Annotated in this window: 59 protein-coding genes (2 of these 59 running past the window's edge); 27 read left to right on the top strand and 32 right to left on the bottom strand. The window is 31.3% G+C overall.

Features of this window, described 5'->3' with window-relative positions; genetic code table 11:
* Both porQ and cmk read left to right on the top strand, forming a co-directional pair.
* Window positions 1-342, top strand: partial view of a type IX secretion system protein PorQ gene (gene porQ, locus KCTC32516_RS08525; protein WP_301399989.1) — the final stretch only. It extends 684 nt beyond the left edge of the window; only the last 342 of its 1,026 coding nucleotides appear in the window; its start codon lies beyond the left edge, outside the window; its stop codon occupies window positions 340-342.
* The gene (cmk, locus tag KCTC32516_RS08530) at window positions 343-1,029 is read left to right on the top strand and encodes a (d)CMP kinase (protein WP_301399990.1); all 687 of its coding nucleotides are present in this window, start codon (window positions 343-345) and stop codon (window positions 1,027-1,029) included.
* Window positions 1,030-1,061: 32 nt separating this feature from the next.
* Here the strand turns inward: cmk and KCTC32516_RS08535 are convergent, their stop codons facing one another.
* The gene (locus tag KCTC32516_RS08535) at window positions 1,062-1,691 is read right to left on the bottom strand and encodes a 7-carboxy-7-deazaguanine synthase QueE (protein ID WP_301399991.1); all 630 of its coding nucleotides are present in this window, start codon (window positions 1,689-1,691) and stop codon (window positions 1,062-1,064) included.
* Between the two features lie 182 nt (window positions 1,692-1,873).
* On the opposite strand from KCTC32516_RS08535, the gene KCTC32516_RS08540 reads away from it, so the two are divergent.
* Genes KCTC32516_RS08540 through KCTC32516_RS08550 form a run of 3 tightly spaced genes read left to right on the top strand, consistent with a single transcriptional unit; the run spans window position 1,874 to window position 3,207 of the window.
* Window positions 1,874-2,440, top strand: a complete 567-nt coding sequence (locus KCTC32516_RS08540) for a hypothetical protein (RefSeq protein ID WP_301399992.1) — start codon at window positions 1,874-1,876, stop codon at window positions 2,438-2,440.
* A 4-nt stretch (window positions 2,441-2,444) separates the two neighbouring features.
* Window positions 2,445-2,840 (top strand): hypothetical protein, encoded by a 396-nt coding sequence (locus KCTC32516_RS08545; protein ID WP_301399993.1) that lies wholly within the window; start codon window positions 2,445-2,447, stop codon window positions 2,838-2,840.
* 4 nt (window positions 2,841-2,844) lie between these two features.
* Entirely contained in the window at window positions 2,845-3,207 is a 363-nt protein-coding gene (locus KCTC32516_RS08550; RefSeq protein WP_301399994.1) for a cupin domain-containing protein, read from the top strand.
* On the opposite strand, the gene KCTC32516_RS08555 is transcribed toward KCTC32516_RS08550, so the two are convergent.
* From KCTC32516_RS08555 to msrB, 4 genes are all read right to left on the bottom strand, one after another.
* Window positions 3,204-3,908, bottom strand: coding sequence for a YwaF family protein (locus KCTC32516_RS08555; protein WP_301399995.1), 705 nt, complete (start codon window positions 3,906-3,908; stop codon window positions 3,204-3,206). The two genes, KCTC32516_RS08550 and KCTC32516_RS08555, sit on opposite strands and share 4 nt — an antisense overlap.
* Window positions 3,909-3,943: 35 nt before the next feature.
* Window positions 3,944-4,819, bottom strand: a complete 876-nt coding sequence (locus KCTC32516_RS08560) for a bifunctional 5,10-methylenetetrahydrofolate dehydrogenase/5,10-methenyltetrahydrofolate cyclohydrolase (protein WP_301399996.1) — start codon at window positions 4,817-4,819, stop codon at window positions 3,944-3,946.
* Between the two features lie 72 nt (window positions 4,820-4,891).
* On the bottom strand, window positions 4,892-6,220 hold the full coding sequence (gene ffh / locus KCTC32516_RS08565; protein WP_301399997.1) for a signal recognition particle protein: 1,329 nt from the start codon (window positions 6,218-6,220) through the stop codon (window positions 4,892-4,894).
* Window positions 6,221-6,638: 418 nt separating this feature from the next.
* A complete protein-coding gene (gene msrB / locus KCTC32516_RS08570) occupies window positions 6,639-7,124 on the bottom strand; it encodes a peptide-methionine (R)-S-oxide reductase MsrB (RefSeq protein WP_301399998.1) in 486 nt (161 codons plus the stop codon).
* A 122-nt stretch (window positions 7,125-7,246) separates the two neighbouring features.
* Here msrB and KCTC32516_RS08575 point away from each other — a divergent pair, with 122 nt between their 5' ends.
* Both KCTC32516_RS08575 and KCTC32516_RS08580 read left to right on the top strand, forming a co-directional pair.
* Window positions 7,247-8,056 (top strand): M48 family metallopeptidase, encoded by an 810-nt coding sequence (locus tag KCTC32516_RS08575; RefSeq protein ID WP_301399999.1) that lies wholly within the window; start codon window positions 7,247-7,249, stop codon window positions 8,054-8,056.
* Window positions 8,057-8,097: 41 nt separating this feature from the next.
* On the top strand, window positions 8,098-9,393 hold the full coding sequence (locus KCTC32516_RS08580; protein WP_301400000.1) for an MFS transporter: 1,296 nt from the start codon (window positions 8,098-8,100) through the stop codon (window positions 9,391-9,393).
* Window positions 9,394-9,497: 104 nt separating this feature from the next.
* On the opposite strand, the gene KCTC32516_RS08585 is transcribed toward KCTC32516_RS08580, so the two are convergent.
* The 7 genes from KCTC32516_RS08585 to KCTC32516_RS08615 form a co-directional block, all read right to left on the bottom strand.
* Complete coding sequence (locus KCTC32516_RS08585) at window positions 9,498-10,718, bottom strand: hypothetical protein (RefSeq protein ID WP_301400001.1); 1,221 nt, start codon at window positions 10,716-10,718, stop codon at window positions 9,498-9,500.
* A gap of 8 nt (window positions 10,719-10,726) precedes the next feature.
* Window positions 10,727-11,041, bottom strand: coding sequence for a hypothetical protein (locus KCTC32516_RS08590; protein WP_301400002.1), 315 nt, complete (start codon window positions 11,039-11,041; stop codon window positions 10,727-10,729).
* Window positions 11,042-11,194: 153 nt separating this feature from the next.
* Complete coding sequence (locus KCTC32516_RS08595) at window positions 11,195-13,411, bottom strand: TonB-dependent receptor (RefSeq protein ID WP_301400003.1); 2,217 nt, start codon at window positions 13,409-13,411, stop codon at window positions 11,195-11,197.
* A gap of 385 nt (window positions 13,412-13,796) precedes the next feature.
* Entirely contained in the window at window positions 13,797-14,564 is a 768-nt protein-coding gene (locus KCTC32516_RS08600; RefSeq protein ID WP_301400004.1) for a TerC family protein, read from the bottom strand.
* Window positions 14,564-14,986 (bottom strand): hypothetical protein, encoded by a 423-nt coding sequence (locus KCTC32516_RS08605; protein WP_301400005.1) that lies wholly within the window; start codon window positions 14,984-14,986, stop codon window positions 14,564-14,566. Before KCTC32516_RS08605 ends, KCTC32516_RS08600 begins: the two co-directional genes overlap by 1 nt.
* The gene (gene purB / locus KCTC32516_RS08610; protein ID WP_301400006.1) at window positions 14,986-16,329 is read right to left on the bottom strand and encodes an adenylosuccinate lyase; all 1,344 of its coding nucleotides are present in this window, start codon (window positions 16,327-16,329) and stop codon (window positions 14,986-14,988) included. Before purB ends, KCTC32516_RS08605 begins: the two co-directional genes overlap by 1 nt.
* Before the next feature lie 62 nt (window positions 16,330-16,391).
* The gene (locus tag KCTC32516_RS08615; protein WP_301400007.1) at window positions 16,392-16,973 is read right to left on the bottom strand and encodes an adenylosuccinate lyase; all 582 of its coding nucleotides are present in this window, start codon (window positions 16,971-16,973) and stop codon (window positions 16,392-16,394) included.
* A 38-nt stretch (window positions 16,974-17,011) separates the two neighbouring features.
* On the opposite strand from KCTC32516_RS08615, the gene KCTC32516_RS08620 reads away from it, so the two are divergent.
* The 5 genes from KCTC32516_RS08620 (at window position 17,012) to KCTC32516_RS08640 (ending at window position 21,949) form a co-directional block, all read left to right on the top strand.
* Window positions 17,012-17,734 (top strand): toxin-antitoxin system YwqK family antitoxin, encoded by a 723-nt coding sequence (locus KCTC32516_RS08620; protein ID WP_301400008.1) that lies wholly within the window; start codon window positions 17,012-17,014, stop codon window positions 17,732-17,734.
* A gap of 213 nt (window positions 17,735-17,947) precedes the next feature.
* A complete protein-coding gene (gene mnmA / locus KCTC32516_RS08625; RefSeq protein WP_301400009.1) occupies window positions 17,948-19,135 on the top strand; it encodes a tRNA 2-thiouridine(34) synthase MnmA in 1,188 nt (395 codons plus the stop codon).
* Window positions 19,136-19,191: 56 nt separating this feature from the next.
* Window positions 19,192-20,826 (top strand): S8 family serine peptidase, encoded by a 1,635-nt coding sequence (locus KCTC32516_RS08630; protein WP_301400010.1) that lies wholly within the window; start codon window positions 19,192-19,194, stop codon window positions 20,824-20,826.
* Window positions 20,826-21,758, top strand: a complete 933-nt coding sequence (locus tag KCTC32516_RS08635) for an NAD(P)H-dependent flavin oxidoreductase (protein WP_301400011.1) — start codon at window positions 20,826-20,828, stop codon at window positions 21,756-21,758. The genes KCTC32516_RS08630 and KCTC32516_RS08635 overlap by 1 nt, the downstream gene beginning before the upstream one ends.
* Complete coding sequence (locus KCTC32516_RS08640; protein WP_301400012.1) at window positions 21,758-21,949, top strand: YwbE family protein; 192 nt, start codon at window positions 21,758-21,760, stop codon at window positions 21,947-21,949. Before KCTC32516_RS08635 ends, KCTC32516_RS08640 begins: the two co-directional genes overlap by 1 nt.
* Before the next feature lie 335 nt (window positions 21,950-22,284).
* On the opposite strand, the gene KCTC32516_RS08645 is transcribed toward KCTC32516_RS08640, so the two are convergent.
* The 5 genes from KCTC32516_RS08645 to mtaB form a co-directional block, all read right to left on the bottom strand.
* Window positions 22,285-24,477 carry a DNA/RNA helicase domain-containing protein gene (locus KCTC32516_RS08645; RefSeq protein ID WP_301400013.1) on the bottom strand — a complete coding sequence of 731 codons (2,193 nt, stop codon included), beginning with the start codon at window positions 24,475-24,477 and terminating at the stop codon, window positions 22,285-22,287.
* Window positions 24,477-24,806 (bottom strand): nucleotide pyrophosphohydrolase, encoded by a 330-nt coding sequence (locus KCTC32516_RS08650; protein WP_301400014.1) that lies wholly within the window; start codon window positions 24,804-24,806, stop codon window positions 24,477-24,479. Before KCTC32516_RS08650 ends, KCTC32516_RS08645 begins: the two co-directional genes overlap by 1 nt.
* A gap of 91 nt (window positions 24,807-24,897) precedes the next feature.
* Window positions 24,898-25,800 carry a lytic transglycosylase domain-containing protein gene (locus KCTC32516_RS08655; protein ID WP_301400015.1) on the bottom strand — a complete coding sequence of 301 codons (903 nt, stop codon included), beginning with the start codon at window positions 25,798-25,800 and terminating at the stop codon, window positions 24,898-24,900.
* Between the two features lie 42 nt (window positions 25,801-25,842).
* Window positions 25,843-26,502 carry an alpha/beta hydrolase family protein gene (locus KCTC32516_RS08660; protein WP_301400016.1) on the bottom strand — a complete coding sequence of 220 codons (660 nt, stop codon included), beginning with the start codon at window positions 26,500-26,502 and terminating at the stop codon, window positions 25,843-25,845.
* 135 nt (window positions 26,503-26,637) lie between these two features.
* Window positions 26,638-27,975, bottom strand: coding sequence for a tRNA (N(6)-L-threonylcarbamoyladenosine(37)-C(2))-methylthiotransferase MtaB (gene mtaB / locus KCTC32516_RS08665; RefSeq protein ID WP_301400017.1), 1,338 nt, complete (start codon window positions 27,973-27,975; stop codon window positions 26,638-26,640).
* Between the two features lie 39 nt (window positions 27,976-28,014).
* On the opposite strand from mtaB, the gene KCTC32516_RS08670 reads away from it, so the two are divergent.
* Together KCTC32516_RS08670 and KCTC32516_RS08675 are read left to right on the top strand one after the other, a co-directional pair.
* Window positions 28,015-28,515 carry a GNAT family N-acetyltransferase gene (locus KCTC32516_RS08670; RefSeq protein ID WP_301400018.1) on the top strand — a complete coding sequence of 167 codons (501 nt, stop codon included), beginning with the start codon at window positions 28,015-28,017 and terminating at the stop codon, window positions 28,513-28,515.
* On the top strand, window positions 28,512-28,829 hold the full coding sequence (locus KCTC32516_RS08675; protein ID WP_301400019.1) for an antibiotic biosynthesis monooxygenase family protein: 318 nt from the start codon (window positions 28,512-28,514) through the stop codon (window positions 28,827-28,829). The genes KCTC32516_RS08670 and KCTC32516_RS08675 overlap by 4 nt, the downstream gene beginning before the upstream one ends.
* On the opposite strand, the gene KCTC32516_RS08680 is transcribed toward KCTC32516_RS08675, so the two are convergent.
* From KCTC32516_RS08680 to KCTC32516_RS08710, 7 genes are all read right to left on the bottom strand, one after another.
* Window positions 28,826-29,839, bottom strand: a complete 1,014-nt coding sequence (locus tag KCTC32516_RS08680) for an endonuclease/exonuclease/phosphatase family protein (RefSeq protein ID WP_301400020.1) — start codon at window positions 29,837-29,839, stop codon at window positions 28,826-28,828. The genes KCTC32516_RS08675 and KCTC32516_RS08680 overlap by 4 nt on opposite strands.
* Before the next feature lie 2 nt (window positions 29,840-29,841).
* Window positions 29,842-30,696, bottom strand: a complete 855-nt coding sequence (locus tag KCTC32516_RS08685; RefSeq protein ID WP_301400021.1) for a rhomboid family intramembrane serine protease — start codon at window positions 30,694-30,696, stop codon at window positions 29,842-29,844.
* Window positions 30,697-31,422, bottom strand: coding sequence for a rhomboid family intramembrane serine protease (locus KCTC32516_RS08690; RefSeq protein ID WP_301400022.1), 726 nt, complete (start codon window positions 31,420-31,422; stop codon window positions 30,697-30,699). It lies immediately after the preceding gene.
* 11 nt (window positions 31,423-31,433) lie between these two features.
* Window positions 31,434-33,248, bottom strand: a complete 1,815-nt coding sequence (mutL, locus tag KCTC32516_RS08695; protein ID WP_301400023.1) for a DNA mismatch repair endonuclease MutL — start codon at window positions 33,246-33,248, stop codon at window positions 31,434-31,436.
* On the bottom strand, window positions 33,249-33,527 hold the full coding sequence (locus KCTC32516_RS08700) for a riboflavin synthase subunit beta (protein ID WP_301400024.1): 279 nt from the start codon (window positions 33,525-33,527) through the stop codon (window positions 33,249-33,251).
* Window positions 33,528-33,649: 122 nt separating this feature from the next.
* Window positions 33,650-34,129, bottom strand: a complete 480-nt coding sequence (gene ribH / locus KCTC32516_RS08705; RefSeq protein WP_301400025.1) for a 6,7-dimethyl-8-ribityllumazine synthase — start codon at window positions 34,127-34,129, stop codon at window positions 33,650-33,652.
* Window positions 34,130-34,134: 5 nt separating this feature from the next.
* Complete coding sequence (locus KCTC32516_RS08710) at window positions 34,135-34,896, bottom strand: tetratricopeptide repeat protein (protein ID WP_301400026.1); 762 nt, start codon at window positions 34,894-34,896, stop codon at window positions 34,135-34,137.
* Between the two features lie 114 nt (window positions 34,897-35,010).
* Between KCTC32516_RS08710 and recF the strand changes: the two genes are divergently transcribed.
* On the top strand, window positions 35,011-36,090 hold the full coding sequence (recF, locus tag KCTC32516_RS08715; protein WP_301400027.1) for a DNA replication/repair protein RecF: 1,080 nt from the start codon (window positions 35,011-35,013) through the stop codon (window positions 36,088-36,090).
* 160 nt (window positions 36,091-36,250) lie between these two features.
* On the top strand, window positions 36,251-36,547 hold the full coding sequence (locus tag KCTC32516_RS08720; protein WP_301400028.1) for a DciA family protein: 297 nt from the start codon (window positions 36,251-36,253) through the stop codon (window positions 36,545-36,547).
* A 158-nt stretch (window positions 36,548-36,705) separates the two neighbouring features.
* Here KCTC32516_RS08720 and KCTC32516_RS08725 read toward each other — a convergent pair whose 3' ends face one another.
* Window positions 36,706-37,125, bottom strand: coding sequence for a nucleoside-diphosphate kinase (locus KCTC32516_RS08725; RefSeq protein ID WP_301400029.1), 420 nt, complete (start codon window positions 37,123-37,125; stop codon window positions 36,706-36,708).
* 280 nt (window positions 37,126-37,405) lie between these two features.
* Here KCTC32516_RS08725 and KCTC32516_RS08730 point away from each other — a divergent pair, with 280 nt between their 5' ends.
* Genes KCTC32516_RS08730 through KCTC32516_RS08750 form a run of 5 tightly spaced genes read left to right on the top strand, consistent with a single transcriptional unit; the run spans window position 37,406 to window position 41,346 of the window.
* Complete coding sequence (locus tag KCTC32516_RS08730; RefSeq protein ID WP_301400030.1) at window positions 37,406-38,437, top strand: DHH family phosphoesterase; 1,032 nt, start codon at window positions 37,406-37,408, stop codon at window positions 38,435-38,437.
* A complete protein-coding gene (gene gldI / locus KCTC32516_RS08735; RefSeq protein WP_301400031.1) occupies window positions 38,427-38,963 on the top strand; it encodes a gliding motility-associated peptidyl-prolyl isomerase GldI in 537 nt (178 codons plus the stop codon). Before KCTC32516_RS08730 ends, gldI begins: the two co-directional genes overlap by 11 nt.
* Complete coding sequence (bamJ, locus tag KCTC32516_RS08740) at window positions 38,960-39,682, top strand: BamJ family beta-barrel-assembly machinery protein (protein WP_301400032.1); 723 nt, start codon at window positions 38,960-38,962, stop codon at window positions 39,680-39,682. The genes gldI and bamJ overlap by 4 nt, the downstream gene beginning before the upstream one ends.
* A gap of 23 nt (window positions 39,683-39,705) precedes the next feature.
* Complete coding sequence (locus KCTC32516_RS08745; protein ID WP_301400033.1) at window positions 39,706-40,782, top strand: peptidylprolyl isomerase; 1,077 nt, start codon at window positions 39,706-39,708, stop codon at window positions 40,780-40,782.
* Complete coding sequence (locus KCTC32516_RS08750) at window positions 40,783-41,346, top strand: phosphatase PAP2 family protein (protein WP_301400034.1); 564 nt, start codon at window positions 40,783-40,785, stop codon at window positions 41,344-41,346.
* On the opposite strand, the gene KCTC32516_RS08755 is transcribed toward KCTC32516_RS08750, so the two are convergent.
* The 3 genes from KCTC32516_RS08755 to meaB all read right to left on the bottom strand — a co-directional run bounded on the left by KCTC32516_RS08755 (window position 41,336) and on the right by meaB (window position 46,339).
* Window positions 41,336-43,339 carry an LTA synthase family protein gene (locus KCTC32516_RS08755; protein WP_301400035.1) on the bottom strand — a complete coding sequence of 668 codons (2,004 nt, stop codon included), beginning with the start codon at window positions 43,337-43,339 and terminating at the stop codon, window positions 41,336-41,338. The two genes, KCTC32516_RS08750 and KCTC32516_RS08755, sit on opposite strands and share 11 nt — an antisense overlap.
* Window positions 43,340-43,400: 61 nt before the next feature.
* Entirely contained in the window at window positions 43,401-45,167 is a 1,767-nt protein-coding gene (locus KCTC32516_RS08760) for an APC family permease (protein ID WP_301400036.1), read from the bottom strand.
* A gap of 92 nt (window positions 45,168-45,259) precedes the next feature.
* The gene (meaB, locus tag KCTC32516_RS08765; protein ID WP_301400037.1) at window positions 45,260-46,339 is read right to left on the bottom strand and encodes a methylmalonyl Co-A mutase-associated GTPase MeaB; all 1,080 of its coding nucleotides are present in this window, start codon (window positions 46,337-46,339) and stop codon (window positions 45,260-45,262) included.
* A 101-nt stretch (window positions 46,340-46,440) separates the two neighbouring features.
* Between meaB and KCTC32516_RS08770 the strand changes: the two genes are divergently transcribed.
* From KCTC32516_RS08770 to lgt, 6 genes are all read left to right on the top strand, one after another.
* A complete protein-coding gene (locus KCTC32516_RS08770) occupies window positions 46,441-47,001 on the top strand; it encodes an RNA polymerase sigma factor (RefSeq protein WP_301400038.1) in 561 nt (186 codons plus the stop codon).
* On the top strand, window positions 46,985-47,539 hold the full coding sequence (locus KCTC32516_RS08775) for a hypothetical protein (RefSeq protein ID WP_301400039.1): 555 nt from the start codon (window positions 46,985-46,987) through the stop codon (window positions 47,537-47,539). The genes KCTC32516_RS08770 and KCTC32516_RS08775 overlap by 17 nt, the downstream gene beginning before the upstream one ends.
* Window positions 47,520-48,941 carry a hypothetical protein gene (locus KCTC32516_RS08780; protein ID WP_301400040.1) on the top strand — a complete coding sequence of 474 codons (1,422 nt, stop codon included), beginning with the start codon at window positions 47,520-47,522 and terminating at the stop codon, window positions 48,939-48,941. The genes KCTC32516_RS08775 and KCTC32516_RS08780 overlap by 20 nt, the downstream gene beginning before the upstream one ends.
* A gap of 110 nt (window positions 48,942-49,051) precedes the next feature.
* Window positions 49,052-50,533, top strand: a complete 1,482-nt coding sequence (gene cysS / locus KCTC32516_RS08785; protein WP_301400041.1) for a cysteine--tRNA ligase — start codon at window positions 49,052-49,054, stop codon at window positions 50,531-50,533.
* A gap of 115 nt (window positions 50,534-50,648) precedes the next feature.
* The gene (gene yidD, locus KCTC32516_RS08790) at window positions 50,649-50,882 is read left to right on the top strand and encodes a membrane protein insertion efficiency factor YidD (protein ID WP_301400042.1); all 234 of its coding nucleotides are present in this window, start codon (window positions 50,649-50,651) and stop codon (window positions 50,880-50,882) included.
* Window positions 50,883-50,979: 97 nt separating this feature from the next.
* A complete protein-coding gene (lgt, locus tag KCTC32516_RS08795; protein ID WP_301400043.1) occupies window positions 50,980-51,825 on the top strand; it encodes a prolipoprotein diacylglyceryl transferase in 846 nt (281 codons plus the stop codon).
* 70 nt (window positions 51,826-51,895) lie between these two features.
* On the opposite strand, the gene KCTC32516_RS08800 is transcribed toward lgt, so the two are convergent.
* From KCTC32516_RS08800 to KCTC32516_RS08815, 4 genes are all read right to left on the bottom strand, one after another.
* Window positions 51,896-54,109 carry a M1 family metallopeptidase gene (locus KCTC32516_RS08800; RefSeq protein ID WP_301400044.1) on the bottom strand — a complete coding sequence of 738 codons (2,214 nt, stop codon included), beginning with the start codon at window positions 54,107-54,109 and terminating at the stop codon, window positions 51,896-51,898.
* A 158-nt stretch (window positions 54,110-54,267) separates the two neighbouring features.
* Window positions 54,268-56,394 (bottom strand): M1 family metallopeptidase, encoded by a 2,127-nt coding sequence (locus KCTC32516_RS08805; RefSeq protein ID WP_301400045.1) that lies wholly within the window; start codon window positions 56,392-56,394, stop codon window positions 54,268-54,270.
* Between the two features lie 32 nt (window positions 56,395-56,426).
* Complete coding sequence (locus KCTC32516_RS08810) at window positions 56,427-56,924, bottom strand: DUF6702 family protein (RefSeq protein WP_301400046.1); 498 nt, start codon at window positions 56,922-56,924, stop codon at window positions 56,427-56,429.
* A 49-nt stretch (window positions 56,925-56,973) separates the two neighbouring features.
* Window positions 56,974-57,150, bottom strand: partial view of a hypothetical protein gene (locus tag KCTC32516_RS08815; RefSeq protein ID WP_301400047.1) — the 3' portion only. Its footprint extends 348 nt past the window's final position; only the last 177 of its 525 coding nucleotides appear in the window; its start codon lies beyond the right edge, outside the window — the gene reads right to left on this strand; it ends in the stop codon at window positions 56,974-56,976.

A 57,150-nucleotide genomic window follows, 5' to 3' on the forward strand; every position in this document is an offset into this window, starting at 1 on the left:
TTACAGCAATGGAATGTGTCAGTTAGCAATCCATCAAATCAAGTTTCTGATATTGAAGGAAATATTACGAAAGAAAAGGGTTCTTTTGTAAATAATGCATTGAGGCATTTTATAGTTGGAGTTGAATTATTTCCAGAAAGTGCAATTAACTTGAGATTGGGATATAATTTTAGAAAATCACAAGAATATAAATTACAAAATATTAGATCATTTGGTGGAATATCATTTGGTTTTGGATTAAATATGAATAATTTTAAATTGAATTATTCGTATTCTAAAGTGCATACTGCCACAAATATTAGTACTTTTAGTTTACAAATAAATTTAGATAGAAGAAGATAAATGAATAAAAAAATTACGATTGCAATAGATGGTTTTTCATCAACAGGGAAAAGTACAATAGCCAAACAATTGGCAAATTATTTGGGTTATATATATGTTGATACCGGTGCAATGTACAGAACAGTAACACTATTTGCGATGCAACATCATTTTGTTGGATTGGATTTCATCCATCAAGAAAAGTTGATTAGCGAATTAAAAAACATTAAGATTTCTTTTATTTTTAATAAAGACGTGGGTTTTGCAGAAGTGTATTTAAATGATGTAAATGTTGAGAAAAAGATACGTTCATTAGAAGTATCGAACTTAGTAAGTAAGGTCTCAGCAATTTCTAAAGTTAGAGAAAAATTGGTATTAGAACAACAAGAAATGGGTTTGCATAAAGGAATTGTAATGGACGGAAGAGATATTGGTACTGTTGTTTTTCCGAATGCAGAGTTGAAAATATTTATGACTGCTTCTGCCGAAACTAGAGCGAAAAGAAGATATGATGAGTTGATTGAAAAAGGAGACACTGTTAATTATGAAGAGATTTATAAAAATGTAGTTGATAGAGATCAAATGGATACAACGAGAAAAGATTCTCCTTTAGTAAAAGCTGATGATGCAATCGAAATAGATAATTCAAATTTAACAAAACAAGAACAATTTGAAATAATTCTCAAATTAGTTCAAGAAAAATTATAATAAAAAAAGCAGACATTTGGCTGCTTTTTTTATTATGGAATATCTAAATATTTATGTGTTTGTAAAGAAATCTTCCATTTTGGATTTTTCATCACATAAGCTACAATTTCAGGAATCATTTTTTCTCTTTTGCTCCATTCTGGTTGTAAAAATAACTCACATTTTTCACTTACTTTTAAAGCTTCTTCTTCTGCAAACTTAAAATCATTCCTATTATAAATGATCATTTTTAATTCATCTGCTTCTTTATAAACTTCATCTAAAGGTAATTTTGTTTTCTTTGGTGATAAACAAAACCAATCCCATTTTCCAGAAAAAGAATACGCTCCAGATGTTTCTATATGTGTTTTTATATGGTTTTGTTGCAGTTGATTTGTGATGTAATCTAAACTCCACATTAAAGGTTCTCCACCAGTAATTACAACTGTGTCAGCGTACTTTTTTGCATTCTCTACAATTAAATCAGCATGAGTTGGTGGATGCAATTTAGCATTCCAACTTTCTTTAACATCACACCAATGACAACCAACATCACAACCGCCAATTCGTATAAAATATGCAGCTTTTCCTGTATGAGAACCCTCACCTTGAATGGTGTAAAATTCTTCCATTAGTGGAAGCATTTCTCCTTTATTTATTAAATCTTGAACCTCTTTTTTCATTGGTTGGCAAAGATACAGAAACTTAAAAGAATATGTGAATCAATAAAAAGGAATTCTATTTACTATTTTTAAGAGATATTAGCTTTATATTGTTTTGTATCATTTAAAGTTTGATTACTTTTATGCTCGTTAAATAAGAAAAAACAAAAAGAACCGTTTAGTTAGTATAAAAATATAAAAGAATGAATAAGAATATCTATAAATTATTAGTTGTTAGTGTAATCTCAATTTTATTTGTACAATGTGGTGGTGGTGGAAAATTTACCATTGCAAAAGGAAAAGTTGGTGAATTAACCACGCTAACTACGGTAAGCGAATTAGACAACATTTTTAAAAAGGATTCTATTGTTAAAAATTTAAGTGAAGGAAGTCTAGGAAGTAATTATTTTCAGGATGATGATGAATATTTAATTTATGAAAAAGGAGGAAAGCATTTATTAACGATTATTCCGCAAGAGCAATTAGACTCTACATCAACCATAAAAAGTATTCAAATTTATGATCCAAGATTTTCTACTAAAACAGGAATTTCATTAGAATCGTCTTTTGAAGATATCAATTTAAATAATAAAATCACTAAAGTTGAAACTTCTTTAAGTTCTGCAACCTTATTTATAGACGATTTAAACGTTACTATTTCTTTGGATAAAGAAGATTTAGGCTTAAAGAATTTTAGCACCCAAAAAATCAGCTTAGAGCAAATTCCTGGTTTGGCAAAAGTAAAATCTTTTATCGTGTGGTTTAATTAAATTTATGTTGAAAAAGTTCTCGATAGAACATCATAAAGAGACAATTCTGAAACCTAATTCTGAATTTGAAAGAAGAATAATTTTGCAGTATTATTTAGATACTAATATTTCTATTAATACTATTGAAAGAGGAATTCTGATACAAACCAATGTTTCTGAGCCAGAATCTATTGGCATTATTGGTTGTTTGTTAAATGACAACAGCAAATTAAATACACTAAGATTAGCAATTGGAGCTAAAAATAGATCTAATAAAAAGTTGTCAGAGTTATCTGCTAGTTTATTTACTTTAGAACACTTAAAAAGTGCAGATTCTTATTATTTTCTTGAAACACATGTAGAAGATCTTTCAGAAATAGAAAATGTAATTAATAGAGAATATAGTTTATTATATTATTAAGAAGATGAAAAAATACACCGTTCAAAAATCACCATTTGTTTTTCCAACTACAGACGGAAAATTAATTGAAGAACATTTTGGCAATGCAACCAATAAGGACTCAAATATTAGTATTGCACACATGATTGCTCCTCCTAAATGGAGTGAACCTTTTCAAACGCCAAAGTTTGATGAATATACGTATATAATAAAAGGTAAAAAACAATTTATTATTGATGATGTAACGGTGATTTTAGAAGCTGGACAATCAATTAAAATTAATAAAAACACTCGAGTTCAATATTCAAATCCTTTTGATGCAGATTGTGAATACTTGGCAATTTGTTTACCGGCTTTCTCCATTGATTTGGTTAATAGAGAAGATTAAATTCTTTTTCTTGTTAGATAAAAAGGCAAATAAATCAACAAGAAATAAGGAATAACAATTAATTCAACAACAAAAACATAATACGGCCATTCGCCAAATAAATCTAACATAGAAGCTGAAATTGGTTTTCTATTGGTGTAAAAATAGTTTGATCCTAAGAAATAATTAAGAACAAACATCAACACCATATACACTTGCATTCCAATAAATGATTTGAAGACACTTTTTAATGTTGGTCGCATTTTATAAATAAATGTAGCGTACATCATAAAAATGACTAAGCCAGCATGCACAAACCAATATCTGAAAAATTCAAAATTTAAAAAGCTGTACGAACTCGGAGTTATTAAAGATTGAAGAGTTCCTGCTAAAATTAAAAAGAAGAAAATTTCGTAATGTAAATAGTTTCTTTTAAGAGAGACAATTGGAATTATTAGTGCTAAAAAGCTACATAAATGCAAGGGTAAATCTTCTTGTATATTAAAGTTGTCGCTATAGATTTTTATAACAAAACCGATAATTACAAAGAATGAAATTGAAATGGTTAAAATATTTCCAGTAAGTATTTGGATTTTTTCTGATTGTTTTTTTGCCCATTTAATTAAAAGATAACCGAATAGAAATAAGAGCAAAACAACAAGTAAATGTTGCATTGAAAAAGGAATAAAATCATTGTTTTCTTTTAGAAAAAAATCGTTCAATTGCAGAAGTATTTACTGCAATATAAAAAAAGAATTTAACTTCTAATTTTAGCAGCTAATAATGTGTTTTTTAACAACATGGCAATTGTCATCGGACCAACACCACCAGGAACTGGAGTTATAAAACTAGCTTTTTTAGAAACGGATTCAAAATGAACGTCGCCAGTTAAACGATACCCTTTTTTCTTTGTGTTGTCAGCAACTCTGGTAATTCCAACATCAATAATTGTAACGCCATCTTTTACCATATCTGCAGTTAAAAACTCAGGAATTCCTAATGCAGCAACAACAATATCTGCTTGTATCGTAATTTCTTTTAAATTTTTAGTTCTACTATGCGTAATGGTAACAGTTGCATTTCCTGCAGTTCTTTTTTGAGACATTAGAATACTCATCGGACTTCCAACAATATGACTTCTACCAATAATTACAACATGTCTTCCGCTTGTTTCTACTTTATAACGTTCTAATAACTCTAAAATTCCAAACGGAGTTGCAGGCAAGAATGTAGGTAAGTTTAAAGCCATTTTTCCAACATTTGTTGGATGAAACCCGTCAACATCTTTAGCAGGATTTACAGCCATTAATACTTTTTGTTCATCAATATGATTTGGTAATGGTAATTGAACTATAAATCCATCTATTTCAGAATTTGTATTTAGTTTTTCAATTTCTTGTAATAATTTTTCTTCTGATATTTCTTCTGATAAGCGAACTAAAGTTGATTCAAACCCTGCTTTTGCACAGGCTTTTACTTTCGCATTTACGTAGGTTAAACTTGCGCCGTTACTACCAACTAAAATTGCTGCTAAATGTGGGGCTCTAATTCCAGTAGCAGTTAACTTTTGTACTTCAATTGCTATTTCTTCTTTAATCTGGTTTGATGTTGCTTTGCCGTCTAGTAATATCATTATTGTTTTGTGTTATTGGCTTATTATGTAAACGAAAAAGAGACAAACGCTTTGTTTATCTCTTTTAAAATTTTATTTCATTCCTTGCATCATTTGCATCATTTTTCTGCCGCCGCCGCCTTGCATCATCTTCATCATTTTACTCATTTGATTAAATTGTTTCATCAATTGATTGACGTCTTGAACAGTAGATCCAGATCCTTTTGCGATTCGTTTTTTTCTGCTTGAGTTTATTGTGCTTGGTGTGCTTCTTTCTGATGGCGTCATCGAATGGATAATGGCTTCAATTCCTTTAAAAGAATCATCATCAATGTCAACATCTTTCATAGCTTTTCCAGCTCCAGGAATCATTCCAACTAAATCTTTCATGTTTCCCATCTTTTTGATTTGTTGAATCTGCGTTAAAAAATCATCAAAACCAAATTGATTTTTCGCAATTTTCTTTTGTAATTTTCTAGCTGATTCTTCATCAAATTGTTCTTGAGCACGTTCTACAAGAGATACAACATCTCCCATTCCCAAGATTCTATCCGCCATTCTATCTGGATGAAAAACATCAATTGCTTCCATTTTTTCTCCAGTTCCAATAAATTTTATTGGTTTATCTACTACAGATTTTATGGTTAATGCTGCTCCACCACGTGTATCACCATCTAATTTTGTTAAAATAACACCCTCAAAGTTTAAAACATCATTAAAAGCTTTTGCTGTATTTACAGCATCTTGCCCAGTCATAGAATCTACAACAAACAATGTTTCTTGCGGATTTACAGCTTTATGAATGTTAGAAATTTCGGTCATCATTTCTTTATCAACAGCTAAACGACCAGCAGTATCAATAATGACTACATTTTTACCAGTTGCTTTTGCGTGTTTGATAGCATTTTGAGAAATTTCTACAGGATTGTTATTGCCAACTTCTGCATACACTTCTACGCCAATTTGATCTCCAACAACTTGCAATTGATTTATGGCTGCCGGACGATACACATCACAACCAACTAATAAAACTTGTTTTGTTTTTTTAGTTTTTAAGTAGTTTGCTAATTTTCCAGAAAAGGTAGTTTTACCAGAACCTTGCAAACCAGACATTAAAATTACAGTTGGAGAACCACCAAGATTGATCCCTACGGTTTCTCCGCCCATTAATTCGGTTAACTCATCCTTAACCAACTTTACCATTAGCTGTCCAGGATTTAATGTAGTTAATACATCTTGTCCTAAAGCTTTAGTTTGTACGTTTTTGGTAAAATCTTTGGCTATTTTAAAGTTAACATCGGCATCTAATAAAGCTCTACGAACTTCTTTTAGTGTTTCTGCAACGTTTACTTCTGTAATACTACCGTGCCCTTTTAATGTGTGTAAGGCTTTATCTAATTTGTCGCTTAAATTATTAAACATGTGCTTTGTGTTCTTTTTTTGGAAGCACAAATATAAGAAAATAGCATGATTTTTATAAGGAAATAATGTGTTATTTAGATTTTGAAAATAGACTCAAAAAGAAATTAAATAAATGAAAAAGCGTGGCTAAAAGAAAGAATAAAAAAGAAATAAAAAGGATGAAATTTGAGTTGTCTATCACTAAATTTTCATTTGCTTGATTTGCTGATTGAAGCCAACTCCAATTTTTATGCGTGACTAATAGAGTAAAAGAAACCACTTGTAATGTTATGTGAATTATAGTTAACCCTTTTTTGGGAGTTGTGCAAAAGTTTTATCGCCCAAACTTTTGTTATATTCAAGCTGTTTTAGTACGCTTGGCAGATAAGAAGTATCCATTATACCAATCAATATTGAATTAAAAAATAAAGATACGTTATTATTTATTTGAATTTGGAATAAATAGTAACGCAATTCCGTTAATGCAATGTCTTAAACCAGTTGTTTCTTTTGGACCATCTTCAAAAGAATGCCCTAAATGTCCGCCACAAACAGCACACTTTAATTCAGTTCTTGCTACTCCAATTTCATAATCAACATCAAGTTCAACGTTTCCTGTAATTGCTCTATCAAAACTTGGCCAACCAGTACCAGAATCAAATTTATATTTAGATAAATACAAAGGTGTTTTACACGCCGCACAAACATAAACACCTTCAGCTTTATTAGTGTTATATGGATGAAAAAAAGGTTTTTCTGTAGCAGATTCTCTTAAAACATTATATTGAGCAGGAGATAAAATGTTCCTCCATTCAGTTGCTGTTTTAACTATTTTATATGGAGACTTTTTTGATTTCTTTTCTTGTGCATTGGTTGAACAACTGATAAAAGAAACGAGTATAATAAGAGAAAATAGTTTTTGCATTTTATTTTATTTTTACTTTAGGTCGATACAAGTTAAATCATCTTACAAGAAAAGCATTTTATTTTAAATAGAATATGTAAGTTTATCTTTCGTTAAAACGATATAATATTATGAACAGATGTATGAAAAAAATAACGACTTTACTACTTGTTTCAACCTTTTTAGTACAATGTAGTACGGTGCCAATTACTGGAAGGAAAAGATTAGATTTAGTAAGTGATGCACAAGCATTACCTGCAAGTTTTGCACAATACAAAGGCTTTATAGAAAAGAATAAAATTTCTAAAAACACCAAAGAAACTAAAGAAATTAAAGAGGTAGGAAAAAGAATTTCTGAAGCTGTAGATCGGTTTATGCGTGCAAATAACATGAGCAAAGAAGCAGATGCTTATAGATGGGAATTTAATTTAATTGAAGATAAAACAGTAAATGCTTGGTGTATGCCAGGAGGAAAAGTAGTTTTTTACACAGGGATTTTACCAATTTGTGAAAATGAAGATGGTATAGCAGCAGTTATGGGACACGAAGTTGCACATGCTTTTGCAAGACACGGACAAGAACGGATGTCTCAAGCAATGGCGCAGCAAGGGTTGTCTTTAGCGGTTGCTTACGGAACAAGAAATGATGAAAACTCTAAAATCTGGAACTTAGTATATGGAGTTGGTTCGCAAGTCGGAATGTTAGCGTATAGTAGAACTCACGAATCTGAAGCAGACAAATTAGGTTTAATATTTATGATTATGGCTGGTTATAATGGAGAAGAAGCTGCGCAAGTTTGGGTAAGAATGAGTAAAAGAACTGGTAAATCTTCTCAACCAGAATTTTTAAGCACGCATCCTTCAAATGAATCAAGAATACAAACATTAAAAGCATACTTACCAGAAGCAACAGCTTTGGCTAAAAAATTTAACGCAACTCCAATTGTAAAATAAAAGTTTATCTTGTGTTCTCAAACTAACTAAATTTTACTTTCATGCTAAAAATAGGAGATAAGAGACTTATTAATGGATGGGCTTTTTACGACTGGGCTAATTCAGTGTATTCATTAGTAATTAGTACCGCAGTTTTTCCGTTGTATTATGCTGCAATTACAAAAGGAAAAACGGTGCAATTTCTAGGAATGGACTGGGATCATCCAGATACTTTATATAGTTACGCCTTGTCCTTTTCTTTTTTGATTGTTGCATTTATGTCGCCAATTTTATCCGGTATTGCAGATTATACAGGAAGTAAGAAAAAATTTATGAAATTTTTCTGTGCTTTAGGCTCAGTTTCTGTAATGAGTTTATACTTTTTTGATAGTGTTGATACCGTTTGGATTGGAATTGTATTTACCATTTTTGCAAGTATTGGTTTTTGGTCTAGTATCGTTTTTTATAACGCGTATTTGCCAGAAGTTGCCAAACCAGAGCAACAAGATAGAGCAAGTGCAAAAGGGTTTATATTTGGATATGCAGGTTCGGTTATTTTGTTGATTATCAATTTAATAATGATTCAAATGCCAGAGGTTTTCGGAATAACTTCCGGAATGGCTTCTCGTATTTCTTTTGTGATGGTTGGTTTGTGGTGGATTGGTTTTGCACAAATAACGTTTAGAAGATTGCCAGACGATATTTACAACAGAAAACCAGAGAAAGATTATATCTGGAAAGGCTTTAAAGAATTAAAAAAAGTATGGAATGAACTGCGTAATTATTCGAATTTAAAACGTTTTTTAATATCATTTTTCTTGTTGAGCATTGGGGTGCAAACCATTATTTTAATGGCTGCTATTTTTGGTTCGAGCGAATTAGAATTACCAACTATGAACTTAATTATCACTATTTTGTTAGTGCAGATTGTTGCTATTATTGGCGCTGCACTGTTCTCTAGAATTTCAGAAAAATATGGGAACATCAAAGCCATTAAAATTACAATTTTAACGTGGATGTTGGTTTGTTTTGCCGCTTTTATGTTAGATAAAAGCCAAGAAAATGTCGCTATATATTTTTACGGATTAGGAGGAATGTTAGGGCTGGTTCAAGGAGCAATACAATCGTTAACACGTTCTACATATTCTAAATTATTACCAGAAACAGAAGATCATGCAACCTATTTTAGTTTTTATGATGTTACAGAAAAAATAGCCATCGTATTAGGAACCTTTGTGTACGGATTGTTATATTCAATTACAGATTCTATGCAATGGAGTGTTTTGAGTTTGGCAATTTTCTTTTTAGCTTCATTTATTGTGATAAGTACTTTGAAGAAAACAGAACACGTACATTAAATTCGTTTTTTAGTCTGTTAATCAAATTAAGTTTTTCTAAATAAGCACTATAAAATACAGTTGTGAAAACCAACTAAATATTAAAAAGTAAGATGTTTTTATAGTTATTTATTCATTCCGCCTAAAATATCGGATAAAACTCCAATGCTAAAATAATCCCCTTTTTCAAAAGTTATATTATTATTCCCTTTTGTATATTTAAATACCGTTTTAACTCCTTTAGCAACATTCATCCCAAGTACAGCATCAAAATTATAATTAACGTCTTTATTGGGGTTTACTTTTGCGCTGAAATCATAAAAAACTTTTCCATTTAGAGTAAGACTAAACGTTTTATGAATAGGAATATAATAGTAAAAATCAGCATAAGCTTGATTTGAAATTTCGTTATCAGTATTTATTTTTCGATTGTTTTTTACTTCATTGTAAAATTTTAAACCAATATTAATAACTGGTTTTAACCTTAACCTGTTTTCTCCAGCAGTAAGATCAATAAGGTTTGGAATAATACCTTGTAAAGAAATATCTGCGCTAACTCTCCAACTTGTAAATGTTTGATTTCCTTCAAAACCAATTTTCCCTATAAAATCAAAATCTCTAATTTTAGTACTCGATTTACGTAAGCTAGTAATAATAGGATATACTGATACAAAATTTAGAGAATCTTTAGAATCTGTTCCTACCAAACCTTCAAATGAATACCCTAAATCACTATTTTTCCAGTAATTTTGATATTTAAAATTTATAGAAACTTCTGTTTTTCCAGAAACGGATTCGCTTTCGGGGATGTAGCCTAAATCAATACTGTTTTCGGATATTATGGCTTCACCACCTTTTTCTTTTATCAAAGCCTCTTTTTGAGCTTTGGATAGTTTATTAAAAACGTTATGTGTCCATTTGGTAATTTGATCATTTGTAATTGTAATTTTTATTCTTGTGTTTTCTTTTTTGTTCTCCCAAATTTCAAAGATTAAATCTTTTTCAATTTGGACTTGATGCTCTAGGTTTATGTTTTCTAATCTTTCGGCTAATTTTTCAGCCTCAATGGTTAATGTAAATTTTAATCCCTTGTTAATCGGAGATTCATTTAGTTTATTTTTTTTATTACCAATTACTAAGTAAGAGTTGACATTGTTGATACTGCCCTCATCAATAATATATTCTTTATACTTATTGGGGAAATCAAAAAATAAATTTACTTCAATTGATTTATTACCTATTGTGTTGATTTTAGTGTCAAAATCTTTTAAAGCCAATGTAGTTATCTGTGAAAAACTAATTGTGCTAATCGTTGTAAAAATAAGTATTAAGATATTTTTTTTCATAATTCTATTTATTCGTTCCACATTGCAGTATGATAGGTTTTGATGTAATTAATACAGTCAGTAATGTTGCTCCAGTTTTCAAATTCATTTATTGAAAGAGAAACATCATAGTGTTTTCCTTCAGCTTCTTGCCCTTCAGGATTATAGTATTGATGGTCATTTATATCTATTTTCAAATTTTGAAGGAATTTTTGTTTAGAAAGCAAAGGCATGCTGATAAAATCAGTATCAGGAAACTCTTCAATATCACCATTAAAATCAGCTACTTTTTTAAGTGCTTTTTTTACAATTTCTTTAATTTGATTTCTTGTTAAAAGTGCCATAATTGTATATGTTGTATTGTTAATGCATTAAATATAAGCAATATACACATTATGTCAAAGCGTATGTATACCTTTTTTTTTGCGGATTTCCGCAAAGCCAATAAAAAAAGCGTCGATTTCTCGACGCTTTATAGGTTTTATTAAAAAGATATTTTAAATTTTAAAACTAACTCCCAATACAATATTTCTTCCTGCATTTAAGATTCCATCAGATTTTAATCGTGATAAATGATTTATGTATTTTGTGTCAAATAAATTATTTATAGAAAGTGTGGTATTAAATTTTAAAGCATTTAATGCAACATCTCCTCCAAGACCAAAAGAAACCAATTGATAACCACTAGAAGCAGTTTCAAACAACCCAATATTTTTTTGTGCCAAAGCAGAAGTAACTGTGATGTTAGAATACCCGTTTTGCAACCAATTTTTAATTGAAAATTCTGTTCTAAGCGTGTTTTTAAAAGTATTTGCCGGAATTAACGGTAAATAATCCCCGTTTTGTTGTTTTCCAATAACCATTTCAAAACTACTTTCTAAATGCAACCAATCTATTGGATGTGGGTGTAAATGAAATCCAAATTCTCCACCGTATAATTTTGCATTGTGTTGTGTATATTCAAAAACAGGTGCGCTATCTTTAGTTGCTCCAGTTGGAGATAAATAGATATAATCGTTTAAATGATTGTAAAAGCCATTCCCAAAAATCTCAATATGATCTGTTTTATATTCTAAAGAAAGATCTAATTGAATATTTTTTTCTGTTGCTAAATTTGCATTTCCAACCTCATACCTATTCGTTCCTTCATGTACGCCATTAGAGGTTAGTTCTGCTAAATTTGGCGCTCTAAATCCGCTTGCGGTATTAATCCTGGTTGTAATTTTATCAAACAATGTAAATTTATACCCTAAAGATGCAGTAAAACTGGTGTAGTTTTTATCTATCGGATTAAAAACGCGTGTATTAGTGCCGTCAATTACAGTATGCTTTTCTGTTTCTAATGCTCTTGCGTCAAAACGAATTCCTGCTTGTAAAGAAGAGGTTTCAAATTGTTTGTTAATGGTGTAAAACACACCAATATCATTGATTTTTGCATTCGGAATTAATATTTTTTCACCAAAGTTTTTATTTGTTTGATGCATTCCTTGCAAACCTAAAATACTTTCAACGCCGTTTTTAAAAGTTGGTAAATGATATTTTGAATTGTAATTAAAGGTCTTTAATTTCATTCTTAAAACAGGATTCGGATTGTTTTCAAACTCGTTTCTGTCATTAAAAATATAACCAAAATCAACATCTAGTTTTGATTTGCCCAAAAAGAAATGATTGTGTAAACTTAAAATATGATTATTAACTTTTTGATTTGGATATTCAGGTCTTTTAGAAGTTGTCTGCTCTTTTATTCCGTTTTCTGGAATGCCTAATAAAGAGTAATTAAAATTATAACGCAATTCACTTACAAAATTAGTGGTGTTATAGCCTAAACCTAGTTTTAAATCATTTTCTTTAAACCGTGTATTTGTTACGCGTTGGTTATTCGGAGTTTTATAATCTGAATGATAATTAGCACTAATTCGCCCTAATAATTTCCATTTTTCAGAAGAACTTTTAAATCCAACCGAAGTATTGCTTCCTAAAGTGTTGCTATAAAATTGTTGATTAAAAGAGCTGCTTGTTGTGTTTTCTGAAGCAAATTTCTCTGGATTTAAATACAAAACGCCGCCCAAAGCATCAGAACCGTAGAGTAGAGAGGCAGGGCCTTTTATTACTTCAACACTTTCAACTCCGGCGCCGTCTAAACCCAAACCATGTTCGTCTCCAAATTGTTGATTTTCTAAGCGAACTCCTTGTGCGTAGACTAAAACTCTGTTACCACTTAAACCTCTAATTACTGGTTTTCCGATGGATGTTCCTGTAGAAATTTGAGAAACTCCTGCTAATCTTTGTAATCCAGACATTAAAGTTGGCGAACCAGTTCTTTTGATAGCAGCAGCTGTTAATCGTTCTACTTTCATTACATTTTCTGATTGTAATTTATTAAAAGGAGTAGAGATGATAACTTCGTCAATTGTAAAAACAGATTCTAGTAAAAATATATCTAAGGTTTTATTTTCTGAGTTAAATTCAATTGTTTTTGTTTGTTCTTGATACCCAATAAATGAAAAAGAAATTTTTACTTTTCCGTTTGGTAAATTTTTTAAAGTGTATTTACCGTTTTCGTCGGTAATTGCCCCTTTATGGAATTCTGTCGAATAAACTTGAGCTCCAATTAAAGGTTCTTTGTTAATATCTGTTATTGTTCCAGATAAACTATTTTGTGCTGTAACTGTAATGCAGCCTAATAAAAATAAGGCTTTTAATATTATTTTCATGTAATGTATTTTTTATTGTTATACTAAAAATTAGTGCCATTATTAAAATGACATTTTTGATTAAACAATAAAAAACGGCGGACCTCGAGAGTTTTTTTTAGAAATAATTTCAACAACCTGTATTTGCGGATTTTCTGTAAATACGGTTGCGTAAAATTGTTGTGGAATTACATCAAGATTAGAAGGGAAATCGATGCTAAATGTTTGTAATTGCCTGTGTAATAAAGAGCAATCTATATTTTTTTCGTGTATGTGTTTTACATCGGTAGAAGTACAAATGCTGTGTTTGTGCTTTTCTAAAGCATGCGCTAATTGTACTATTGATGGCGTTAATAGGACAAATACACTAAAAAGGATGATATGTTTTTTAAACTTTTTGATCGTTTTAATTTCTTTTTTTTCTGATTTTCATATTCAAAGCTTCAACTCCTAAAGAAAAAGCGATGGCAAAATACAAATACCCTTTTGGAATTGCTCCTACAGAATTGTTAAAAATTACAGTATTTGCTAAATGTGCTCCTTCGGTTATCAACATAAACCCAATTAAAATCAAAAAAGACAACGCCAACATTTGTACTGTTGGGTGGTTATTTACAAACTGACCAACAGGATTTGCAAATACCATCATAATCAGCATAGAAATTACAACCGCAGTAATCATTATAAGTAAGGCGCCTTCTGTTCCGTTTGTCATTCCGACCGCTGTTAAAACAGAATCGAAAGAAAAAACAATATCAATTAGAACAATTTGAACGATAACTTTTGACAAAGTAGTTTCCATTTTTTTTGTGGAAGTATCTTTGGATTTTCCTTCTACTTTGTGATGAATTTCACTAGTGCTTTTATATAAAAGGAAAATTCCTCCTAAAATTAGAATAATGCTCTGTCCAGTAATTTCTGTAGTTAACCAAGAAGTATGAATGCTAAAAAAAGGATCTTTCATCGCAATTAAATAAGAAACACCAAGTAGCAACATAATTCTAAAAATCATTGCCAACAACAAACCGATATTTGTTCCTTTTCTTTGTTGTTCTTTTGGTAATTTATTGGTAGCGATAGAAATAAAAACAATATTGTCTATTCCTAAAACAATTTCTAAAAATGTAAGTGTTAATAAGGCAACCCAAGTATCAATATTTGCAAATATTTCCATTAATTTTTAACTTTGTATACGGTGCCTGTTTGTTTGTATTTAGAAAAACCAATTTTAGCAGTAAAGCTATAAGAACTGTCTGTTACTTTATTGATAAGAACAAAAATTTTATCCTTGTCTAAGCTGGTTTTTGGGCTTTTCATATGTAAAACATAAGAAAAGTTATTTTTCCATTTGATATACAATGTATCAATATGTTTTTCTTTTTTTTCTTGCACTGTGCTGTCTGTTGAGATTGAAATTGTTCTTGTGTATTCTTCAATCTGCAAACTATCTATTCTTGTAATAGTTGTTTTGCTGTATCCTTTTCCGGCAGGAATTTCAAAAAGCCCTGATTTAAATTGATTGTTATGATCTGTAATAACAGGCTCTTTACAAGAAATTAGAAGCGTTAAAACAAAAAGTGTGGCGATTTTTTTCATTAGATTCCTGTAAAATTAGCGGGTGTTATTACTTTTAATTCGTTTTTAATTGCGTCAGAAACGGCTAACGTGTCAATAAAATCTGCAATCGATTTTTGGGTGATCTTTTCGTTGGTTCTTGTCAATCCTTTTAAGGCTTCATACGGATTTGGATAGGCTTCTCTTCGCAAGATTGTCTGAATTGCTTCTGCAACAACCGCCCAATTGTTTTCTAAATCTTGCTCAAATTTCTGTCTGTTTAAGAGCAATTTATTCAATCCTTTTAAAGTGGATGCAAAACCAATTAAGGTGTGTCCAAACGGAACGCCAACATTTCTTAAAACCGTGCTGTCTGTTAAATCTCGTTGCAATCTAGATATTGGTAGTTTTGCTGCTAAATGCTCAAACAATGCATTTGCAATTCCTAAATTTCCTTCAGAGTTTTCAAAGTCAATCGGATTCACTTTATGTGGCATTGCTGATGAGCCAATTTCTCCAGCTTTAATTTTTTGTTTAAAATAATCCATCGCAACATAGGTCCAAATATCTTTGTCTAAATCTAAGACAATGGTGTTGATTCTTTTTAGACAGTCAAACAAAGAAGCCATGTAATCATAATGCTCAATTTGTGTGGTTGGAAACGAATGATGCAACCCTAATTTATCTTCTACAAAATGAGTTCCAAAAGCTTTCCAATCAATATTCGGATATGCAACATGATGCGCATTATAGTTTCCTGTTGCGCCACCAAATTTTGCTGCATTTGGTATTTTTTCTAAAGTTTTAAATTGCTCTTGTAAACGTATTGCAAACACATTAATTTCTTTTCCTAAGCGCGTTGGCGAAGCTGGTTGACCATGTGTTCTTGCCAACATAGAAATATCTTTCCATTCTACGGAAAGTGCTTCTATTTTTTTTAGAAGTTCTTGATATATAGGGATGTATACTTCTTTAACTGAATCTTTAATTGAAAGTGGAATTGCTGTGTTATTGATGTCTTGAGAAGTCAAACCAAAATGGATAAACTCTTTATATTTAACTAAGTTTAACTTGTCAAATTCTTCTTTGATAAAATACTCAACTGCTTTTACATCGTGATTGGTAACCTTCTCAATATCTTTAATTTTCTGTGCATCTTCGGTAGAAAAAGTGGTATAAATTTTTCTTAAATCAACAAACAAATCAGTATTAAAATCATTGAGTTGAGGTAGTGGAATTTCGCACAGAGCAATAAAGTATTCGATCTCTACTTTTACACGATATTTTATCAAAGATTCTTCAGAATAATAATCGGCTAATTTTGCTACTTTATTTCTATACCTTCCATCTATTGGAGAGATGGCATTTAATTCAGATAAATTCATTTTTTGTTGTGTTGTCTTTGTTGCAAAAATACTGATTTAAAGAAACTTTAGTGGTGATAATTTTAGATTTTTTGATGCTTTTTTATCAATGATAAAATAAACGTTCCTCTTGCTTTACAACCTTTACTTTCTTTAATGATTTTTGTAGTAATTAAATGTTCTAATTCTGGATGAATCCACTCTTTTTGCAATCCAAATAAATACAAAGCAGTCATTGTGTACGCTCTAACGGCAATTTTTTGCGGAGTCATTAACCAATCGAAACCTGTTTCTACAATGGTATCAATTTGTTGATTGGTTAAGGTTTTTTGAAATTCGTTTTCATGTTTTGAAGTGTATTCAGTAGCAATTTGTTCGCAAATTTTTGCACAAGGTCTAATGGCGCTATCAAAATGCAATCTAGAAATATTCTGCGTAAATTCTTCTAAATGTGGTAGCATCCAACATACATTTCCGTGTGTGCAAATCCATTCTAAAATCCATGCAGCTTTTATAGAAATTTTAGCATCAACATCAAAAGTTAAAGAAACCAGATATTGAAACAATTCTTTATTGTTGTACACAATATTTGCTACCTTATTTCTGTTTTCTCTTTTAGCATTTTCCATTGATTGCAATGCGGAAATCAAAAAATCTTTATTCATATATGCTTTGTTGCGTATCTTTGTTAGATAATTGTTTGATGATGATAAATATAAAAAGACTCTTCTTTGTTGGTATTCTTTTTTTGTTTTTTTTAAACGGACAGGAAGCTGTTGCTCAAAAATACAATCAGTTTGATAAAAACAAAAAGAGAACAGGTCCTTGGAGAAAATACTATACTACAAATAAGAGAATTAAATATATTGGTCAGTTTAAAGACGGAAAAGAAGTTGGGACTTTTAAGTTTTACAATATCAACTACTCTACGCATCCAGAAGCCATTAAAGTTTTTAAAAAAGATTCTGATTCTGTTGCTGTAAAATATTTGTTTGACAACGGAAAAACAAGAGTAACCGGAACTTTTATCGGTAAAAAAAGAGTAGGAAAATGGATGTATTACTTCAAAAAAGGAACTGTTCTTTCTGAGGAATTTTATGTTGATGGAAAACTAGACGGAAAAGTAACGGTCTATTTTGAATCGAACGGAAAGAAAGCAGAAGAATCTGAATATAAAAATGGTTTGTTGCACGGTGTTTCTAAAAAATATTCTGATAAAGAAGTGTTAATTGAAGAAGTATTGTTTGAAAATGGTTTGGCAAACGGACTTGCAAAATACTTTGAGTTAGACGGAAACTTAAAAGAACGCGGACTTTATAAAGACGGAAAACGCTTTGGTAAATGGGAGTTTTATTTAGATGGAGAACTTGCTACCGATAAAGAAAGAAAAGAAACGTTGAAGAATTCCGTCAAACACAAAAATTAAAAGGCGTTGTTTATTTTCTCTGTCATCTCGACCGTAATGGAGAGATCTATCATCAAAAATGATAAAGATTTCTCGATTCCGTTTCGCTTTACTCGAAATGACATATAGTTTAGCGAACTAAAAAATACATAACTTTTTCTTATCAATACATCAGCAAATTCAATGCGTTAATCTCCCAATTGATTTGTATCTTTGCAGTCAATTTTATTAAAAATGAAACGTGTAATTGTTGGTCTTTCTGGTGGTGTTGATAGTAGTGTAACTGCATATTTGTTAAAAGAACAAGGCTATGAAGTGATCGGCTTGTTTATGAAAAACTGGCACGATGATTCTGTAACAATTTCTAACGAATGTCCGTGGTTAGAAGACAGCAACGACGCCATGATTGTTGCAGATAAATTAGGAATTCCTTTTCAAGTGGTCGATTTAAGCGAGCAATACAAAACACGTATTGTAGATTATATGTTTGATGAATACAGCAAAGGAAGAACGCCAAATCCAGATGTGTTGTGTAATAGAGAAATCAAATTTGATGTCTTTATGGATATCGCACTAAATTTGGGTGCAGATTATGTTGCAACTGGACATTATTGTAGAAAAGCTTCAGCAATTATTGATGGAAATCCTGTTTATAAATTACTGGCAGGAAAAGATGATAATAAAGATCAATCGTATTTTTTATGTCAATTATCGCAACAACAATTAGCAAAAGCACTGTTTCCTATTGGCGAACTCACCAAGCCAGAAGTTAGAGCAATTGCTAAAAAAGCCGATTTAATTACGGCGGATAAAAAAGACTCTCAAGGGTTGTGTTTTATTGGTAAAGTGCGTTTGCCAGAATTTTTACAACAAAAATTAGAGCCAAAAGAAGGCCTTATTGTTACCATTCCTGCTGATTCTGAAATCTATAATAGAACAATTCCAACATTTTCTAACAAAGAAGAAGAGTTGGCTTTTTATGCAACCAAATATTCGTATTCAATTGCAGACGGAAAAACTGTTGGCAAACATCAAGGTGCACATTACTTTACAAAAGGACAACGAAAAGGATTAAATGTTGGCGGAACAAAAGAAGCGTTGTACGTGATAGAAACCGATGTTGTAGAAAATGTAATTTATGCTGGTGAAGGAAAAAATCATCCAGGGTTGTACAGAAAAGTTTTGTTTGTTAGCAACGAAGAATTACATTGGATTCGAGAAGACATTACCTTAAAAATTGGCGAATCTTTAGAGGTTGAAGCTAGAATTCGTTACAGACAAGCACTAGAAAAAGCAACGTTACACAAAGTAGAAGATGGCTTGTATGTTGAATTTGACAACAAACAATCTGCCATTACAGAAGGGCAATTTGTAGCTTGGTATCAAAATGAAGAATTACTTGGTTCTGGCGTAATTTCTTAAGCAGTATTTTATTTCCTCTCTAAAAAGTAGTATTTTCGACAGATAAATAAAAGTCGATGAAAAAACTAATCTCCCTAATTGCATTTTTGTATTGTTTTCATGCAGCTGCTCAAGAAGACGCTTGGGTATTCTTAAAAGACAAACCCAATGCAGCAACCTTTTTAGCTTCGCCATTAACCATGTTGTCGCAACGTGCTTTAGATCGTAGAACGCGCCAAAATATTGCGTTAGATAACAAAGATGTTCCGATGGAAACAACCTATTATTCTCAGATTAAAAGTGCGACAGGAATTACAGTGTTGGCAAAATCGAAATGGTTAAATGCAATTCATGTACAAGGAACTCCAATAAATATTAAAAACCTTAAAACGACTTATAATACGTTTGTTGAAAAAATAGAATTTGCTGATAAAACATTGAATGCTAAAGGACGTGTACATCAAAGTTCAACAACACCTAAACGTAAAAATAAATTCGAAAAAACAAGTACTACTTTTAATTACGGGAATGCAACCAATCAAATTACGATGTTGAAAGGAGATTTTTTACATCAACAAGGATACACAGGCACAGGAATGTACATTGCAGTGATTGATGGTGGTTTTCTGAATGTAAACACATTAGCTGCTTTTAAACGATTGAGAGATAACAATCAAATTTTGGGAGGTTATAATTTTGCAGACAGAAACACCAATTTTTATACAAGAGATAATCATGGAACCAATGTTTTATCAACTATTGCTGGTTATATTGACGGGCAATTTATTGGTACATCTCCAGATGCAAAATTTTATTTATTTATTTCAGAAATCTCAGAAACAGAAACAGTTTTGGAAGAAACACTTTGGGTTGAAGCAGCTGAAAAAGCAGATAGTTTAGGGGTAGATGTAATTAATACTTCGTTAGGTTATACAACTTTTGATAACGCAAATTACAATTATACCTATGCAGATATGGACGGAAAAACAACGTTTATTTCTCGTGGAGCAGAAATTGGTGTTTCTAGAGGAATGATTTTAGTAAATGCTGCTGGAAATGATGGGCGTATTGATAATCCATGGAAATATATTGGAGCACCAGCAGATGTAGCTGGTGTTTTTACAGTTGGTGCAGTTAATGCAACGGGAACCATTGCTGATTTTAGTTCTTATGGACCAACTTCTGATGGTAGAGTAAAACCAGATGTGTTGGCGCAAGGGCAAAATGTGTATGTAATTAATCATACTACTGGAGATCCAGTAACTTCAAACGGAACCTCTTTTTCTTCGCCAATTATGGCGGGAGTTGTCGCTTGTTTTTGGCAAGCATTTCCGAACTTAACAAATACGCAAATTATGCAACGCATTCGCGAATCGGCAGATCGGTATAACAGTCCAACTGCGCAATATGGTTATGGAATTCCGAATTTTGAAAATACATACAACACCGTTTTAAGTGTGGATGGCCAAGAATTTTTAAACGCCACAACTGTATATCCGAATCCAGTAACCAACAGATTAACGATCAAGACTTCTTTACAGAATTTAGAAAATACAAAGATTCAAATCTATAATGTAATTGGAAAAAAAGTGTTTCAAAAAAACAGTTTAACTACTAAAACCATAGATGTTTCTGCTTTGAGTTCTGGAATTTACATCTTAAAAATCACGAATGGAAATCAGCAAAATACAATTAAGTTGATTAAAAAATAATGACAAACAACATCACACAACTTTTCAATATAAAATATCCAATTGTTCAAGGAGGAATGATTTGGGTTTCTGGTTATAAATTAGCATCCGCAGTTTCTAATGCTGGTGGTTTGGGTTTAATTGGCGCAGGTTCTATGTATCCAGAAGTGCTTAGAGAACACATTCAAAAATGTAAAAAAGCAACCGACAAACCGTTTGGTGTAAACGTACCCATGTTGTATCCAGACATAGAAAAAATCATAAAAATTATTGTAGAAGAAGGCGTTAAAATTGTCTTTACTTCCGCAGGAAATCCAAAAACGTGGACAGCTTTTTTAAAGGAAAAAGGAATTACCGTTGTGCATGTAGTTAGTTCTGTAAAGTTTGCGTTAAAAGCAGAAGCAGCCGGAGTTGACGCTGTGGTTTGCGAAGGTTTTGAAGCTGGCGGACATAACGGAAGAGAAGAAACAACCACGTTTACGTTAATTCCGATGGTAAAAGAACAGGTAAAAATCCCTGTGATTTCTGCTGGAGGAATTGGTTCTGGACGCGCCATGTTAGCCGCAATGGTGTTGGGAGCAAATGGCGTACAAGTTGGTAGTAGATTTGCTGCAACCAAAGAATCTTCTGCACACAATAATTTTAAACAAACCATCATTAATGTTAAAGATGGCGATACCGAATTAACCTTAAAAGAATTGGCGCCGGTTAGATTGGTGAAAAATAAATTCTATCAACAAATTCAAGAATTGTATACACAGAATCCGACGTTAGAACAAATTAAAGAATTACTAGGAAGAGCAAGAGCAAAAAAAGGAATGTTTGAAGGCGATTTAGAAAATGGCGAATTAGAAATTGGGCAAGTTGCCGGAATGATTCACGACATAAAATCTGCCAAAGAAGTGATTGATGAAATGATGCAAGAATTTGACGCAGTAAAAAAACAATTTTAATGGACGGAACAAAAAGAGTAAATATACAAGTTGGAGCAGAAGTGAAGGTTGTGCAAAAACATCACCAACGAAGTGGGGAATTGACCGAAGGAATTGTAAAACGCATCTTAACAAACTCACCAAATCATCCACACGGAATTAAAGTGCAATTAACTTCTGGTATTGTTGGCAGAGTGAAAGCGGTTTTATAATATTTGTCATTGCGCTTGTGCTAAACTTGATTCAGTAACTACGAAGCAATCTCAGAATAAATATACAGATTACTTTTTCCTAACGTCCTCTTAATGACGTTCTAATTGTCATTCCCTTGTAAAAGGGAATCTATATTAAGTAAGTAGATTTGCTAAAACCAATAGAATTTTAATAGTGTCTGTTTGGATTCCCGCTTGCGCGAGAATGACAAAACGTTATGATTATTATCTTTTATTTCTTTTATTTCTTTTTCTTCTTTTTTGAAGCGTTTAATAAAGGCGCTGTGTACTGATTGTACAAATCGAATAAATATTCTATGCGTTTATTTTATTTTTTATTTCAGGACACACTCAAAAATACCAATCACTTTAAATGTTAATAGTTCTTCATCTTCTAATACAATTTTTTCATAATTTTTATTAGTCGATAATGGTTTTAAAATAATAGATTGGTGCTTCCATCCTTCCTCATTTTGATGTTTTTTGCTTTCATATTCCTTAATTGTATAACATGAGCCAAAGTCTGAATCATGGATATTAGTGCTTTCAACTAATACAATTTGACCATTTCTTGAGCCACCTGAATATTTTCGAAAAAGACAGTAAGAGCCATTTGGAATTACTTTATTCATTGATTCGCCAATTACCTGACAAGCAAACAAATCCTTACTAGGTTTAACTTTATTAGGAATGTTTATCCATTTCATATCTTCTACTTGCTGATTTGAACCGAAGCAACCAGCTGCTACTTTAAGGTCGTATAAAGGTATTGCGTTTTCGAATGGAAGAATGTTTTCTGTTTTAAATAACTCTATGGTTTTAGGCTGTTCTGTGAGAAACTTTGGAATAAAAGATTCAAAATATTCTCTCAATAAAGGATCGCATACGTAAACATAAGTTCCTTTAATTCCTCTAAGCAAAATTGTTTTATAGATGTTTAAAATAAAGGCTTTCAATTCCTTTGGATCTTTGATAGATTGTTTTCCATTTTTATCAAAGTAGCTTTCTTCTTTAATTATGATTTCTCTAGTCTTAGGGTTAAAAGATATTTCGTTTCCGAATATAATACCAGAATAGTTAAGGTCATAACCCTGTGTTGTGTGGATGCATCCAACTTCATTAATAGAACCTTCTGAGTTTATCCAATCATTAGAAGTTCCATTCCATTTTAGTTGTACATTATCTATTTGAATATCAAAAAAATCTTTGTTTTTATTTGATTTCCACTCCCAAGAGTAACCAGCAATGAGCCTTGAAAGTCCGCTTTCTTTTTCACGTATTTTTATTTGTTCTATCATTTTTTCAAGTGAATCAAACAATGTGAATTCGTATTCTTTTGAATTGAATTTTAAACTTTCTTTAGTCAAACGACAATGCAGTAAGGAATCAATATATTCAACGTAAGCATTTCCACCTTTTACTCGAAATTGTGACTTTAGTTTGAGGATAGAGGCTTTTTTAGATTTTTTAAGTAAATCAAAATCCTCTTTTTTAGCGTCAGAAGGTTTAATTGATTGACTTTCATCATAGAATAAAACGGTGTATTTTGATTGCATAGTTACCCAATCTAATTCACTTGATTTATGCTTATCAAGATTGAGTGCATGACATGCTTTATCAAAAGCGCCAAAATATGCGCCTAGATTTACTCTACGCCTCAGTCTATGAGATTCATCAACAATTAATAAGTCATATTTTTCTTTACTAACTTGTGCTGGCCCAATAACCATACTAGCACTTAATCCTTTAATGTTTTTAAAAATTTTCTTTAGTGTTGTTCTAAATGAAGACATGGGAACAACTAGTGCCATTTTGGGCTTTGGAAGAACTTTCTTAATTTGGTTGATTAAGTCGATATAAACTTTTTCCTCTGAACCGAATTCTTTAAAATTAAAATCTTCTAGTTCACTTGATAGCATTTTAAAAAGAAAAATTGCTAGGATTGTTTTTCCAGTTCCTGCTCCTCCTTCAACAATTGTATTATTATGCTTTCCAGTCGCTAGGTTTTGTAATATTTGAAAAAGCCCTTGACTTTGTTCCTTTGTTAAGCTTTTGTATGGAGAATATTTGAAGAGGTCAGAATTATCAATGTGTTCAATAGAATGTTTAGAAATGCCTTCTTTTCTAAGTTGATTCCAAACGGAATTAAAGATGTCCCAATAGACCTCTTTCTTTTGATAATAATTGTGATTTGCAAGACCAAGGTTTCCATTTAATAACTTAAATACATTGTCTCCTGAAATGTATTTAATCAAGTTTGATTCGATATCAAGTGTAGCTGATTTATTAAATTTTTCACTCGTGATTAAGTGAACAGAAGTAAGTTTGCTTTTTGTTTTGTGTTTTAAATGAGTACTCATTCGTGAGTAAGCATCTGTTGTTTCACCAACGTAAGCAGTTTTTGTTTCGCCATCACTCAAGATATATACTAGTGGCCAAAGATCTTTAGCAAAATGATTACTGCTGAAGTTTTCAAATAGATTATTTTCAAAATCGTAATGATTTACTTTTACTTGCGTTGAAATCATTAGAGCTTGTTATATTTTTTAGCAGTTCCTTTTGCTTTTTCTATTGGATATTTTTCTCCATTCTTTTTCATTTTATCTAAAACAATCTGCTTGACATCAAAACGATATTTTTCAGCAAGTAAGAAAGCGTAAGTAAAAACATCAGCTAACTCTTGTTTAATATTTTCCATATTTGCATCTTCATGTTTTTTCCACAAAAATTCTTCAAGTAATTCACTTGCTTCAATACTTATTGCCAATGCTAAATCTTTTGGGTTGTGAAATTGCTCCCAATCTCTTTCATTTCTAAATTTTAATAAAGCATCAGTTATTTCCTTTATATCTTTCATAATTTTAAGGCTCTGTCTTTAATTTCGTTCCAGCTTAATGCCATTTTGTTGGTTTCTTTTTAAGTTTAGCAATTTAATCAATAACAAAACCTTATTCCACAGGAATCTTAATTTCATATAGTTTACGAGACTTGTTGTTCAGTTTGTTTTCTCGCAACCAAGGATTGTGTAATTTTAGTTCTTTGTAATTAGTTCCGAAACCTTTAGCAAAATCAGCAATGTTATGTATTATGGTGTCAACTTGTACAATTCTGGTTTTTGGATTTGTATATAAATCGTTTTCGTCAAAGATAAATCCGTAGGCTTTTGGGTTCGATAATACTTCTTTTAAAGCGATAATTCTAAACACATAACGTTCGGTTTCATCTGGCAATAACACATCGTAATAACTCGTTACTTTTTGTGTTTCTAAACTTCTTGCAATACGTGCATTTCCTGCATTATACGCAGCAGCAGCTAAGGTCCAACTTCCAAAACGCTCTTTTGATTTTTTTAAATATTCTGCGGCAACTTTTGTCGATTTTTCGATGTTGTAACGCTCATCCACATTTTTGTTGATTTCCAATCCGTATTCTTTTCCGGTTGCTCTCATAAAATGCCAAAATCCTGCTGCTCCAGCAGATGAAGTTTCATCAATCAATGCACTTTCTGCAACGGCTAAATATTTAAAATCGTCTGGCAAATCGTATTTTTTTAACAGCGGTTCTAAAATAGGAAAGTATTTATTGGCTCTTTTTAATAACAACAAACCGTTAGATTGCCAATAGGTATTTACCAACAATTCTCTGTCCATTCGCTCTCTAATATCTAATTGTTCTAACGGAACTCTTTCTCCTGCTAAATTTAAATCTGGCGATAATTTTAAGGCTTTAATTTTATAGGTATCACTGGTGTTTTTTTGAGGTTGAATTTGTGAGGTGCTTATTGCATTGATAAAAACAACAGTGAGTATTAAAATGCTAAAAATGGATACAAATCTTGTGGATTTTGTCATAGTAAAAAAATGTTTTTATAAATGTATAAAAACAAGTACGCTTTAGCAAATTAAAGCTTGACTAATAGCTGAAGAAATTTTCTTTGCTTTTGTAATAACCATTACATGTGTTCCATTTTCGATTTCAATACAATTTGTAATGTATTTTATAGGAAAAACTTCGTCTCTTGTACCGTGAATATGCACAATGTTTTCGATGGATTCTGATTGTTGCCAATGTAAAATAGTTACAATTGCCCAATGCAAATATTCTGCATTTCTAACTGACATGTATTTTTTATAGGTTTGGAATTTCTTTTTCTGATAATCTCCTAAAAACATGTCTACATACGTATCAATATTTTCTATAAATTTTGCCGGAAACAATTTGTACACCTTTGTTTTTTCAACCAGTTTTAAGCGTTTTGGAAGTTCGTTATGATTTTTAATGCTAGAAATGATGATAACTTTCTTAGTTGCCATGATTTTGCTCATTTCTTGCACAAGCACGCCACCAAAAGAAACCCCAATTAACACCGGATTTTCGTGTGTAATTTCATCACACATTCTTTGTGCGTACGAAGCAATATTTTCATCTCTAGAAAGCGGAATTTTCCATTCTAAAAAATGACATTCAAAGAGATTTTTATCTAACGTAAGATATTCATATATTTTGCTGTTAGCAGCCATTCCGGGAACAAAATAAATATGTGTTTTAGACATCCTTTAATATAGTGATAAATACTGTGTGAAATTTAATTTTTGTTTTGTCATTCCTGTTGAAACAGGAATCCAAATTTACTTTATGATAGATTCCTGCCTTCGCAGGAATGACATTGTTTATTGACTAAAAATTATTTAAATTAATGCTGCTTTTTCTTTTACAAAATCAAATCGAACCAAACCATCTTCATCGATAGTTGTTAAAGCAATTTCGTGAATGGTATTAACCAATGCAGGGTTCCATGGCGATTTTACTTTTACGTAATTCTCTGTAAATCCGTTGATATACCCTTCTTTGTTTTCGCTTTCAAACAATACTTTTGTGGTGTTTCCTAACTGACTTTCGTAGAAAGCTCTGCGTTTTTTTACGGACAAACCACGCAACATTTTACTGCGTTTTGCACGTACTTTTTTAGGAACAATTCCATCCAAAGTTACAGCCTCTGTATTTGGTCTTTCAGAATAGGTAAAAACGTGTAAGTATGAAATGTCTTGTTCGTTTAAGTAATTATACGTTTCTAAAAACAATTCATCTGTTTCTCCAGGAAAACCAACAATTACATCAACGCCAATACAAGCGTTAGGCATCACTTCTTTAATTTTTTCAACTCTATTTGTATAGGTTTGACGTAAATAACGACGTTTCATTTTTTTTAACAACTCGTCGCTACCAGATTGCAACGGAATGTGAAAATGCGGAACAAAGGTCTTGGATTTTGAAACAAAATCAATCGTTTCGTCTTTTAAAAGATTTGGTTCTATTGATGAAATTCGCAAACGGTGAATTCCGTCTACTTTATCCAATTCTTTGACCAATTCTAAAAAGGTATGTTCGTGTTTTTTATTTCCGAATTCTCCTTTTCCGTAATCTCCAATATTTACTCCGGTTAACACAATTTCTTTGATACCCTTTTCAGAAATTTCTTTGGCATTTTGCAACACATTTTCTACCGTGTCAGATCTAGAAATTCCACGTGCAAGCGGAATGGTACAATAGGTACATTTATAATCGCAACCATCTTGTACTTTTAAAAAGGCACGAGTTCTATCACCAATAGAATACGCGCCAACATAAGCATCTGCTTCTTCAATTTCGCAAGAATGTACTTCGCCAATATCGTTTTTTGTCAAATCGTTGATATAACTTGTTACATTGAATTTTTCTGTTGCTCCCAACACCAAATCTACACCATCAACATTTGCCAATTCTTCTGGTTTTAGTTGTGCGTAACATCCAACGCCAATAATAAAAGCGTCTTCATTTTGCTTTAAAGCCGATTTTACAATCGATTTAAAGCGTTTGTCTGCATTGTCTGTAACCGAACAGGTATTTATTACGTAGATGTCCGCTTTTTTATCAAATTCAACTCGTTCAAAACCTTCATTTACAAAACTACGAGCAATGGTTGAGGTTTCAGAGAAATTTAATTTACATCCTAAAGTATAAAAAGCTACTTTTTTATCTGCATTCATTCTTGTACATTTATCAGTAGCAAATTTACACTATTCTTAATGATTTTTGAAACAGAAAGAGTATTAGTTAGAAAACTGACTTTAGGAGATTTAAATGCATTTCATCAAATGCAAAGCAATCCAAAAGTGATGCAGTATGTAGATAAGAATTTAAAAAACTTAGATGCAAACACTAAAGAATTAAGTAAATTGATTTTTAAATATACTCTACCAAATAATGATTTTTGGATTTATGCTATTGAACGAAAATCTGATTCAAAATTCATTGGTACTTTAGCATTTGTTGAAGATGTTGCAAATAAATGTGAGATAGGCTATCGATTTTTAGAAGAATATTGGAGAAATGGGTATGGAAATGAAGTTGTTACAGCAATGATTATTTACTGCAAAACAAAAGGGTATAGAAGTTTGATTGTACATGTTGCGTATGAAAATATTGCATCAGATAAGATTATAAAAAATACAGGATTTAAGTATGTTGAAGATGCATTTTGTAAAGCAGCAAACGTAAAAGAACGAAAATATATATTAAACTTATGATAGTAGATAATTTGAAACCTCCTTATTACGCGGTTCTTTTTTCAACATTGATGACAGATAATCTTGAAGGTTATATAGAAACTGCTCGAAGAATGGAAACATTAGCAAAATTGCAACCAGGTTATTTGGGAATAGAATCTGCACGGAACGAAATCGGAATTACCGTTTCTTATTGGGAAAGTTTAGAAGCCATTACACAGTGGAAAAATAACGTTGAACACACCGAGGTGAGAGAATTAGGAAGAGAAAAGTGGTATCAACAATACCAACTTAGAATCTGTAAAGTAGAACGAGAATATGGTTTTAAAGCTTAGTTGAGTTGTAAACTAGCCTGAATAGGAAAGTGGTCAGAGAATTTTTCATCAAAAGTTGTAAATTGATTTACCTGAATATCTGAACTTGTTAAAATAAAATCAATTCGCATCGGAAAAGAATAGTTAAACGTTTTTCCGAAACCTTCGCCAGCTTCTACAAACGCATCTTTTTTATTTGATTTAATTTTTCGATACACCCAAGAATAGGCTGTATTATTAAAATCTCCTAAAACTATTTCTTTGCCTTTCCAACTTTTTTCATGTGCTAAAAACCGCTCTACTTGAAGTGCTTGTTTTTTAAATACTGTCTCGAATCTCCCCAATAATTTTTCATTATTTTTTTCTCCAAAATATTCTTTATTTGTATTGATACTTAACGATTCTAAATGTACATTATACACACGAAGGGTGTCTTTATTTTTAAGAATGTCTGCATAAATAATATTGTTTCCGCTGTTTTTAAAATCTAACGAGCCCGAATTCACAATGGGGTATTTCGAATAAATTGCTAGCCCAAATTTGTTGTTTTTAGATTTTGTTTTAATGTATTGATATAGATACTTAAAATGAATTTCTGGCGATGCATAAAACTCTTGGATGGCTAAAATATCTGGATTTTTATGATTGATAAAATCAACTGTTTTTTGGGCTAAATGTTCATCTTTATTCCATTTGTAGTAGTTAAACATTCTTACATTATAACTCATTATTTTTAGGTTTTCGCCTTCGGTTTCTGTTGTGTCAGAAAATTTATAAAATGGAGAAGAAATAAACCAACCAATAATCAATACAAGCGCAGAAATAACAAGTTGTTTTTTTAATTTTAGAATCCAATAGATTAAAAAAAGAAAATTTACAATAAATAAAACAGGTACAAAAAGACTGATGACTGCGAATAGTGAAAATGACTTCGGAGAAATATAAGGCAATAAAAACGACAGCAATAATAATGCAGCGAATAAAGAATTCAGAAAGAAGAAGAATGTGTCAAAAAGTGATTTCTTTTTCATTACTACTTTCCTTGTTTAAATAAAAAATCTTTTTCTTCTTTTGATAAAGTGTCGTAACCAGATTTGCTAATTTTATCTAAAATAACATTTATTTTTTGTTGTTTATATGTAGTGTTTGCTTGTTTTTTTGGAGCCGTTTTTTTCGATTTATACACCGTTTTTAAAGGGTTCTTTTTAGAGGCAAAAAAACCAACTATTTTACTCCAAAATTTTATTTCTGTAGTACTTGCTTGATTTACGTAAAAGAATCCGAAGAGCGCTCCGCCAATATGTGCCAAATGTCCGCCAGCATTTCCAGCAGGAATTTGAATCATATCTAACAGCATCCAAACAGCGGCTAAATGCCACAATTTTACAAATCCGATTAAAGGAATTTTAAATTGATAATTTGGAATGTAGGTTGCCAATCCAATAAAAATGGCTGAAACTCCAGCCGAAGCACCAAGTAAAAAGCTATTAGAAACATCATTTTCAAAAGCAGGAAAGAAATTATAACTCAACAGAAAAACAATTCCGCCAAACAAGGTGCCTAAAATGTAAAAAGAAATAAATTGTTTCGGCGTAAAATATTGGATAAATAAATTACCAATAAAATACATCGAAATTAAATTCATTAAAATGTGGATAAAATTTACGTGTACAAAACCATAGGTAATAATGGTCCATGGTTTTGTGATAAATCCTTCAAAAGTTGCAGGTAAAATAAACCAATTTGCAATTGGACTGTTTGCTTGAAAAAGATAGCCTAAGGTGTTAAATATAAAAAGCAACACAAAAACAGCCACATTGATAGAAATAAATTTTTCTACAATATTGGCGTATTTAAATTTTGTTTGTAAGTTTTGTAATATGTTCATTTACTGCATCCTAAATTGATTTTTTTTCCAATACCAAGCAATTATAAATCCAATAATGGCTCCGCCAATATGCGCAAAATGCGCAATGTTTCCTACAGAATATTTGGTAACTCCAAAGAATAAATCTCCTAATAATATAATAGGAATAAAGTATTTTGCCGCAATCGGAACAGGGAAAAAGATCAAAGCTAATTTTGCATTTGGAAAGGTCATTCCGAAGGCGACTAAAACGCCATAAACTGCTCCAGAAGCTCCAATTGCTGGCGTGTGGTACAAACTGTAAAACTCGCTCATTTCTTTATTGCTTAAAGTAATGAGTGCATCATTGTATTTTCCAGTATCTAAAATAGATTGTATATCTGTACTAGAAACTCCCATATTTAGAAGTTGTTCATAAACACCATTAAATTGATAATAATTTACCAATGTGTAAATTGCTCCGGCTCCTAATCCGGCAGAAAAGTAGAAAAATAAAAATTTATTTCGTCCCCACATTTGTTCTAGCGGCGTTCCAAAAGCCCACAAACCATACATGTTAAATGCAATGTGCATAAAACTTCCGTGCATAAACATGTGTGTTACATATTGCCAAATTCCAAAATGTTCATTTTTTGGAAAGTACAAGGCAAAATATTGAACAAGATCTAATTTCATCAGTAGCGGAACTGCAAAAAAGATGATGTTAATGATGATTAAGTGCTTAATAGCTTCAGTAATTCTACCCATTCTTATGTTTTTTAATAACTATTAAAAATAGCGTCAATTTCTTTTATTGTTAATGTTTTAAAGGTTGCTTTTCCAGATGGAGCAGTAGATGGCTCTTTGCACGAAAATAAATCGTGCACCAAATTTTCTTGCTCTTTAGCATTAAGCGTTGTTCCGGTTTTTATCGCCAATGATTTTGCAAATGATTTTGCCATCACATCAAAATGACTAAAACTAGATTCTGGAACTTCAATTTTCATGTCGTCTAACAATTGTTCTAAAATCAATGAAATTTGACTTTCAGTGATTGAAGTCGGAATTCCTTTTACAACAACTGCTTCATCAGAAATAGATTCGAATAAAAACCCCGTATTTTCTAAATCGGCTTTCATGGCGTCAATCATTTCGATATCGCTTTTAGAAAAAGAAATATGCACAGGAAACAATAATTGTTGACTCAACGCTTCATTTACTGTAATACTTTCTAAAAATTCTTCATATAAAACACGTTGATGTGCTAAATTTTGGTTGATTAAAACCATTCCTGATTTGATAGAACTCAACAAGTATTTTTTCTGAATTTGAAATGTTTTTCCAGTTTCAGAAGTTTTATCTTGATGAAAAAGTGCTTCTTGATTTGTGGTTTCAGTAGTTTCTAATGGCGCATATAAACGCTCCCAGTCTTGAGAATTTTTTTGGTAAGAAACATCTTTTGGATGAGATTTTTGTTGCTCCGTTTTAAACGGATTGAAATTTGGATCAACGGTTATTTTTGGAGTAGAAGCATTTGCTTTTCCTCTAAAATTATACGGCGTATCTAACGTGCTATCTCTGTTGAAATCTAATACTGGCGCAACATTATATTGCCCTAAACTATGTTTTACGGTAGCTCTTAAAATGGCATAAATATCTTTTTCATTCTCAAACTTAATCTCTGTTTTTGTTGGATGAATATTGATATCGATACTACTCGTTGGAACCGTTAAATATAAAAAATATGATGGATGCGCACCTTTTTCTAACAAGCCATCAAAGGCATTTACAACAGCGTGATTTAAATACGAGCTTTTTATAAAACGATCGTTTACAAAAAAGAACTGTTCGCCTCTTTTTTTCTTTGCAAATTCTGGTTTTGCAACAAAACCTTGTACAGAAATTAAATCGGTTTTTTCATCAATCGGCACTAATTTCTCATTCATTTTTGCTCCAAAAATAGAGACAATTCTTTTTCGAAGATTGCTTTCTTTCAGATTGTAAACTTCATTGCCATTATGATGTAATAAAAAGGCAATTGATGGATGCGCCAAAGCAACACGCTGAAATTCGTCTATAATATGACGCGTTTCTATGGCGTCAGATTTTAAAAAATTACGTCTCGCAGGAATGTTAAAAAATAAGTTTTTTACAGAAACACTAGTCCCTTTTGGAGTAGAAACAACTTCTTGCGAAGTAATTTTACTGCCTTCAATTTTTATGTGCGTCCCTAATTGTTCGTTGTTCTCTTTTGTTTTTTGTTCTACATGCGCAACAGCAGCAATAGAAGCTAAGGCTTCACCACGAAATCCTTTTGTGTTGATGTTAAATAAATCGTGTGCATCTTTAATTTTAGAAGTGGCATGACGTTCAAAAGATAAACGAGCATCAGTTGTACTCATTCCTTTGCCGTCATCAATTACCTGAATTAAGGTTTTACCTGCGTCTTTTATTAATAAAGTGATAGAAGTTGCATCTGCATCAATAGCGTTTTCTAACAATTCTTTTACAACAGAAGCAGGTCTTTGAACAACTTCTCCTGCAGCAATTTGATTGGCAACATGATCTGGTAATAATTGAATAATATCTGACATCTAATTCTTAAAAAAGATGGATATATCAAAATCTATGATAAATAAGAAGACAAGAGTTAAAATAGCTATAATTGTAAGCAAAGTTTTATTTACGCCTTTTCCTCTAAATCCTTTCAATTCATCCCACGCAGTAAATAATTTAGTTTTTAAGCCTTTGTTTTTACCAACTGTTGTTCTGTATTCATCAAACTTATGTTTAATTTCATAAGGATTTCCTTCTCCTTGATAAAATCTAGGTTTGTAATCAAATTTTTTATTGGTGCGCTTTAAAAATCCCATAATTAGTGTAAATGAATTAAGATTATTGATTTTTTTATTACAAAAATCAAACCAACTTAAGCTTATGAGTCAAATTTACAGAATAAAAAAGAAGTGGTCAAGGATTGTTAAAAAGTATCTTGTTAAAACTGTCTTAATGCAGCCATTTTTATCGCAGCAACAGCACACTCAATTCCTTTGTTTCCTAATTTACCGCCAGATCTATCAATAGATTGTTGTTTGGTATTGTCTGTAAGTACACAGAAAATGACAGGAACATCGTGTTTAATATTCAAATCAACAATTCCTTGTGTAACGCCTTCACAAACAAAATCGAAATGTTTTGTTTCCCCCTGAATTACATTTCCAATTGCAATAATGGCATCAACATTTTGTGATGCGATCATTTTTTTACAACCATATACCAATTCAAAACTACCAGGAACATCCCAAGAAATAATATTACTTTTTGCTGCGCCACAATCAATTAAAGTTTCGATAGCACCTTTTTGAAGATTTCTTGTAATCTCTGGATTCCATTCAGAAACAACAATCCCAAATCGAAAAGGTTTCGCATTTGGGATTGTTGCTTTATCGTAATATGATAAATTAGTTGTAGCCATGAAGCTTAGTTTTTAGCAGCAAATTCTGCGCTACTTATATACTTGTCTATATCTCCAGCTTGAGAAGAAGTTGGAAATTCTGATTTTATTCTTTTAAATAATGTTAATGCTTGATTATAATCTTTTAAATTCATTGAAAGCTGTGCAGCTTTAAATAAAAATAATGGAGTTGTATAATTGTTTACTTTTTTTGTTGCTTTTAAATAATAATCAACCGCATCTTTATATTGGTTGATGTCTGCAAAAGCATCTCCAACTGCACCTAAAGCAACAGGGCCAATAGCAAAATCATCCGAAGAAAATTCGCTTAAATATTGAATTGCTTTATCGTATTTTTTTAATTTTAAATAAGAAAGACCCGCATAATAGTTTGCTAAATTTCCTGCTGAAGTTCCACTATAAGTATTCGCAATATCAACAAAACCATATTTTCCGTCTGCACCTTCTAAACCTAAGTTTAATAAAGAATCTACGCCAACAGAAACGGTATTTGCTTCGTTAAAATATTTTCTTGGAAACGACAATTCGTTTGCAGCTTCTTTTTCAGTTGGTTCAAGTACATATTTACTGTACCCTAAATACCCTAAAATTGCAACAGCAACTAAAACTAAACCATAAAATAAAGGCTTACTGTTTTTTTCTATCCATTTCTCAGATCTCGATGCAGTTTCGTCTAAAGTATTAAATACTTCTGCCGTTGCACTTTGCTCTTGAGCTTGTTCTCTATTGTCTTTTGGTTTTGATCCTCTTTTCTTGTATGTTGCCATGTTCGCTAAAAAATTAGTAGGGGCAAAAATAGTTTATTTTATTGGATTTTAAAAACAGATAATTCGCTAAATTTTCAATAATTTGCAATTTCTTACTATAGATAATAAGGATTCATGTATTTGCAAAAAATTTATTTGGTCAATTTTAAAAATATTTCTTCTCAAACATTTGATTTTCAGGAGAAAATAAATTGTTTCGTAGGCAATAATGGCGTTGGTAAAACCAATGTCTTAGACGCAATTTATTATTTATCTTTTGCAAAAAGTTACTTTAATTCGGTTGCTTTGCAGAATATTAGACACGGAGAAGATTTTTTTATGATAGAAGGCAACTATATTTTAGGAGAAAGAGACGAAAAAATTGTGTGTAGTTTAAAAAAAGGGCAGAAAAAAGTTTTAAAAAGAAATGGGAAAACCTACGAGAAATTTTCTGAACATATCGGGCAATTACCGTTGGTAATTATTTCTCCTGCGGATAGAGATTTAATTGTTGAAGGAAGTGAAACCAGAAGAAAATTTATAGACGGAGTTATTTCTCAGCAAGACAAAGAATATTTACAAAGTTTAATTCAATATAATAAAGTTGTAAGTCAGCGAAACGCGTTGTTAAAATATTTTGCAGCCAATAGAACTTTTGATGCACTGAATTTAAAGATTTACGATGAACAATTAATTTCTTTCGGAACCATTATCTATAACAAACGCAAAAAGTTTTTAGACAGCTTTGTGCCTATATTTAATGAAAAATATCAACTAATTTCTGAAGATAAAGAAAAGGTAAATTTGGTATACAAAAGTCAGTTAGAAACCCTATCTTTTGAAAAATTACTAACGCAAAATTTAGAAAAAGATAAAATTTTGCAGTATACTTCAGTTGGAATTCATAAAGATGATTTAAGTTTTGAAATTGGTGGTTATCCGATTAAAAAATTTGGTTCTCAAGGGCAGCAGAAATCGTATTTAATTGCATTAAAGTTGGCGCAATTTCAATTTATAAAAGAACAAGCATCTGTAGTTCCTATTTTGTTATTGGATGATGTTTTTGATAAATTAGACGAGCACAGAGTTTCACAAATAATTAAATTGGTAAATAAAGACGAATTTGGTCAGATATTTATTACCGATACACACGCAGAAAGAACTGAAGAAGTTATTAAAAAAAGTAATAAACCCTATCAGATATTTAAGTTGTAAAACTAAAGTTAGAGAGTTGTAAAGTGTGAAAAAAGTTTCAAAGTAGCAAAGTGGTAAAGTTACAGAGGGATTACAGCGTAAAAGCGTAAAGAAGTTTGTAAAAATATTGAATAAGTTATTTTTCACTAATCACTAATCACTAATCACTAATCACCAAATCATGGCAAAAAGAGAAAATGATGCTTTTTCGGTAAAAGATTTAATGGGTTCTTTTATAAAAGAAAACAACCTTTCTAAAGGAATGCAAAAATTGAAAATTGAAGAAATTTGGGCAAAACTAATGGGGCAAGGCGTTGTTTCTTATACAGAAAAAGTGCAGTTGCAAAATAAAACCTTGGTCATTTCTTTATCGTCTTCTGTTTTACGTGAAGAGTTGAGTTATGGTAAAGATAAAATCATTAAACTGATGAACGAAGAGATGGGTGAGGAGCTGATTTCTAAAATTATGCTTGTTTAATTTCAATTATCAGTTATCAGTTATCAATTATAATGAATATATGGCTGTCTTTCTGAGCGGAGTCGAAGGCTCTTTTATAAGTACTTATTTTAAAACAAAAAAACTCGTTGCAATTGCAACGAGTTTTTATAGTTAAGCGTTTTATTAGGATGTAATCCTTAAAACATTTCTCTTCCTGAAAAATGAAAAGCACCTTCAATAGCAGCATTTTCATCAGAATCAGAACCATGTACAGCATTTTCTCCAATAGAAGTTGCGTATAATTTTCTGATTGTTCCTTCAGCAGCTTCCGCTGGATTTGTAGCACCGATTAAAGCTCTAAAATCTTCAACTGCGTTGTCTTTTTCTAAGATTGCGGCAACAATTGCTCCGCGTGTCATAAATTCTACTAACTCACCAAAAAATGGACGCTCGTTATGCACAGCATAAAAAGCTTCAGCATCTGTTTTTGTCATTTGAGTTAATTTCAAAGCAACAATTCTAAAACCTGCTGCGTTAATTTTTTCTAAGATTGCTCCGATGTGTCCGTTTTCAACGCCATCAGGCTTAATCATTGTAAATGTTCTATTTGTTGCCATCTCTAATTTTAAAAATTTTGTGCAAAAGTACAGTTTTATCTGTTAACTGCAAGTTAATTATAACTTTTGAGTGTGTTCTTAGCGTAAAACAGGATTTTTTTTGTGTATTTGCATCGTAATTTCGCTTGCTTTACATCGGGTTTTATGATTTTGTAGCTCTAAAACGTGAGTTAGAAGGGGTTTATTACAAATTTTTCTGCTGCTTTTTACAATTGATTTAACACAAATCTAAGATTTATTTGTTTAGCAAATTTGGGATTATGTCGTATATTCGCAGCTTATGGAGAAAGGACAATTACATAAATTACAATCGTTTTTATCAACCAAAAAAAACATTGTAATTGTACCACACAGAAATCCTGATGGAGATGCAATGGGTTCAACTTTGGCGTTGTGTCAATACTTTAACTCTAAAAATCATTCAGCGACTGTTGTTGCGCCAAATGAATATCCAGATTTTTTGCGTTGGTTACCAGGAAGCGAAAAAGTAATTTTATTTGACAAACAAAATAAACAAGCAAAAAGAGCGATTGAAGCTTCTGATATTATTTTCTTGCTAGATTTTAATGCGCTGCATAGGGTTGGAGACGACATGGCAAAAACATTAGAAGTGTATAAAAATGATTTTGCAATGATAGATCATCATCAACAACCAGATGATGTAGCTACCTATTTGTATTCTGATACTTCAATTTGTTCAACGGCGCAAATGGTGTATCATTTTTTAGAGATGTTAAACGATACAGATGCTATTACAAAAGATATTGCGACGTGTTTGTACACAGGAATAATGACAGATACGGGTTCGTTTCGTTTTAGATCTACAACGAGCGAAACGCACAGAATTGTTGCAAAGTTGATTGAAAAAGGAGCAGAGAATGATAAAATTCACAGCAATGTGTACGATTCTAATTCGTACAACAGACTGTTGTTATTAGGTCAAGCATTAACAAATTTAAAAATTTTTCCAAAATACAAAACAGCTTTTATTACACTTTCTGAAAAAGAAAAAAAGAAGTTTCATTATAAAAAAGGAGATACAGAAGGAGTTGTAAATTATGCACTTTCTTTACACGATATTGTTTTTGCGGCTATTTTTATTGAAGATGAAGAGCAGAAAATAATTAAAATATCTTTTCGTTCTAAAGGAAGTTTTTCTGTAAATCAGTTTGCTAGAAATTATTTTAATGGCGGCGGACATGATAATGCTGCTGGAGGGAAATCGGATCTTTCACTTAAAAAAACAGTTGCCTATTTTACCTCATTATTACCAAATTATAAAAATGAATTACAAGATTCTTATGAAGAATAGCGCAATTTTATTTTTAAGTGTAGTATTGTTTTTTTCTTGTAAAGAACAAGAAGCGAGAAGACCAATTGTGCAAAAAACGGCAACAATATTGTCAGAAACTTTAGATCAAAAGAAAAAATTAATCGCTCTAGAAAATAAGGTAATCGAAAATTATATAGCACAAGACTCTACGAAACAATATCATGTAGCTTCGTATGGATTTTGGTATTCTTATATTACACAAAAACAATTAGAAACCCAAACACCTAAAATAGGAGATGTTGTAGAAATATCATACAACATAACAAATTTATATGGAAATGTTTTTTATGCTAAAGACGAATTAGGGATAAAAAAATACAAAATAGATAAAGAAGATTTTATTCCTGCATTACAAGAGGGAATAAAATTGATGAAAGTAGGAGAAACCATTACATTTGTCATTCCGTCTTACAGAGCTTTTGGCCTAGTTGGCGATGAACATAAAATAGGTGTCAATCAAACCATAAAAAGTACAGTAACATTAATAAAAATTATAAAAAAATGAAAATAGTAAAAACGTTAGCATTACTTATTTTAACAATAGGATTGGTTTCTTGTAATCCTAAATATAAAACGAAGAAGCTAGACTCTAAATTAGATTCTGTTAGTTACGCTTTAGGTGTAGATTTAGCAATAAAAATAAAAACCAGTTTTGGAAAAATAGATACAGATTTGTTTGTCCAAGGGTATTTGAATGCAACAGATTCTTCAGGCTTATTATTAAAAAAACAAGATTTAAATATTATTAATAAATACATACAACAAAAACGCATTGAAAAAACTAATAGAGAGCAGCAAAAATCTAAAGCTGAAGTTGAAAAAAAATTCGGATCAGTTAAAAAACTTGGGGAAGAATTTTTAGCTTATAATAAAAAGAAAGCAGGAATAATTACTACTAAAAGTGGCTTGCAGTATAAAATTATAAAAGAAGGTAAAGGAAAAAAACCGACAGCAATGTCAACTGTTAAAGTACATTATACTGGAGAACTAATTAATGGAACTGTATTTGAAAGTTCTAGAAGCAATAAAAAACCTTCAGAGTTTAAAGTATATGAAGTTATAAAAGGCTGGACAGAAGGCTTACAATTAATGAGAGAAGGCGCAAAATATCGTTTCTTTATCCCGCAAGAATTAGCTTATGGCTCAATGTATAAAAGCAAATTAATTCAACCTTTTACCGCATTGATATTTGATTTAGAGTTAATAGAAATAGTAAAAAAATAACCAATTCAAACAACAATTAAATTATGAAATTTTTTAAATACTTTTTTGTAACTGCAGTTTTACTTGTAGCTTCATGTAAACCAGCAAAATATCCTGACTTAAAAGACGGATTGTATGCCGATATTGAAACGAATAAAGGAGATATTGTATTAAAATTATATCAAGAAGATGTGCCATTAGCAGTGTCTAACTTCGTTACTTTGGCAGAAGGAACAAATCCAAGTGTATCGGATTCTTTAAAAGGAGAAAAATATTATGATGGATTAATATTTCATAGAGTTTTAAAAGATTTTATGATTCAAGGTGGCGATCCTTTAGCAAACGGAACAGGTGGTCCTGGTTATTTTTTCGAAGATGAATTCCCAAAAGATTCTCTAGGGAATTTAAAGTATAAACACGATGCTGCTGGAGTATTATCTATGGCAAATGGTGGACCGGGAATGAACGGAAGTCAGTTTTTTATCACACATAAAGAAACACCTTGGTTAGATGGAATTCATTCTGTTTTTGGAAAAGTTGAAATAGGACAAGATATTGTAAATGCAATTGAAGTAAAAGATACGATTAAACACGTAACAATACTAAGAGTTGGAAGCAAAGCAAAGGGGTTTGATGCGGTAAAAGTTTTTGAAACAGAAATGAAAAACTCAGTTGCAGCAAAACAAAAAAGAATTGAAGATGCTAAAAAGGCAGAAGTTGTTAGATATACTCAATTTTTAAAAGACAAAGAAGTATATCAAAAAGCGCAAGGAATTGATAAAGCGACAAAAATGGCTTCTGGATTGCGTATTCTAACACTTAAAAAAGGGAGAGGAAAAAAGTTTTCTCCAATAACACCAACCACAATTCATTACAACATGTTGTTAGCTAACGGAAAATCAATTCAATCTACATATGGTAAAGATGCATTTACATTTACATTAAGTCAACAACCAATGATTTCTGGAGTTAACGAAGCAATTTTAAATATGAGACAAGGCGGAAAAGTACGCTTATTTATTCCGTATAACTTAGGTTATGGAGATAAAGCTTATGGACCTTTTCCTGCAAAATCTGATTTAGTTTTTGAACTAGAAATTGTAAAAGTAGGAAAGGAATAGATGTTTGATATTCTAATACAAAAAGACAAACAATTACTAATCTATTTAAATAGTTTAGGAAGCGAACAATGGGATCCGTTTTGGTTATTTATTACAAATCAATTAAATTGGGCTCCCTTGTTTTTGCTAATTATTTTTTTAATTTTTAAAAATTTTGGTTGGAAAAAAGGAGGATTTATTTTCCTTTTTGTAATTTTATTGGTTGCATTTTCTGATCAATTTACAAACGTTATTCGTGGAATTTTTGAACGTTTACGACCAAATAACGATCCAAGTATTAAGCATGCTTTAAGAACATTAATTACGCCCCAGAGTTATAGTTTTACCTCTGGTCATGCAACAACATCCATGACATTTTCTGTATTTGTTTATTTCTTGTTTAGAGACACCTATAAATACATGAAATTTATATTTATATTTCCAATTTTCTTTGCCTATAGTAGATTATATCTAGGAGTTCATTTTCCGATTGATATTTTAACCGGAGCAACTATTGGAACAATTTTAGGTTTTTCTGCTTTTAAATTGCAGCAATCTTTAGTAAAAAAAATATTTACTGCTTAGTTTTCTTGTTGTTATAATACAAGTATTTTGTAGCATTATAATAACCTCTTAAAAGGCTATCCATTTGTTTGGTAACAATTGGATGGTCTTTTTTAATATCCGTTAAATCGGTTCCGTTAAAATCGTACAAATTAGTAGTATTTGAAATGGTGGTTAATGTGTAATAATAATTGTTTTGTAACAATGCAACTGCTGGCTCACCATTTATAGCTTTGTATAAAAAAGAAAAATTTGCTGCTTGTACAGAATCCAACGCATTAGAACCAAGTGTGTAATTGGTGTAACTAATATTTGCAAGGCTTGCAGCTGTAGGAAACAAATCTACTAATTTTGTAAATCTTGAAATTCTTTTTGCTTTGGTAAATTTTGGAGCATTTATAAAAAAAGGTACGTGATGTACAACTGTTCCAAGAGCTGATTCTTTTTTCTCTAAAAAATCAACAGGATTCATTGATGTATTGTGATCTCCAAAGAATAAAAAGATCGTATTATCATAATAACCAGCTTTTTTTGCACGCTTTAAAAAGGTGTCAATATTAAAATCTAAATAACGCAATGCATTAATTTGTGCTACCGATTTAAAACCAGATTTTTTTAATAATTCTTCACTGATTTCATCATCCCTTAAAGGTCTGTAACTTCCTTTTTTATCAGGAACTGTAAAAGGCATGTGATTAGAAGCAGTTTGAATGTACGCAATAAATGGTTTGTTCTGTTCTTTCAGTTTCTGCAGTTCTTTATCAGATTCTTTAAACAATTCGTAATCGTCAATTCCCCAAACATCAGCTCTTTGTTCTCCAGGGTAACTTCCTTCTTCAAAGATTTTTAAATGGTTGGTATTCGATTGAAAAATTCCACGAATATTTGCCCAATTTGCACTTCCGCCTAAAAAATACAATTTTTCATAACCCGTAAACTGATCAAAAATAATGCGTTGGTCAATTACCATCGGATTACGAGAAGCCGTTTTAACATTGTCTATATCTGGCAAACCTGTAATACTTGCAAAAACACTTCCAGCAGTTCCAGCTTTGTGTACATAAAAATTGGTAAAAGTGGCACTTTTATTTAAAATGCTATCCAACCTTGGAGTCGTATTGATCGGATTCCCAAAATAACTCATTGTTGCAGCACCTAAAGATTCTAACATCACAATCACTACATTTGGTTTTGCGGTAATAGAATCGGCTCTTACAACGCTTCTTTTAAAGTTTAAGGTGTCTTTTTGTAGGTGCAATTGTTTGGCAACTGACGGATAATATTTTTTGGTTTTTTCGAGATCAAATCCATCACTTCTAAACGCAAAACTATCATAAAAATATAAAATAGGATTTAATGCAAACTGATTTACCGACTGATTTTTAGAAAAGAATGCTTGACTCCATCGTAACGGATAATGTGTAATACTGTTGTAAACTCCGAATGCTAAAAGAAAAAATGGAACAACAATAAAGAATGCTTTCCTTTTTTTAGAAATTGGAGCGGCAACAACTGCAAATTTTTTATATATAAACGAGTTGAGTTTGTAAAGAATAATTCCTAAAATAAGCAGTCCAAACAAACCTTTGTAAATGGGATAACTTTCAAATAAAACCTGTGTAGAAATTTTAAAATTGCTTAAAAATCGCAATGAAGCGGCATCTAAACGAATGTTTAAATAATCGTAATAACCAAAGTCTACCAAATAAAAAAGTGTGAGTATCAAATAGAAAATAGTAAAATAAAAAGTGCTAATTTTTTTGTAAACACGCTGTTTAAAAAAACGTTGATTGACGATAAATAATAAGATGGCGATCGGAAAAACAACCAATGTTGCCAACTTGATATCAAAACGAATTCCCAAACTAAATGCTTGTTGTATTTCTGAAGTTGATACTGAATCTAATTGTGCAAAAAAGAAATAAAATACCAGCCTAAAGAGAAATGCGTACACAGCGATAGAAAATAGTTGTACAAAAAGGTATTTTATATAATTCGGAATTCTTTGTTGCATTTTTATTTGTATGGTTAAATGTATTTAATTTTCGATAAGAAAATAGTGCGTCATTTAGAATTTAAATGATTAAACGAACTCCACCTAAATCTTCTATTTTGTAAGGAAATTTATCACTTGGAGAACCGATAAACATAAAATTAATAGGGATCTTCCATTTTTCTGATAAATCCTTAATCAACGAAGGAGAAAAAATACCTTGTACAATTACAAACTCAATAGCGATATCTGGGTATTCTCGGTCTAAAAAATTGATTTCTTCGGCCAGTTTTTCTGGAACTTTATTATTTTCATTTTCTACAATGATAATTTTCATTTTTTTAGTATGCTCGTTATTAGTGATGTATATCATCACTTTATTTAATGTAGCAATACTGTCACCTTTTGTAAAAAAAGCAAATTCTTGTGAATTGATTTTATCAATTGTTCTTTGGATATTTTTATCCAATCGGAAAATATATTTTTTAATTGGATCAAAAATAGCATTTATAGTGCTTAAAGCTAATTTTAATAAGTTCGTTCTATTTAACATTGCCACAATAAAAAGAATAGAAGGAATGAAATAATATAAAAACACTGTTAAATTACTAGGAGAATCGTCTTTAGAAGGCATTATGATGTTTCCAATAAGTGCTATTAAAACAGCTCCAATTGCAATAACTACCGAAAGCCAGTTTGCAGTTTCTGGTCTAGGCAATTGATTTCTTTTCATTTTTAATAAAATGTTTCCAATTCCAAAAAGAGCCATCACAGATAAAAATGAGATGGTATAAACTCCTGCTAATAATTTTACATTTCCATTGGTAATTAGAAGTACAGAAACACATAATACAAAAAACATAATAATGATTCTGTAAGAGCTTCCTTTTTTATTTTTTTTAAGGAAAAAGGGCGGCATAATTCTATCTAAGGTCATTCGTTCTAACAAACCTGTAACACCAACAAAACTTGTTAGTACAGCGCCACTTAAAACTAAAAAGGCATCTATAGCAATAAGTGCTGCAATTCCTTCGCCACCAACATGTTTTCCCATTTCTATTAAAAGGGTGTTTTGATAGGCGTCACTTTGTAATAAAGGCATTGCAAATAATGCTAACGCAAAAACAGCCATTAAAGGATTAATAATACTTACAATTCCCCACATATTTCTTAGTGTTTTTGGAAACACACCCTTTTCTTGTTCTTCAACAAAATTTGCAGAACTTTCAAAGCCAGAAACACCGAGCATTGATGCAGCAAACCCTAAAAAAATTGCATTTGTTATAGAGCCATCACCAGATAAAGGTAAATGCCAATTTTCAAAAAAAGTACTCGTTCCGTTTTGAACTAAAAAATAAATGATAAATCCACTTAAAATAACTAAAGAGCTTAGGTGAAAAATAAAAATACCAATTGCTACTTTTGCAGATTCCGAAATACCAGCAATAGCTAAAACCGCAAAAATTCCAATTAAAAGAATAGTTACAGGAATTATTGGCATTGGTGGAATTAAATGATGCAAATAATGAATGGCTTCATTGGCAGAAATGACTGCGGTTGCCATGTAAGACAATAAAGTAAGTGTTGCTGCAAAAGAAGCGGTAGATTTACTTGTTGTATTTAATAAAGCGTTATACGCGCCACCATTTAGAGGTAAAGCACCAACAACTTCACCATAAATTTTACGATATAAGAATAAAACAAAAGAGACAATAAGTAACGTAATCCAGGCATATTGTCCTGCGAAAGCGATGGCTAAAGCAGATACATATAAAACAGAAGAACTGATATCATTTCCACAAATTGCTGTAGCAGATAGTTGATTTAATTTTTTATTTATTTTTTCCATATTGCATGTTTCTATCCATTTAGCTAAGATAAAATTTTAATGTTTTTTATTTAAAAAGTTCACAAAGTTATATAAAAAGAGTTTAGGAACAATTAAATTTGATATAAGTTTAATAATTGTATTGCTGCATTAAAAGGGGTTGTATTTCCTTCTTTTAGTTTTTGTATTTCAATTTTTAATTGCTTAGTAACTTTTTTATTGTTGTAAAAATTATCTTTTAATTGTTGCTCAATCGTTCCTTTTAACCAATAGATATTTTGTTCATTTCTACGTTTAGAAAAATATTTATTTTTGGTTGTGATTTCTAAATATTTGGAAATCATCACATCTATTTCTGTAATTCCGCTATGTTCTATGGCGCTACACGTTAGCACTTTTGGTTGCCAAGTACTTTCTTTTGGCGGATATAAATGCAAGGCTCTGTTAAATTCCGTTTTTGCAATTTTTGCATTTTGTATATTTTCTCCGTCAGCTTTGTTGATGACGATCGCGTCTGCCATTTCTATAATTCCGCGTTTAATTCCTTGTAATTCGTCTCCAGCTCCAGCAATTTTTAGCAATAAAAAGAAATCCACCATAGAATGTACAGCCGTTTCAGATTGTCCAACGCCAACCGTTTCAATAATAATGGTATCAAAACCAGCAGCTTCACATAAAATAATAGATTCGCGTGTTTTTTGTGCAACGCCACCTAAAGAAGTTCCAGAAGGTGAAGGTCTGATAAATGCATTTGCATCAGTAACCAATTCTTCCATTCGAGTTTTATCACCTAAAATACTTCCTTTGTTGATAGAACTTGTTGGATCAATTGCCAAGACAGCCACTTTTTTTCCTTGTTTGGTTAAGTGTTTTCCGTAACTTTCTATAAACGTACTTTTTCCAACTCCAGGAACTCCGGTAATTCCAATTCTTATAGATGTATTGGCAAAAGGCAAGCAACGTTCTAAAATTTTGTTGGCTTTTTCTTGATGTGTTGCATTGGTGCTTTCTACTAAAGTAATCGCTCTACTTAAAAAAGGAATATCTCCTGCAACAATTTTTGTAACAAACTCATCCACCGAAAAGTGTTTGCTTCTACTTTTTTTGATTTGTTGCGCAGCAAAAGGATTGGTAGTTTCTGGTTGTGAAACACCTTGTTTTTCTTGAAGAGCAGATTTTTTTTTAAGAGCCATAAGTACAGTTGACAAAATAATTAGTGTAAATTTAGGAATAAATTAATTGCATTTTGCAACACAGCCGAAAAAGGTTCGTCTTTAAGGTAATTAATCAACGAATGAATCAAACAAAAGAAGTACAAAATCATTTAATTGATGCTTGTAAAAACAAGGATGCAAAATCGCAGATGCAATTGTATGACATGTATTGCAAAGCAATGTATGTAATTGCAAACAGGTATGTAAAAGACTCTTTTGTAGCAGAAGATATTATGCAAGATTCATTTATTAAAGCTTTCCAAAACATCAATTCTTTTAAAGGAGAAGTCTCTTTTGGAGCTTGGCTAAAACGAATTGTAATCAATAATAGTTTAGATTGGTTAAAGAAGCGAAAGTTAGAAATAGTTTCTTTAAATGATGAGGTGTATGAAAGAGTTGAAGAGAACGATGATTGGAATATTGAACAAAGTTTGCAAGCAGATTATATTGTAAATGCCATCAAAAATTTAAAAGAAAAATATAGTGTGGTGCTGTCATTGTATTTATTAGAAGGGTACGATCATCAAGAGATAGCACAGGTATTAGGAATTACAGAAGTTGCTTCTAGAACGCATTTAATGAGAGGAAAAAAGCAATTACAAGAACTTTTAAAAGAACAAAATTATGTCGAAGGATATTAGAGAAATCATGAAAAATTATAAGAACGAAGACGTTTCTTTATCGGCAAATCACAGAAATAAATTTGAAGATAGATTGCAGAAAGAAGTACATCATCAAACAAAAAAGAAAATTTATACATGGTTGCAAGTGGCAGCTTCTGTAGTATTGATTGTGAGTTTAGCAATTGGTTATTTTGGAATTGAACCAACTTCAAAAGATAGTAAACCAACCAAAAAAATTAGTTTAGGAAGCTTATCACCTGAATTAAAATCGATCGAAAACTATTATGTAAGCACTATCAATTACGAGATTAGTAATTTAAGTGTAAACAATTCTAATAAAGAAATTCTAGAGGGTTATTTAGCCAAAATTGGTGAGTTAACCACTGAATACAAATCATTAACTACAGAGCTCAATACAAAAGGAGTTAATGATGAAATCATCAATGCATTGATAAACAATTTGCAATTACGATTACAGTTATTGCAAAGATTAAAAAAACAATTAAACGATTTAAAACAATTAAATTCAAAACAAAATGAAACTCAAAAGCTATAAAGTTGTTGGATTTTTGTTTACCGCTTTTTTTATAAGCAGTTTACATGCACAAAAATTTGACAAAAAATTCAACGAAAATTTCAACGTAAATAAAGACGTAGTTCTTGCTATAAACGCAACCAATGCAGATATTAATGTAACTACTTGGAACCGAAACGAAGTTGCTGTAGAAGCTGTAATTACCGTAGAAGGATTGTCTAAAAAAGAAGCAGAAAAATTCTTAAAAAGTTGGGAATTTGAAGCTTTAGGAAACAAAAGTAAAGTACAAGTAAATGCAAATGCAAATCAATTTTTACCTTTTGGCGACAACGATTTTAAATTCGATTTTGACTTTAAAGACATTGTGATTCCAGAATTGAATTTTGACATTAACATTCCAGAATTTAAAATGCCAGAAATTAAGATTCCAGAAATTAACATCAATTTTGATGAAATATTTGACAATATTGATGATGAATTAGACAATCATGATTTTGATGAAGAAGATACAAAAACCTTTTCTTATAAATCAAACGGAAAGCAGAAAACAATTGTAATTAAGACCAAAAAAGAATGGGAAAAGTTTAAAAAATCGAAAGATTTTGAAGACATGAAAGCGGACATTAAAAAAGGACTTAAAAAAGCGCAAGAAGGCATCAAAAAAATCGACAAAAAAATGATTGAAGAAACTATTAAAAGAGCGAAGATTCAATACGAAAAAATTGACAAAGAAAAGCTCAAAGCGAATTTTGAAAAAGCAAAAGCGAACATTGAAAAGATGAAAATCAAAATGGCAAATCAATATAAAAACGGAGATAATGTAATCACTATTGAAAATGGTAAAACTAAAAAGAATGTAAAAATTACGAGAAAAATTACTATTAGAGTACCTAAAAATGCAACCTTCGAGTTAAATACAAGACACAGTAAAGTACAATTGCCAAAAGGAAAAACTTCTGGTAAAGTTTCTTACGGATCTTTTAAGTCTGACGAAATAAATGGTGGCGATTTAAAAATTTATTATGCTCCAGTAAATGTAGCTATTTTGTCTGCAAGCACCTTATCTTTAAACAACATAACCGATGCAACAATTGCATCGGTTATCAATACCAAATTATCATCTAATTCGTCTGGTTTAACTATTAAAAAATTAGATAATAATGTAGATTTAACGAGCAAATTTGGAGAGTTATTAATCTTAAATGTTGTTTCTGGATTACAAAATTTTAAACTTGATTTAAGTTTTTCTGATGCAACTATAGATTTTAACAATTTAGAAGGAAAACTTCCTGTAATTTCTACTAGTAAAATAATCAATTTATCAAACAAGAAGAATACAACTTTAAGTGGAAGTTTTAATATGAAAAATAAGATTATTGACATCAAAGGAAAACAGAGTGAGTTAACCATTAAAAAGCAATAATTTATTTATAGAAATAATTCCTTTTTATTTTATCAAACTTCTAACAAATTCCCATTTTCTTTTTCCGTAAAACTCACTATCTTTACATTTCTATAAAGGCACGTTAATTAATGGAAATCTATAAAGAGAATCAGCTTAAAATTTACAATTCACTTAGCAAAAGCAAAGAGCTTTTTAAACCACTAACAGAAGGCCGTGTTGGCATGTATGTTTGTGGTCCAACTGTTTACAGCAATGTTCATTTAGGAAACGTAAGAACATTTATGTCGTTTGATATGGTGTTTCGTTATTTGTTGCATTTAGGATATAAAGTGCGTTACGTTCGTAATATTACCGATGCTGGACATTTAGAAAATGATGCTGATGAAGGCGAAGACAGAATTTCTAAAAAAGCACGAATCGAAGAAATAGAACCGATGGAAGTTGTGCAACGTTACACAGTTGATTTTCATGAAACTTTAGAAAAATACAATTTTTTACCGCCAAGTATTGAGCCAACAGCAACTGGTCATATTGTAGAACAAATTGAAATGATTAAAGAAATCATGGAAAAAGGTTTGGCATATGAAGTAAATGGTTCTGTGTATTTTGATGTGTTAAAATATAACGAAAGCGGAAATAATTACGGAATCCTTTCAGGGAGAAAAATGGAAGATGCCATTCATAATACGAGAACTTTAGATGGACAATCGGATAAGAAAAATCCACAAGATTTTGCATTGTGGAAAAAAGCAGATGAAAGACATATTATGCGTTGGCCATCGCCTTGGTCTGATGGTTTTCCTGGTTGGCATTTAGAATGTTCTGTAATGAGCACAAAATATTTAGGAGAACAATTTGATATTCATGGTGGTGGAATGGATTTAAAATTTCCACATCACGAATGTGAAATTGCGCAATCTCAAACTTGTAGCGGACACAAACCCGTAAATTATTGGATGCACGCAAATATGTTGTTGTTAAACAGTCAGAAAATGGCAAAATCAACAGGGAACTTTGTGTTGCCAAGTGAAATTTTAACAGGAGAAAATAATATCTTAAGTAAAGCATTTGCGCCGAGCGTGGTTCGTTTTTTTAACATGCAAGCACATTATAGAAGTATTTTAGATTTTTCTAGTGATGCTTTAGAAGCGTCAGAAAAAGGCTATTATAAGTTGATGGATGCGGTAAATTCATTGCCAAACATTCAAACCAGTAAAACATCATCTTTTGATGTTTTAAAGTGGAAACAGCAATGTTATGATGCGATGAATGATGACTTTAATACGCCAATTTTAATTGCACATTTATTTGAAGCTGTTAAAGTTATCAATCAATTAAAAGAGCAAAAAGCAACCATTTCTGCGGATGATTTAGTAGAACTTAAAGAAACAATCAATGCATTTGTTTTTGATGTCATGGGATTGACCAATGAAACAAAACAAGACAGTTCAGATAAAATTGATGGAGTAGTAGCGTTGTTGATTAAATTGCGAAAAGAAGCAAGAGATAATAAAGATTGGGCGTTGTCAGATCAAATTAGAGATGAATTGCTGGCATTAGGAATTCAGTTAAAAGACGGAAGAGAAGGAACCTCTTTTTCAATCAATTAATAAATAATTACGAATTACAAATTACAAATTAGGAATTACGAATTATGAATTACGAATTTCAGAGCATCAACGAATTGTCATTTCTAGCCGGGTTGAGAAACTTCAATTAGAGCAGATGAAAAAAATTCTTACATATCCGTTTATTTTATTGGTTCGGTTTTATCAAACAGCCATTTCGCCATATACACCATCAACCTGTAGATATTCGCCGACCTGTTCTCATTACACAATTGAGGCATTACAAAAACACGGTTTGTTTACCGGCGGTTGGTTGGCAATTAAAAGAATATTTAGTTGTCATCCTTGGGGCGGACAAGGGTATGATCCGGTTCCAGAAAAGAAAGAATAATACATTGTGTCACCTCGAGCGGAGTCGAGAGGTTTTTATAAATTAGCGAAATAAATAGGTCTCGACTCCGCTCGACCTGACAAATAAAACATAACATATGAAATTTTTATCAATAGTTTGGGATCCATCACTAGGAATCGATTTAGGATTTTTTGTCGTAAGATGGTACAGTTTAATGTTTGTAGTTGCCTTTATCTTAGGATTGCGGTTGATGAAAAAAATCTTTATCGAAGATAAAATTCTTGTAGAAAAATTAGACACACTTTTTATGTATACGTTTGTTTCTATGTTAGTAGGAATGCGTTTGGGAGATGTGTTTTTTTATAGTTGGGATTATTACCAACATCATTTATTAGAAATTATTTTGCCTTTTAAAGAACATGAAGGTTCTTCTGCTTTATTTGGATTGATAAAAGGGTGGGAATTTACTGGTTATACAGGTTTCGCAAGTCACGGAGCTGCAATCGGAATTATAGCAGCCTTGTATTTTTACAGCAAAAAAATAATCAATAAACCGTTCTTATTTATTTTAGACCGAATGGGAATTATGGTTGCTTTAGCTGGATTTTTTATTAGAATGGGAAATTTTTTCAATTCAGAAATTTATGGGAAACCAACAGGAAGTAGCTTTGGAGTTATTTTTAAAAATGCAGGAGAAACAGTTCCGAGACATCCAACGCAATTGTATGAGGCATTTAGTTATTTGATCTTGTTCTTTATACTTTGGAGAATGTATTGGAAAACAGATGCAAAAGAAAAATCTGGATATTTATTTGGTGTTTTCTTTGCTGTATTGTGGGCCTTGCGTTTTGTAATAGAATTCTTAAAAGAAGCACAAGTAAATGGGCGTGAAGATTGGGTCTTTAATTCATTAAACACAGGTCAGGTTTTAAGTATTCCTTTGGTTTTAATAGGATTGTTCTTTATTTTTAGAAAGAAATAATTTAAAAAAAATAGATATAAAAAAAGCCCAATCGTACGATTGGGCTTTTTGTTTTTATAAGAAAAAGAATTTATCCTTTTACTTTTGTTTTAAATTTATCAAATTTCGTTTCTTCTTTTTTAGGCCAGCTATTGTTTGATGTATCTACATCAGCAGTTTCCAAATCTGGATCAACAACAATACTCTTAATTTCTTGAGTAGATGCAAAAACTCTTACCGCTTTATGGTCATCTCTCATCCAAATTTGAGCAGGGAATGTTTTTCTTTCTTTCGTTCCATCTGCATAAGTTAACTCAACTATAATCGGCATTACCAATCCGCCTGGTTTTTCAAATTCTACTTGATACATATAAGATGGAATTTCTTTTCCGTTTTCTATATGCTTTTTTAAAGCATCAGCATTTGCATCTTCTTTTTTGTCTGTAATATAAACCAACTCACCTAAGCCATCAAAATATGCTTTAGCATCAGGATTTGTTTTAATGATGTTTTTAATACGATCACTTTGTTTGTCTGTTACATACAATGGTTTCACCGTTTTAATTCCGATGTCTGTAACATCAGTTGTGTAAAACCAACCTCTCCAAAACCAATCTAAATCCATTCCAGAAGCATCTTCCATTGTTCTAAAGAAATCTGCTGGAGTTGGGTGTTTAAACATCCAACGTTGAGAATAGGTTCTAAATGCATGATCAAATAATTCTGGCCCCATAATTGTTTTTCTCAACATATATAAACCAGCTGCTGGTTTTGAATATGCATTTGGTCCAAATTGTTTTACATAATCTCCTTGAGACATGATAGGAGAGATGTTAGATTGATCTCCACCCATATATCTTGTGATATTTTTCGTAGGATTTATAGCAAATAATACAGGATCGTATTTTAATTCTGCTAATATTTCTACAAAAGAGTTTACACCTTCATCCATCCAAGTCCATTGACGCTCATCTGAGTTTACAATCATTGGAAAAAAGTTATGACCAACTTCGTGTGTAATTACACCCAACATTCCTTTTTTAGTTCTATCAGAATACGTTCCGTCTGGATTCGGTCTTCCAAAATTGAAGCAAATCATTGGGTATTCCATTCCTTGTCTTTCTGAATGTACAGAAATTGCTTTGCTGTATGGATAATCAAACGTTAATTTTGAATATTCAATCAATGTGTTTGCAACTGCTCTCGTAGAATGCTCTTCCCATAAAGGATTTCCTTCTTTAGGATATAATGAAACAGCCATTACAGTTTTACCATTAATATTTGTTGCCATCGCATCCCAAATGTATTTACGAGAAGATGCCCAAGCAAAATCTCTTACATTTTTAGCATTAAAATGCCATGTTTTTAGTTTTTTAGAACGCCCTTTTTCTGTTTTTTCAGCTTCTTTTTGAGTAACGATCATTACAGGATCTTTAAAAGATTTTCTAGCTTGTTTCCAACGTCTTTGTTGAGCTCTTGATAAGACGTCTTTTTCGTTTTGTAACTCACCAGTTGCATCAACAATATGATCTTCTGGTACAGTTAATTTTACATCAAAATCTCCAAATTCTAAAGCAAATTCACTTCTTCCCCAAAACTGCATGTTTTGCCATCCTTCAACATTATTATAAACAGCTAAACGAGGATAAAACTGTGCAATTGTATAGTTGTTATTTCCGTCAGGAAAAGTTTCTAAACCAGATCTTCCACCATCTTTATTAATATCGTTTACTTTATAATTCCATTTAATTCTAAATTTAAATGTTTGTCCAGGAGCCAATGCTTGTGGTAAATTAATACGCATCATTGTTCTGTTTATGAAATGCGATAATGTTTTACCGTTTGCACCTTCTACAGCTTCAATATTAAACCCAAAACCTTTCTTTTCTTTCATGTAGGTTTGTTTGAATTTGTCAGGTGTAATAAATGCTGATGCTCCTCCAGATACTGCATCTGGTGTTTTAGAGTCATCTGCTCTCATGTTTTGATCTAACTGTACCCATAAATATTCTAAATGATCTTTAGAATTATTGTGGTACATAATAGTTTCATCTCCGTAAATACGATTTGTATCTTCGTCTAAGCGAATATCCATATTGTAATCAACTTTTTGTTGAGAATATTGATATCCTGGAGTTCCAGATGCAGTATGAACAGAATTTGGCGTAGCCAATAAATCTTTCATTTGTCTGAATTTGTTTTGATCTGTGTGTCCTTGTTGTGTTTTCTTTTCAGTTTTGTCTTGAGAAAACCCAGCAGCAACTACAAAGAAAATAGAAAATAGAAGTAATCCGATTTTTTTCATTGTGTGGTTAATTTGTATTGATTATTAATAATAATTATGAAAAATACTCATAATCTGTTAATGAGTGCTAATTTATACACCTAATTTAACATACTTTTAGTAAAAAAAGAGGCATTATAAAGTGTATAATACCTCTTTTAAGTACTTAATAAGAAATATTATCCTTTAATTTTCTTTTTAAACTTACCAAATTTGTTGTCTTGTTTTTTTGGCCAGCTATTATTGGTCATATCTACATCTGCAGTTTCTAAATCTGGATCTACAGTAATGTTTGTAATCTCTTTATCAGAATTAATTGCTTTTGTAACTTGTTTGTCATTTAATCTCCAGATTTGTGCTGGATATGTTTTTCTTTCTTTTGTTCCGTCTTTATAAGTAAACTCAACAATAATTGGCATAACCAATCCGCCTGGTTTATCAAAAGTGATTTCATAAAAGTATTTAGAATTTGCTCCTTTTTCTTTGTTAAAATTTGCTCCTTCTGTTGTGTCTTCTGTAAATTCTACACGATCATTATCTCCAGATTTTGCGTAGAATTTTTTAACACTTTTAATTCCGATGTCTGTAACATCTGTTGTGTAAAACCATCCTCTCCAAAACCAATCTAAATCAATTCCAGAAGCGTCTTCCATAGATCTAAAGAAATCTGCCGGAGTTGGGTGTTTAAACATCCAACGTTGAGAATAGGTTCTAAACGCATGATCAAACAATTCGTGCCCCATAATAGTTTCACGTAAAATCCATAAGGCTGTTGCTGGTTTAGCATAAGCATTAGAACCAAAACTGTACACATTATCTCCTTTAGACATAATTGGAGCAATTCTAGATTGATCTCCACTCATATAGCGAACAATATTTTTAGGTAAACCTCTTGATAAAGGATAGTCTTTTTCGTAAGCTCTCATGGCTAACATTTGCATAAATGAATTTAAACCTTCATCCATCCAAGTCCATTGACGCTCATCTGAGTTTACAATCATTGGAAAAAAGTTGTGGCCAACTTCATGAATTGTTGTGCCTAACATTCTGTATTTTGTTCTATCAGAATAGGTTCCGTCTGCATTTGGTCTTCCAGGATTAAATGCAATCATTGGGTATTCCATTCCCATTTGTCCATCAACAGAAATTGCTTTGTGATAAGGATAATCAAAAGTATATTTTGAATATGTTTTTAATGTTTGTGCTGCAGCTCTTGTAGAATGATCTCCGTACAATGAATTTGCTTCTTTAGAATAATAAGAGTACGCCATTACAGTTCTACCGTTGATGTCAACTGCCATTCCGTCCCAAATAAATTTTCTAGAAGAGGCAAAAGCGAAATCTCTTACATTTTCTGCAAAAAATTTCCAAGTTTTTGTTCTCTTAGATCTTTTCTTTTCAACTTTTTCTGCATCTTTTTGTGTTTGAATTACCACAGGGTCTTTAAAAGATTTTTTAGCTTCTGCTAATCTTCTAAGTTGTGTTCTCGTTAATACTTGTTTTTCATTTAGCAAACGCCCTGTAGCGCCTAACATATGATCATCTGGTGTTGTAATGTTTACATTAAAATCTCCAAATTCTAAAGCAAATTCACTTCTTCCCCAAAATTGATCGTTTTGCCAACCTTCTACATTATCATACACACATAATCTTGGGTAAAATTGTGCAATTACGTAGTTGTTATTTCCGTCAGGAAAATGTTCAAAACCAGATCTTCCTCCTTGAGTTCTATGATTGTTGATTTTGTACCACCATTTAATTTTAAACTGAAATTTTTCTCCAGCAGCTAAAGGTTTTGCTAAATTGATACGCATCATTGTTTGGTTGATGGTGTATGATAAATCACTTCCATCTACATTTGTTACGCTTGTAATTTTAAATCCTCCATCAAAAGGTTTGTCTTCAAATGTTTTTTGATACCCGTCTTTAGAGATTCCTTTGGGAATTCTGTTTGGTTGAATGTCTGGAGTTTTAGAATCTGCAGCACGCATATTTTGGTCTAATTGTAACCATAAATACGGCAATTCGTCTTCTGAATTGTTGTGATATGTAATTGTTTCACTTCCAGTTATTGTTTCTTTATCGTCGTCTAAATAGATATTCATAGCATAATCAACTTTTTGTTGGGTATACTTTTTTCCTGGTGCTCCAGAAGCGGTTCTTTGACTTGTAGGTGTTGCTAAAACATCTTTAAGTTGTTTAAATTTGTTCTGATTTGTGTGTCCTTGTTGGGTTTCCTTTTGTTGTGCAAAAGATGAAACCGCAACAAATACTAGTGAGAGAACTAGTAAGCCGATTTTTTTCATACTATTGAGTTTAGTTAAATTAGTGATTTATGTTAATATTTTAAGATTCCAGTTTGTTCTTTTTTAGTAAGTAAAACGCTTTTGTACTTTTTATTTACTTTAGACTTTACAAGATTTTGTTGTTCCGGAAAATGTTCTAATAAGATAGTATTATTAATTTCTATGTCTTTTAAAGTTGGAACATTTTTAATTTCTAAATAGAAAAAAACAACATCGCCATCGTACTCTTTTCCTATGTATTTATAATTATAAGCTTTACCATTGATTTTGAATTTTACATTTTTTTGTAAATACTCAAAAAAGTATTTGTCAGAATCTGCTGGTTCATTTTTAGTATCTAACTCAAATCTTTTATTGTAAATTTTATCGAATGCAGTTTCTAAATCATCAATAAAGACATTGATAATTACTTCAACAGATTTATTTTTAGTATTGTACTCGATTTGAGTTAAACTCAAATAATATTTATGTGCTGTAAAAGCAAAAAGAGGAATTATAAATAGTGTTAGTAGTAACTTCTTTGTTCTCATTAGGTAGTAATTGTATGTAAATTTGAACAAATAAACTTTGTTATACAAATTATTCTCTTTTTTCTAAAAGAAGTAGGTAGGATTTACTTTCTTTTAACAAAATTTTAAGAATTTCGAGCTGCTTTTTGTTTTTATACAATTCTTCTATCCCTAACGGATTGCAATATGCTATGAAATGATAGTAGTTTTGTTTCGGGATTTTTAATTGAACAAAAAAGAAATGCTC

This window comes from Polaribacter huanghezhanensis (assembly GCF_030444335.1).
GTDB lineage: Bacteria > Bacteroidota > Bacteroidia > Flavobacteriales > Flavobacteriaceae > Polaribacter > Polaribacter huanghezhanensis.

Coding starts and splice junctions, on each gene's coding strand:
- cmk (WP_301399990.1), top strand. CDS start 343: ATGAATAAAAAAATTACGATTGCAATAGATGGTTTTTCATCAACAGGG.
- KCTC32516_RS08535 (WP_301399991.1), bottom strand. CDS start 1,691: ATGAAAAAAGAGGTTCAAGATTTAATAAATAAAGGAGAAATGCTTCCA.
- KCTC32516_RS08540 (WP_301399992.1), top strand. CDS start 1,874: ATGAATAAGAATATCTATAAATTATTAGTTGTTAGTGTAATCTCAATT.
- KCTC32516_RS08545 (WP_301399993.1), top strand. CDS start 2,445: ATGTTGAAAAAGTTCTCGATAGAACATCATAAAGAGACAATTCTGAAA.
- KCTC32516_RS08550 (WP_301399994.1), top strand. CDS start 2,845: ATGAAAAAATACACCGTTCAAAAATCACCATTTGTTTTTCCAACTACA.
- KCTC32516_RS08560 (WP_301399996.1), bottom strand. CDS start 4,819: ATGATATTACTAGACGGCAAAGCAACATCAAACCAGATTAAAGAAGAA.
- ffh (WP_301399997.1), bottom strand. CDS start 6,220: ATGTTTAATAATTTAAGCGACAAATTAGATAAAGCCTTACACACATTA.
- msrB (WP_301399998.1), bottom strand. CDS start 7,124: ATGCAAAAACTATTTTCTCTTATTATACTCGTTTCTTTTATCAGTTGT.
- KCTC32516_RS08575 (WP_301399999.1), top strand. CDS start 7,247: ATGAAAAAAATAACGACTTTACTACTTGTTTCAACCTTTTTAGTACAA.
- KCTC32516_RS08580 (WP_301400000.1), top strand. CDS start 8,098: ATGCTAAAAATAGGAGATAAGAGACTTATTAATGGATGGGCTTTTTAC.
- KCTC32516_RS08585 (WP_301400001.1), bottom strand. CDS start 10,718: ATGAAAAAAAATATCTTAATACTTATTTTTACAACGATTAGCACAATT.
- KCTC32516_RS08590 (WP_301400002.1), bottom strand. CDS start 11,041: ATGGCACTTTTAACAAGAAATCAAATTAAAGAAATTGTAAAAAAAGCA.
- KCTC32516_RS08595 (WP_301400003.1), bottom strand. CDS start 13,411: ATGAAAATAATATTAAAAGCCTTATTTTTATTAGGCTGCATTACAGTT.
- KCTC32516_RS08600 (WP_301400004.1), bottom strand. CDS start 14,564: ATGGAAATATTTGCAAATATTGATACTTGGGTTGCCTTATTAACACTT.
- KCTC32516_RS08605 (WP_301400005.1), bottom strand. CDS start 14,986: ATGAAAAAAATCGCCACACTTTTTGTTTTAACGCTTCTAATTTCTTGT.
- purB (WP_301400006.1), bottom strand. CDS start 16,329: ATGAATTTATCTGAATTAAATGCCATCTCTCCAATAGATGGAAGGTAT.
- KCTC32516_RS08615 (WP_301400007.1), bottom strand. CDS start 16,973: ATGAATAAAGATTTTTTGATTTCCGCATTGCAATCAATGGAAAATGCT.
- KCTC32516_RS08620 (WP_301400008.1), top strand. CDS start 17,012: ATGATGATAAATATAAAAAGACTCTTCTTTGTTGGTATTCTTTTTTTG.
- mnmA (WP_301400009.1), top strand. CDS start 17,948: ATGAAACGTGTAATTGTTGGTCTTTCTGGTGGTGTTGATAGTAGTGTA.
- KCTC32516_RS08630 (WP_301400010.1), top strand. CDS start 19,192: ATGAAAAAACTAATCTCCCTAATTGCATTTTTGTATTGTTTTCATGCA.
- KCTC32516_RS08635 (WP_301400011.1), top strand. CDS start 20,826: ATGACAAACAACATCACACAACTTTTCAATATAAAATATCCAATTGTT.
- KCTC32516_RS08640 (WP_301400012.1), top strand. CDS start 21,758: ATGGACGGAACAAAAAGAGTAAATATACAAGTTGGAGCAGAAGTGAAG.
- KCTC32516_RS08645 (WP_301400013.1), bottom strand. CDS start 24,477: ATGATTTCAACGCAAGTAAAAGTAAATCATTACGATTTTGAAAATAAT.
- KCTC32516_RS08650 (WP_301400014.1), bottom strand. CDS start 24,806: ATGAAAGATATAAAGGAAATAACTGATGCTTTATTAAAATTTAGAAAT.
- KCTC32516_RS08655 (WP_301400015.1), bottom strand. CDS start 25,800: ATGACAAAATCCACAAGATTTGTATCCATTTTTAGCATTTTAATACTC.
- KCTC32516_RS08660 (WP_301400016.1), bottom strand. CDS start 26,502: ATGTCTAAAACACATATTTATTTTGTTCCCGGAATGGCTGCTAACAGC.
- mtaB (WP_301400017.1), bottom strand. CDS start 27,975: ATGAATGCAGATAAAAAAGTAGCTTTTTATACTTTAGGATGTAAATTA.
- KCTC32516_RS08670 (WP_301400018.1), top strand. CDS start 28,015: ATGATTTTTGAAACAGAAAGAGTATTAGTTAGAAAACTGACTTTAGGA.
- KCTC32516_RS08675 (WP_301400019.1), top strand. CDS start 28,512: ATGATAGTAGATAATTTGAAACCTCCTTATTACGCGGTTCTTTTTTCA.
- KCTC32516_RS08680 (WP_301400020.1), bottom strand. CDS start 29,839: ATGAAAAAGAAATCACTTTTTGACACATTCTTCTTCTTTCTGAATTCT.
- KCTC32516_RS08685 (WP_301400021.1), bottom strand. CDS start 30,696: ATGAACATATTACAAAACTTACAAACAAAATTTAAATACGCCAATATT.
- KCTC32516_RS08690 (WP_301400022.1), bottom strand. CDS start 31,422: ATGGGTAGAATTACTGAAGCTATTAAGCACTTAATCATCATTAACATC.
- mutL (WP_301400023.1), bottom strand. CDS start 33,248: ATGTCAGATATTATTCAATTATTACCAGATCATGTTGCCAATCAAATT.
- KCTC32516_RS08700 (WP_301400024.1), bottom strand. CDS start 33,527: ATGGGATTTTTAAAGCGCACCAATAAAAAATTTGATTACAAACCTAGA.
- ribH (WP_301400025.1), bottom strand. CDS start 34,129: ATGGCTACAACTAATTTATCATATTACGATAAAGCAACAATCCCAAAT.
- KCTC32516_RS08710 (WP_301400026.1), bottom strand. CDS start 34,896: ATGGCAACATACAAGAAAAGAGGATCAAAACCAAAAGACAATAGAGAA.
- recF (WP_301400027.1), top strand. CDS start 35,011: ATGTATTTGCAAAAAATTTATTTGGTCAATTTTAAAAATATTTCTTCT.
- KCTC32516_RS08720 (WP_301400028.1), top strand. CDS start 36,251: ATGGCAAAAAGAGAAAATGATGCTTTTTCGGTAAAAGATTTAATGGGT.
- KCTC32516_RS08725 (WP_301400029.1), bottom strand. CDS start 37,125: ATGGCAACAAATAGAACATTTACAATGATTAAGCCTGATGGCGTTGAA.
- KCTC32516_RS08730 (WP_301400030.1), top strand. CDS start 37,406: ATGGAGAAAGGACAATTACATAAATTACAATCGTTTTTATCAACCAAA.
- gldI (WP_301400031.1), top strand. CDS start 38,427: ATGAAGAATAGCGCAATTTTATTTTTAAGTGTAGTATTGTTTTTTTCT.
- bamJ (WP_301400032.1), top strand. CDS start 38,960: ATGAAAATAGTAAAAACGTTAGCATTACTTATTTTAACAATAGGATTG.
- KCTC32516_RS08745 (WP_301400033.1), top strand. CDS start 39,706: ATGAAATTTTTTAAATACTTTTTTGTAACTGCAGTTTTACTTGTAGCT.
- KCTC32516_RS08750 (WP_301400034.1), top strand. CDS start 40,783: ATGTTTGATATTCTAATACAAAAAGACAAACAATTACTAATCTATTTA.
- KCTC32516_RS08755 (WP_301400035.1), bottom strand. CDS start 43,339: ATGCAACAAAGAATTCCGAATTATATAAAATACCTTTTTGTACAACTA.
- KCTC32516_RS08760 (WP_301400036.1), bottom strand. CDS start 45,167: ATGGAAAAAATAAATAAAAAATTAAATCAACTATCTGCTACAGCAATT.
- meaB (WP_301400037.1), bottom strand. CDS start 46,339: ATGGCTCTTAAAAAAAAATCTGCTCTTCAAGAAAAACAAGGTGTTTCA.
- KCTC32516_RS08770 (WP_301400038.1), top strand. CDS start 46,441: ATGAATCAAACAAAAGAAGTACAAAATCATTTAATTGATGCTTGTAAA.
- KCTC32516_RS08775 (WP_301400039.1), top strand. CDS start 46,985: ATGTCGAAGGATATTAGAGAAATCATGAAAAATTATAAGAACGAAGAC.
- KCTC32516_RS08780 (WP_301400040.1), top strand. CDS start 47,520: ATGAAACTCAAAAGCTATAAAGTTGTTGGATTTTTGTTTACCGCTTTT.
- cysS (WP_301400041.1), top strand. CDS start 49,052: ATGGAAATCTATAAAGAGAATCAGCTTAAAATTTACAATTCACTTAGC.
- yidD (WP_301400042.1), top strand. CDS start 50,649: ATGAAAAAAATTCTTACATATCCGTTTATTTTATTGGTTCGGTTTTAT.
- lgt (WP_301400043.1), top strand. CDS start 50,980: ATGAAATTTTTATCAATAGTTTGGGATCCATCACTAGGAATCGATTTA.
- KCTC32516_RS08800 (WP_301400044.1), bottom strand. CDS start 54,109: ATGAAAAAAATCGGATTACTTCTATTTTCTATTTTCTTTGTAGTTGCT.
- KCTC32516_RS08805 (WP_301400045.1), bottom strand. CDS start 56,394: ATGAAAAAAATCGGCTTACTAGTTCTCTCACTAGTATTTGTTGCGGTT.
- KCTC32516_RS08810 (WP_301400046.1), bottom strand. CDS start 56,924: ATGAGAACAAAGAAGTTACTACTAACACTATTTATAATTCCTCTTTTT.